The organism is Gemella sp. 20925_1_85, assembly GCF_041433735.1.
Classification (GTDB): domain Bacteria; phylum Bacillota; class Bacilli; order Staphylococcales; family Gemellaceae; genus Gemella.
On the sequence record NZ_JAPWCC010000010.1, the window covers coordinates 1 to 57,671 of the forward strand.

Genomic DNA, 57,671 nt, shown 5'->3' on the forward strand with positions numbered 1-57,671 from the left:
CAACTAAAGGATATATTGTACCAGATCTTCCAACAGATCCAAGCCAAGATACAGTAATTAACTATGAAGCAAATGACGCTAACTTAGTAGTTAAATATGTAGATGAAAATGGAAAAGACTTAGCTCCAGCAGAAACTACAAAAGGAAAAGTGGGAGATGAGTACACAACAACTGGAAAAGTAATCAACGGATACGTATTAGTACGTGTAGACGGTGAAGCTAAAGGTAAGATTGGAAAAGACGGTTCAACAGTAACATATGTTTACAAACCAATCGGTTCATGGATTCCAAATATCCCAGGACAACCAACAAACCCAATCAAATATCCAAACGACCCACAAGATCCAACAAAACCAGGTAAACCAACAGAAGTATTACCATATGTACCAGGATTTACTCCAGAAGATAAAGATGGAAACCCACTTAAACCAGTAGATCCAACAGATCCAACAAAAGGATATGTAGTGCCAAACATTCCAACAGATCCAAGTCAAGATACAGTAATTAACTACGTAGCGAACAAAGCAAAATTAGTAGTTAAATATGTAGATGAAAACGGAAAAGACTTAATCCCTGCAGAAACAACAGAAGGAAAAGTAGGAGATGAGTACTCTACAAGTGGAAAAGTTATCCCAGGATATGTACTTGTTCGTGTAGATGGTGAAACTAAAGGTAAGATTGGAACAGATGGTTCAACAGTAACATATGTTTACCAACCGCTAGGATCATGGGTACCAAACATCCCAGGACAACCAACAAACCCAATCAAATATCCAAATGATCCAACAGATCCAACAAAACCAGGAAGTGATAGACCGGTATTACCATACGTACCAGGATACACTCCAGTTGATGGAAATGGAAATCCACTTAAACCAGTTGATCCACAAGACCCAACTAAAGGATATATCGTACCAGATATCCCAACAAACCCAGGTCAAGATACACCGATCAACTACGTGGCAAATCCAAAACCACAACCAAACAAAGATCAAAAACCTCAACCTAAACCAGCTGTAACACCTGAAAAACCAGGTCAAAATAATGCTCCAGTCCAACCAAAAGTAAACGGTCAAGTTAAGAGATTAGCTAACACTGGAACAACAGAAACTAACACTGGATTAGCAGGATTAGGATTAGCAACATTTGCTGGAATGCTTGCTGCAGCAAGACGTCGTAAAGAGAAATAGGATTAAGATATAAAATCATAAAGACAAAATAGTAAATAATAAAATAAATGGCTTGAAAGCACCCTTGATAATTTTCGAGGGTGCTTTCTTTTTGTATTTATACGTTATATAGAAGTTGTGTGATTGTTTTCGTAATATCAAATAGTAAAAAACTCAGCTTAGAGTAGAGATTTATTTTTATTTACATAATCTAAATAACTAGAGTAACCTTTGTGGAGATGTGTTCTTTGTTTACATAATCTAAGCAGTAGAATGACAATAGTTCGACTCATATGTTCATTTACATAGTATCTATCCTCAACAATCTACATTCCAAATTCTTGGCTTCCATCTAGCTACCCAATATCTACTTAATTTGACTAGAATTTTCCTGCATGATAAAATATTTATAATTATTAAAGGAAAAGGTTGTTTGGTGTGGTTTTTCACGCCTAATAGAGCATTAAATAGAGAGGTATAGTGTATGAATATTATTTTTTGTACCTCACCATTTCAAGTCCTAGTGGCACGAGAGGTTACTAAGATTACAGGTGAGAAGTTTTTTGGAATATATTTAAAAATGTCTAATGATAATAGGCAGAAAATATATGCTGAGAAAATGAAGGAGTTTTGTGAAGATACTCTATTTATTGATAATAAAGAATGGCCTAATGAGCTTAGAGAAAAACTAGAAAATATTAAAATTGACAAGTTCTATCTAGCGAGTCTAGATAATCCGGTAGCACACATGATCTTTAATCCTAATTTTATGAGATTATTTACGTTTGATGATGGTAGTACTTCTATTATTGCACCGAACATGTACACTCGCTATACTGATAGAGTAGTTGGGCCAAAAGAAATAATACTGGAGAAGGTTATAAACTTATCTCAATCTCACTATACAATATTTGACACAAACACTGTATTCTCAACTGAAAAATTAATAAAAATACCTTTCGACACTAAGCTAAAAGACTTCGCTAGAGCGACTAACGGAAAAAAAGTGAAGGTCTTTTTAGGGCAAGCGCTTGGCAATTATATAGATGAAAAAGATATAAAAATTACAGAAAAACTTACGAGGAAGGCATTAGAAGAGATAGGAAATGTGTTATACTATGCTCATCCTCGAGTTACAGTAAATGTAGAAAATGCGGAGATTATCCAATCAGATAAATGTTTCGAAGAAGAAATTTATGGCCTGTTGTCTAACTATGAGAATGTAGAAGTCTATGGATTTTATTCTACCTCGCTACTTCTTGTGAAAGATATTCCTGGTGTGAGTGTTCGTTGCTTTAGAACGTTCTTAACGACTAACGAAGTAGAAATTCTAGGTAACTATGGCGTTGAGTCGATAGATTTGCCTTTATCGGACACAGAGGTGGATATCGTTATGCCTGTTTATAATCGTGAAAAAACTGTCGGTAAGGCAATCGAGTCGGTCTTGAATCAAACTCATAAAAATTTTAGACTGATTATAGTTGATGATGGATCTCGTGATAGAACTGAAGAAGTATGTAGAAAATATCTAAATGATGAGAGAGTAGTTTATCACAAAGTTCTTCATGGAGGTATATCCAGAGCCCTTAATGCGGGGATTTCGTTAGCGACTGCGAAGTATATCGCAAGACAAGACTCTGATGATGAATGGATGTCATGGCACTTGGACTTTCTTCTTAATGAGTTAGAGTTAAACGATAAGTTAGATATCATTGGTTCAAAGGTTGATGCGGATAGAAGTAAATTGCAAGGTGGAATTAAAAGAAATAATTTTAATAACCTTTCAGGTGAGGAATTATGGTTTAAGTTAGCCTATAAAAATATGTTTAATCACTCTACTGTTATTTATAAAAAATCCGCAGTTGAAGAAGCTGGTGGTTATGATCCGGAGTGCGATGGTTTTGAAGATTGGCACCTGTGGGCTCGTATGGTAACTAAAGACAATGCGCTCGTGATGAATACGCTGACTGCCTACTATGGTCTTCCTGAAGAAGATGATAAGGGCATGATATTTAGAAGTAGGCTTGCGAAGAGTCGCGGTTTAAGATTAGAGGATGTATTGGAGTAGAAAATGGTTAAAGTATTTACAATAAAAGAAGGTGTTCCTTGCAATATTTATGGATTTGAAAGCAGTCAACTCGCACGTCAAAATATTTTTGATGAAATAGGTGTTGAACAAAAATTAGTTTTGACGAATCTAGATAATTTTGTGCCTAATTTTGTAGAAATTCTTGAAAATCTAGGGTTTAAAAACTTCTATCATGTAATTTTTGAAAAATCTGATATAGCTAGAGATAAGCCAAGTGTTGATAAAAGCTTTCTAGAAAATCTAGAAGACGTTTTAGAGGTGGAATATACTAAAGAGGGCTATGTAGGATTAGTTCACTATAAAGACGGAACTGTAGACTGTTATACTTCGCAACTATTGTATAAATATATCCCTAAAGAAGATAAATTTATTCTTTTTAACAAAGATGGAATAGTATTAGAAGGTGATGTTTCTGAGAATTATCATAAGTATCACATAAAAGAAACTGGTGCGATAATGTCGCAATGGCAGTTGGTGAGTGAATACCTGGCGGAAAATTCAACTATTGATGACAGATTCATTATAGATATGGTTAATGAGTATCCTTTGCAGCTAAGGAAGTTTTTCCAAAATACAGGAAGAGAGCTTTTTGCCTATACGCATTATAATATTCTTGCTCCGTTTATGAAGTTTGTCTTGCAAAGTTGGTGCACTAATGTTGTCGCAAGCCCAGTTTTAGAAGAAAGGTTGGGAAGTGATAGGGTAAGATTTCTACCACCTGTTTATGTAGAAGAAGTTAAAGAAGAAGTATATACAACTGTAAAAAATTGGTGTATAGTTGGTAATATGACAATAATAAAAAAATGTGAGGTTGCGATAGAGGCATTTAGACGTACGCCTGATAGTACACTTACAATCTACGGTAACTTACCAGATGGATATACGAAGGATAACTTACCTGATAATGTTAAATTTGCAGGTTTTGTTAAAAAGGTACCATATGAGAATCATGAAGGGTATATATCTTGTTCTTTAAGTGAATGTTTCGCTAATTCCGCGGTAGAAGCATCTTCGAAAGGTCTAGTCTGCCTGCTTTCTAATGTTGATTTAGGTCATAGATATTATGTGAGTATTTGCGAAAACACGAAGTCCTTTAGTTCTTTTGACGAATTATTAGAACTTCTTGTGAAATATCAAAAAGATGGAGAATATAAATCATCAACTTTCGCTAGAGAATATATAAAAAATAAAGCGGTAGAGTACTATAAGAAAGTATTGAAACTATAGTAAATAGATACTTGTTGTATCAAAAAGGTAAATAAATATATGTTAACTTAATATCTTCTTGGTGGAAATCCAGGAAGATATTTTTTTATTTTTCAAAATAGTACCTCGAAATTTACACTAATATATTAGTATAAATTGAGTAATTTTTATGTGTTATTTTATAAATTTTTGTTTTTCAGAAAAGGTCATGATAGAGTAGTTGGTTATGATTTTTAACAGATAAAAAAAGTGTTAAATATATTGATAAAAGGGTAACAAAATAATTGACTAACTTTTTTGAAAATGATAAAATTTAAGAGATAGGCTATGAATGTATAAGCAAGTTTACATAGTGTTATTTTGGGAAAATAACTAGGAGATTTAATAAAAATTATAAGTGGATCAAGTACTTTTGAAAAATAAGTAATTTTTGTTAATGATTTATAGATTGTTAGATAAAAAACAATGTATTTATATGTTCAGAAAGAATGGAGAGGGAAGGTTATGTTAAAAAATAATAAGAAAGAAAAGTTTTCGTTAAGAAAATATAAAGACGGACGTACCGATTCAAAACTAATAGGTGCGACACTATTAGTAGGTATGGGGTTATTAGCTAGTAGTGGAACCGCCTTAGCTAATGTAAGTTCTAATGGGGCAGATACGGCTACAATGGTGACCGATACATCGAAAGTAGCTTCAACTTCAGCTACAACTTTTACAGATGATAAAGATGCGACAAAAACTGTAAAAGTAGATGCAGTATTACAAAAAGGAACAGCTGAGCCGACAAAAGCAAATAACAATACAGGTGATGTCGATGGAACTGATACTCTAAATGTTAAATCAGAGGCAACTGTGAATTACAAACTTGATTCTGATAAATCATTATTAAAATCAGACACAGTAGAAGCGGGAACAGGTACTGTAAAAACTCCTTACGATAAAAAAGGTCTTGCTTATAATACAGATGGTAAAGACTACCGTGAATCAACTGTAACTCAACCAGGAACTGTTGTCTCAAAAGATACTGGTAAGAAAGACACAGTAGAAGCGAATGGTAAAGTTTATGAGTATGCTGGGAAATCTGAAGTAGAAGGTGCTGATAAACTTACTTATGATAAAACGCGTTTTAACGATATCGAGGCGCCAGTTTCTCCTGAAGGAATGCACAATAAACTAGGGGAAATCGACTATACAAAAACAACAGGTAAAGTTTATCTAGTAGAAGAAACAGCTGATGGGCAATACGGGAAATTCGTAGAAACTAACGGAGTATCTAGTGATGAAGATGCAGTTGCAAAATGGAAAGCTGGAGAAGCTACAGCTAAAGATTTCACAAAAGCTAATGTAACACTGCAAAAAGGTGATACAGTTCTTGTTCTAGATAAAGATACTTATGCAGTAGGTGAAGGTAAATCTGTAAAAAAAATAACAAAAGGAACGATTACTTTCTCCCCGACGGATCTTACAGAAATAACTAAGAAAGATAGAAAAGGGGATTTTCCAACGTACATTACAAATGATTATACTTTTGATGGATCTATAAAAAATCATTATTTCTTACCTGGACCAGATGGAGTTTATGGGACTGCTGACGATATAGAGAAAATACCAAGTGAATCTCCAACTTATGCTTTAATCGGATTTGGGACTGGATATGATGGTGTTTTAGCTGAAAATGTCGAAACAGGTGAAGAGTTTGGTCCGGAAAGAATTGATCCAACTAGATCATCTTTAAAAGATGTTTTGAAAAATTATACGATTGCGAATTATAAACTTTTAGACTTTTTAGAAGGTAAAGCAATAAATACAATCGAAAGAGAGAAAGTTCAGGCGGCTAAAGCACGTCTAGATGCTCATCTTAAAAAACTAGAGGATGATATTCAATCTGGCAAGCTTGATATGGGATTATTGAAAACTAGACAATATAAAAATAAAATTGTATTGCATTCGCCTATAAATGTGGATAAAGGTTTTGCTCCTGACGACAAACTTAGAGAAGCATTATCAAATTTCTCTAAAATTGTTGGAGATTTATCGGTTATTGCAAGTGAACCTACAGATACTACAGAACTGCAAGATGGTAGGTATAGAGAAATCCACACAACTACAGAGTATAAATATTCGTCAGAAGGACCTAATGCTTATCTTGATGTTGTAACAACTAAACATATTAAAGAATATATAGCATATGACGGGAAACCTGATTTCTTCATTGATTTAATTATAGATGAACCAGACAAGGTAGAAGAAGTAACAACTTTAGTTAACAAAGGTAAGGTTGAAATTGCTGCTGATGGTACAGTAACAGTGACGGGTGATACTAAAGAAACAGATGAAAAATATATTCCAACAACAACGGTTGGTGATAATAAATATATTGTTACTGGTGATACAGGGGAAAGAACTCGTACAAGAACAACTGAATCAGCAACATTTACTAAAAAAGAAATTATCACGCCGATCCGTGCTTACAAAGTAATGGGTGAAGAAAAACCAGTAGTAACGCATTATTACAACTTAAAAATCACAAAAGAAGAAGCGGGTACTGCGACAGCTACTAAACAAGGTAGCGTTGTTATCAAGTATGTAACTACTGATGGAAAACAATTAAAATTAGAAACTGATAAAGAGAATGTAACGCTTGAAACAAAAACGATTGTAAGTCTATATTCAGGTGAAACAAAAGTTGATGAACGTACAGATATCGCAACTGTAGAACAAAACTACGACACAACTCCAAAACAGTACCCAACATTAGTAGATTCAGACACTGGATTTACATATGAGTATGTAGGTCTAAAACAAGGTTCTCCAGCAGCTAGTGGTAAAGTAGTAGAAGGAACAACAGAAGTTGTTTACGAATACCGTCTAGTAAGTGAAGAAGAGAAAACTCCGTCTAAATCAGTTGCGACTAAGACAGGTTCTGTTGATGTAAAACATGTTGTAATCAATGAAGATGGAAGTTTAAAAACTTTAAAAACAGAAGTCGTAAAAGATAAAGTACCAGTTGAATATGAAGATACGTATGTAACTTACTCAAAAGGTGTAAAAGTATCTGAACGTAAAGAAAAACGTGCAGTTACAGAAAAATATGACACTACTGATAAACAATATCCAACGCTAAAAGATGAAGTAACAGGTTTAGTTTATAAATATGTAGGACCAACATCTGATTCAGCTCCAGCGACAGGAGACGTAACTGAAGGTGAAAAACATGTTATTTACAGTTATGTATTAGATAAAAAAGAAGATGCAACACCGACAGTAACTGAAGCTAAAGGATCAGTAGTTGTTAAGTACGTAGATGTTGATGGTAATGAAATTAAAGATCCAGAAAATGTAGTGACGGATGCAGTTGTTAAAACAACGAAAACATACGCTATTAAATCAGGTGATGTTGTATTATCAACACGTGATGAAGTAACTGAAAATGATGTGAACTATAATGCAACTGAGAAGAAAGTTGATATAATTAATAAAGATGGTAAAAAATATGTCTTCCGTGGAGTGTATGAAGTTTCTGATAAATACAATAACGTATTAGAAGAAACAGGTAGGGTGAAAGAAGGAACTACAACAGTTGTATACCAATACGATTACGTTATTCCGGTAGATCCAAACAAACCAAATAGCAATACTTCGAATCCTCCAAAACCAGGAGGTGGAACACCGGATAATCCACCAACGCCTTCTAATGGGGAGGTAGAACCTCCACAACCAGAAAACGGAATACCTAATAAACCTAATACTACTCCAAATACTCCAAAACCGGAGGATAAAATTCCTAACGATCCAAAAGGTCGTACATACAAAGATTTAGGTGTATTAAAAGAAGTTAAACGTAATATCACTTATGTTTATGAAAATGGACCAAAAGCAGGACAAGAAGCAAGCACGCCGGTTAACCAAAATGCTCGTTTCACAAGAACTGCCGAAATCAACAGTAGAACAGGTGAAGTAGTCTATACAAGCGAGTGGACTAAAGAACAAAAACTTGCTGAAGTAGTATCACCAGAAATCAAAGATTACACTGTAGATAAAGTGAAGGTAGATGAATTAACTGTAACGCATGAATCAAAAGATTCAGCGGTTGTAGTTAAATATTCTCAAGTTTCATCAGTAAGTAAACGTGATTACGCTAAAGATAAAAAAGGAACAGTTATTGTTAAATACGTAGATATTAATGAAAACTTCCTTGCGGATGATGTAGTAGTTAAGAACAATGTAATAGTAGCTGAAGCGACAACTACAACTACTGGGGACAAAGAAGAAACTACATACAAAGCTACAGGAGAAGAGTATGCTGTGACAGCTCCTGAAACAATCGTAGTAGACGGGGTAACGTTCAAACTGAAACGTGTACTTCCAGCAGGAGATAAATTCGAAAATACTGTAGACGAAAAAGGTCTGGTTAAAGAGGGTGTAACTACTATTGTTTACCAATATGTAATGCAACTTTCTGCTCCATCTGTCGATAAACCAGAATATGAAGGAGGAGTAACTCCGTTAGACCCACCTACAGTAGATATTCCTGAATACGAAGGGGGAGTAGTTCCATTAGATCCACCAATAGTGGATAAACCTGAGTTTGAAGGAGGAGTAGTTCCGTTAGATCCACCGATTGTGGAAAAACCAGAACTTAAGATTCCTAGAGAACCAACCCCAGCGCCTAAACCAGAGCTGATGCCTGTACCAAAACCAACGCCGGAAGTACCGGTTAAACCTGCAGTAACTGCACAGGTGAAACGTTTAGCGAACACAGGTAGCGAAACATCTAATGCAACGGTATTAGGATTCGGTGCTCTAATCGCAGGTATAGCTTTAGCTGTAAGAAAACGTCAAAATGAAAAATAATAAGTTTAAAAGATGATTAATTTCATTATGTAAATCACAGGGCGCTCTTGGATGGAAATCCAGGGGTGTTTTGTGTTTATAGATAGTGTGAAGTAATGTTGTCGAATATTTGATAAAAATTATTTAATGTGTTAAAATTGAAAACGTATTACATAGATATTTAGAAAACATCTAGATGCTAATTTAGTGATTTCTTGTAATTGGAAAGATGTAATAAAGAAACGTAATAAAATAACAAAGGGGAAAATTATGTTTAAAAATATTAAAAAAGAGAAATTTTCGCTAAGAAAGTATAAAAATGGTAGAACTGATTCAAAATTAATTGGAGCGATAACGATTTTAGGTATAGCGATGTTAGCTGGAGGTGGAACTGCATCTGCCAATGTAAGTTCTGGTACACAGAATGAAACAACGCTTGTAAGTAAATTTGAAAAAGTTTCATCGAGTGCAAAAACGACCTTTACAGATGATCAAAATCCTGCGAAAAAAGTAACTGTTGATGCGGTGGCTGACATACGATATAATCGACCTGCTAAAGCAAATCAAAACACAGGAGATGTTGATGGTACAGATTCTGTAAAATTCAAATCTAATGCAACCGTTAATTATCTATTGGAAGATGATAATTCAACACTAAAAGATTCGAAAAAAGTAGCTGGTGAAGAAGGGATAGTATCGACTCCTTATGATAAAAAAGGAATTGCTTACGATACCGATGGGAAAGATTATCGTGAATCAACTGTAGAAAAAACAGGTACCGCTATAGATGAAGATGCAGGTAAAGAAGCGGTAATCCAAGCTAATAATAAAGAATACAAATGGATTCGTTCGGAAGTAGTAGATGCGAATAAAGCAACTTATGACAAAACAAAATTTAATGATATAGAAGCACCTGTTTCTCCAGAAGGGATGCACAACAATCTAGGAGAAATCAACTACGGAAAAATTACAGGAAAAGTGTATTTAGTAGAAGAAACTTCAGATGGGCATTACGGGAAATTCGTAGAAGCTAGTGGGGTATCTAGTGATGAAGATGCAGTTGCGAAGTGGAAAAATGGTCAAGCAACAGCTAAAGATTTCACGAAAGAAAATGTGACTCTTAAAGAAGGTGATACTGTTCTTGTTATGGATCGTGATACATATGCTCATGGGAGTGGAACGAGAACTGTTAATACAGTGAAATATAGACGAGAAAAAATTCCTGCGACACCAGAGTATAATAAAACTGAACCGTATGTCAGAGAAGAAGGGGTTCAAGGATATCCATCTTATGCGTTTTGGGATCAACCTCTAACTGGAGAGTATCCGACGATAGGTGAGGATAGAATCTTCGGAACAGTAGATGATGGTAAAGTTACATTTAATAATGAAACTACTTTATTTTATTCTAATAGTTCGAAAAGTTTTCCTCCAGGAATAACTGATCCGAAGAATCATAATTTTAAAAAAGAATCTTTAAAAGAAATTTTAGAAGTTATGCATTCTGAAGTATATGGAATATTAGAATATTTCAATCAAAATGCAAAAAGTGATGAGGAAAAACAAGATCTAAAAGCTAGAAAAGCTAAGCTTGATGAGAATATCGCTAGTACAATAGAGATGATTAAACAAAATAATATTGATATAGCGATAGAATCAGAGCGAGGAATAATGTTTTTCCAACAAAATAAAGAAGCTCTTGAAAATTTAAGAAAACATATTGAAGAAGGGCAAAATGTATTAAAGGATTTATCTGTAACAGCGGGTTCTACTCAGAGAAATGTTGATCAATATGATAATCATAAAAATGTGACAGAAACAAAGAAAAATTATTTAAAATTTGGCTTTGATAGAGGTATACAAAAAGGTTATACACTATCTTATCATAAAGATGCAGAGCCAGAACGTTATAGCGATTGGGAAAAAGTTAATCCTGAGGTTGAAACAAGAGAAGATTCTGTATATGCGAATAAAGGTATTGTGACAATCTCTGACGATTTGAGTAATATTAATGTTGTTAATGAAAATTCAACTACTAATGAGACTGAATTTACTAAGAAAGATGTAGCAACTAAAGAGGAAACAAATTACGTAGTTAAAGAAATAATTACACCGATTCGTGCTTATAAAGTTATGGGAGAGGGGAAAACGGTAGTTAATCATTATTACAGATTATCTACAAGACTATCGGATGTACCTGTAAAAATTGAAAATACAAAAGTAGGATCTGTTAGTGTGAACTATGAATCTGAATCAGGAGAAATTTTAAAAGAATCGGAAGTACTTTCGTCAAATGTACCTTATGAAAAAGTGAAAACGTATGATGTTCTTTCAGGTTCTACAAAAGTAGGGGAAGAGAAAGTTACAGAAAACTTAGAACCGACTTATGATGCGACTGCGAAAAGATATAAAACAATTCTAGGTGATAAAACAGGATTTACTTATGAATATCTAGGGCTAAAAGAAGGTTCAGCGCCTGAAGAAGGAATAATCAATAAAGAAAAAACACAGGTTACTTATATTTATCGCTTAGTAACTAAAGAAGATCCGAAACCTACAGCAAAAGAAGTGTTAGGTTCTGTAGTTGTTAAGTATGTTGACGCAGAAGGAAATGAAATCAAATCAGCTGAAACATTGGTAAAAGATGCTGTATTAAGAGCAACTTACACGTATACTACAAGATCAGAAGATAAAGTAGTATCGACTAGAGAAGTAGTTAAAGAGTTTACTGTGCAAGACTATAGTACAAAAGAAAAAATAGTGGAGAAAATAACAACGGCAGATGGGAAAACATATAAATACCATGGAGTTTACCCAGTTTCGACTAAATTTAATAATGTAACTGCAGAAACAGGGAAAGTTGTAGAAGGAACGACGACGGTAGTCTATCAATATGATTACGATATTCCTGTAAAACCAACTTGGCAAGTACCGTCTGATGCACCGAAAAATGAAGTACCAGAATATAAAGGTGGAGTATCACCTATAGAACCCCCGGTGTTAGAAGTTCCTGAATTTAATGGAGGAGCATCATCGATAGAACCACCAGTACTAGAGGTTCCAGAATATGAGGGTGGAGTATCACCTGTAGAGCCACCAGTATTAGAAGTACCTGAATTTAAAGGAGGAGTTCCATCAGATAGACCGACTATATTAGAAGTTCCCGAATACAGAGGTTCATTTGTCGAACCTATACCGAATCCTAAAGAAAAACTTCAAGCTTTACCGACTGTAGAAGATCTTGAGGAAAGTATTGCAACACTAAGTACTGATGAGAATAGAAAAAAATCAGAGAGATTACCTAATACAGGTAGTATTTCATCTGATACAACGACTCTAGGGATAACGGCAATATTTGCGGGAATTATTCTAGCGAGCAGAAAACGTCAGAAAGAAAAATAAAGAATGACTTATAAATCTATGTGTTGAGCATGTATAGATTTAGTTTACATAAATGGATGTCATCTCGTATTGTACGGGAAACATCCATTTTTTTAATTGGTTTTCTATAGTGAAAAGTTATAAAAATATTGATAAAATAATGAAAAGTAAAGAGGTCCCTATAGTAAGTAAATATCTTTTTAGAAAATAATGTATGGAATTTATTTATTATTTCCATAAAAGCTCAGAAAATGTTGGTAAACAAGCGAATTTACTGTTGAAAAGTGATAGAAAATGAAAATTGAATTTTAATGCCTATACATGTATAAATAATATAACTATTATTGTATTTTTAGTAAAAGTAAAAAATATTATTTAATTTATGTTACAAAACGCTTAAATAATTGATGTATAGGCTTTTTTAATATATAATAAGAACATGGAATGACACAGTCTAAACTTATTAATTTTACCACTTTAATAACTTACGAAAGTTTAGATATTAATTTCACGTGTGTAAAAAAATATTTAATTATATTCGGCCAACATTAAAGTGAAAAATTAATAATTTTGTGAAAAGATATAGGGGGATTTATAGCAGAGTTATTATTAATTCTATAGTGTGGTACGATACAGTCATTATGATTTTATTTTTAAAGAAAAAGGAGAAGGTTATGTTTAGTAAGAATAATATTAAAATGAACGACAAAAAGCAAGCTGAGAAGATTAATCAGTATGGTATTAAAAAGTTTAATGCCGGAACTGCATCAGTATTAATAGCTTCTGGTTTCTTATTCCTTGGTGGAGCAGCTCAAGCAGCGGAAACTACTAAGCAAGAAACACCAGTTGAAACTACTGCTAATGACAAAACTACCGAAAAAGTAGAGACGCCTAAAGCAGAAGTAGCTGAGAAAACAGCTGAAAAAACAGTTGAAAGCACAGTAGTTAAAACTAGTGCTGTTAAAACAAAACTACAAGAGAAGATTAATCGTTTAAACGATTTATTCGTAACTCTTGCAGGGCGTGAACTATCAGAAACTCAACAAAAATTAACTGTTGATGCGGCGATAGAACTTAATAAAGCTAAAGACCTTATTGTTGATGAAAATGCAACTCAAGCACAGGTAAATGCACAAACAGTTACATTAGAAAACTCAATCAGCTTCCTTAACAAATCTCTAGAAGCTAAAAAAGTTGAAGACAAGAAAGTTGAAGACAAAAAGGCTGAAGATAAAAAAGAAGTTAAAGAAACTAAATCAGCAAAAGAAGAATTAGAAAAAACTATTTCAGAAGCAAAAGTTATTAACCAAACTGCAACTGCATTTGCCGAGAAATCAGTAAAAGAAGAATCTAAAAAAGCTGAAATCAAAGCAGCGGTAGCAATAGCGAAAAAACAAATAGCTAAAGCTTTAGGCGTATTCAACTCTGATTCATCAACTAAGAGTGATTCAGAAAGAGAACGTAAAGAGTTAGAAAGAGCTATCGAAGCTGTTTATGCAACAATGCAACGAGCAGGTCACCGTGGTAAGTTAGAAGGGTTATTAGCAGATGCTGCTTCAACAACTGTTAATATTAGTAACCCAATAAACAAAGTTGTTGTTAACAACGTTGGTGCTATCACTGACGAAGAAGCGCGTGCGATTGAAAAAGAAATTCGTACAGCAAATCCAACTTTAACAGCTGAAGATAAAATTGAAGTTAAACGTCAAGGGAATCTTGGTCAACCTGTAGCGACAATAACATTAGCAAACGGAAGAGTAGACCAAAATGGTAGTAAGACACATGGGTTTGCAATTTCTGATGTTTCTTATGGTTCGGCTGGTGAGAAAAACTACAGTCAACTTCGTGAAGCAATTAACTGGTTTGACTTTGCTACAGCATCTATTACATATAATGATGGAACAAAAGTTGGTCCTGTTGAATACGTTGATAATCCAGCTATGGTAGATTTCACTAGTTCTAAAGGTCGTCAAGAACGTGGACGTTTTACAATGGTTCGTACAGTTCTTGAGTCGACTACACACCCAGAATTAGTAGGTAAGAAAACTAACGATCCAGCATTCTTAGCGTCTGGACTAGCTAAATATACGTTATGGAAAACATATAATGATGTAAAAAATGAAGTACAAAAGAATCAATCTAGTGGTCGAGGAAATAATGAAATATTCGAAGTTCTTCAAGAAGGTATGCGATTTGATGTACCAACCAAGGTAAAAGGATATACATTAAGTGCAACGGTAAGTTCTCTTTCACGTAAGAAAGTTACAACAGAAACATATACTTTAAATAAAGCTAATGGCGAACCTGAGAATATCAATAGAAGTCCGGTTGATGGTGTTGTTCAACGTGAAGATGTCATTGTTACAAGACAAGATCCAAACTGGAGTCATTTAAGATTAGCAGGATTTGAAACTAAATATGAGGATTCAAGAGGGATAACTCGTGAACGATTAACAGCCTTTGCACCAGCCTATGATGGTGGTAACGTTGGGGTTAAATTCCAATTATCTGCAACATATAATGGTCGTCCAGTAGCTGTTAATGCCATTGCCGTTGATTCAGAAGATTTAAGTGTGGCAGAATTTACACAATTCGAATCTGATGGAACGCCTTGGGAAGAGTTCATGCGTTTAAATAAAAACAAAACAAACTCTCAAGGTTTATTCCCAAATAGAAATGTTGACCATAACTTTACATATACTTTTGATAGAAAAACAGACACTAAGTTAACTACAGGTTATAACCTTTCTGAGTGGGCTAACAAAACAGAAACAGGTTATGGTAGTCAATTATTTGGACCTTTTGATTCAGGTATTAATAGGGGATATGATCTTCCTATAGGGCTTTCTCAAAATGTTGAGAACTTAGGAGTCTACATTAATGCCAATGGTAGCCAATCAGCAACTGTAGGTTTTGTTATTTATGACGGAGGAGATGCCTCATCTTCTTATGGTTCTGCACAACATATTATAGGTAACTTTAATAGTGAGAAAAATGGAACACAAGTAGTTCATACTCAACCATATTTAGGAGATGTTCCTGCAGATTCAGACTTCCGAACAACGATAGGAGAACCAAACGGAGCCTGGGTGCTTGATGACTTAGTTAACTCAGAAGACTATAAAGAAATTAGCCTTGTAAGTGGTACAACTAAAGTTACTAACTCTAAAGGTCAATCAGGAACATACTTGTTAGATGGTAAAAATCCAGTAATTCGTATGGAAGATGGAACGCAAGTAGCTATTAAAAATGGTGAAATACTTGCTACAGCGAATACGTTAAAAGGTGGGGATGGTCTTCCGATTAAGGGGTTATATAACCAAGCGACACGTGGTCTTGGTGTTGGTAACTTACCTGATGAAGGAGAAGGGCAACTTTTAGATTCAAGAGTAGCGACAAAATATACGCTTCGTCGTGCAAGTGAAAATGAGTATGTACTAAAAGGTGTAAAAGTAAATCGTGGTGTTAATAATGATGTAGCATATGTTCGTGGATGGGTTGACTTTAATGGTAATGGTAAATTTGATCTTTACGAATCATCTGAATTAGTAACAGCAAATGCTGATGGAACATACGATATTACATTTAAGAATACTCCACAATTATTAAATACATCTGTAGACAACCTTGGAGTTCGTTTGCGTGTATCTGTAGATAAGAATGATTTGAGGTTACCTACAGGATTAGCATCCTCTGGAGAAGTGGAAGACTTTGTTGCTAATGTTATTCACCAGCCGCGTGGAACAAGTCATGTAACTAAAGGGTTACAAGGTCAAAAACAAGAGGTAAATTTACCTACAAATGCAATGTTCACTGCAAGCGGTAAAACAATAGTATCTAACTACAAACAATGGGCTCAAATAGATAATAATACAGCACCTAAGATGGTGTTAAACGATACAGTTGTTAAATCTGAAGAACCAACAGGTAAAACTGTTGAGGTGAAAGACAACCTAAGTCAAACAATTTATAATGGTACTGAGGTAGTCGTTAAAGATGCAAGAGGAAATACTCTTGGTACAGCTGTTAAAGTAACGAATAAATTAACAGGAAGAGCAGAATATTATTTATCAGAGTATACTGAATATGATACAGCAGGTAACAAGGTAGGGGTTTATAAACTTAACGAAGGCTCTACAGAAGGAAAAAATATCCAGAATGGTTCGTTAAATTATACAAAAATTTCATTCCAACCAGAACCTGGTTATGTAGGTACAGCTAAAGGGGTTGCTATCCGTGCATGGGATGATAATGGTAGTCATACAGGATGGGAAGCTACTGAAGATACAATTAGAGATTCATTAACTAGTACAAATCTTGCAGATAAAGATAAAATATTAGAGAATACAAATAACGGTACTAACGGCACTAAGACTATGGATACTAGCTATATTCCAACTGTTATCGATGTTCGTCCAGTAGGTGAAGACACAACTACAACGGATAGTCAAGGTAAAAAACAAAGTGCAAAACCACAAATCCCGGTTTATGGAACAGTCGAAACTGAAACAGGGGACAGAATAACTGACTCTAAATATTCATTTGAAATTTTAAATAAAAAAGAAAAAATAAGATTGGCAGATACATTAGAAAGTAAGAAAGTTACTTATGATAGTGATACTGAAGTAAGTAAACCTACTACGATAACACTAGCAGATGGTAAAGTAGTTACATACACACCTGATAAAGAAAAATTACCTGTACGTGCAAAAATTGCAGAAGATGCTGACGTAGTTGTTACAGGTACTGGATCTGTTGTGTTGAATAATGTTCGACTTGTTACTGGAAAAACTATCCCAGCGGGATCTAGTCCAGTTGATCCTCATCCTGTTACAGCAGACACGGTTGTTACTCTAGCCAACGGTACAGAGACTACTATTCCTGCCGGAGGAAGAATTCCAACAGGAGCTAAACTTAAAAATTCACTAGTGTCGACAGCTAATAATACTTGGAATAATGTTACTTATAATACAGGTGATACTATTCCACGTGAAAGTGGAGGAAAAATTCCTACTTTGGCTAAAGAAACATCTATAAGTCAAATTGTAGCAAAAGGAGATGTTGTAAAAATTGATGGTAAATATCGTGCAACTAACACGATTCCAGCAGGAACTACTATCAAGAAAATATTACCATTAAACCAAGTTGTATTACCAAGTGCAACACACCTTGATCCTGTAACAGGAGCAATAACTGAGGTGCCACGTAGCTATGATTTAGCTAATACCAATGATTCTAAAGTAACAATCACAGGTGAAGGGGTATACGAACTTGTAAAAGATTCAAGTGGAAAACCAACAGGTGAAGTTACGTTCACGCCAGAACCAGGATTTGTAGGTCGAGGAACAGGTGTAGATTTAGTTCAACCAGATATCGACTATAATGATAAGGTTCCAGGAGATCCAGTTACAGAAAAATACGGTACTGACTATGGTAGAGCTAAATATACACCAATTGTAACACCGGATACTAAAGCATCAATTACACGTACAATTCATTATGTTTATGAAAGTGATAATGATGCAACAGCAACTAGTCAAGATTCATATAAAAATAATAATCCGATTTTATCAATTAATAATGAGCCAGTAACACGTTCTCAAACATTAAACTTTAATCGTACTTATAAAATGTTCGATGAAGATGGTGTTTTAGACCAACCAATGGTAGCAGCGAATACAGTGAGAGATGTGAATGGAACACAATATACAGCCGGTACTGAAATACCTAAAGGTACTAAATTCTCTCAAGGGACATTGATTATTTCTGATTGGAAACATGGGGAAAATAATGAAGTAATGAGTAGTATAGTTTCTCCTACTGTAAAAGGTTATACAGCAAATGTTGTAACTTTAGGATATAACGCTCCGAATGCGACAGGAGAAATGGCTCATATTAAAGACGCGAAGGATATCGGTGCTTATAAGCCGGTTACTGGAAATACAAAAGATGTCGGAACGTATAAACCAGCCTCTTCAGCAATAAGATCAGATGATAAAGATAACTTCGATATGTATGTTGTTTATAAAGCGGATAAACAAAAAGCGAATGTTACTTACATCGATTTAGATGCGACAGGTGATGCTCGTATTCTTGAAGTGCAAACAGCAGTAGCGACTCCTACTACAGGTGCAGACGCAAAAACAACTTATAGTGTTGAGAAACTTCAAGGTAAATCACATACAACAATTCCTTATTCAACAGCGGAAACAATCAAAAAATACGAAGCTCTTGGTTATGAATTAGTAACAGATGACTACACAAATGATGCAGAGGGAAATGCTATCTCAGGTGGACGTAAGTTTGATGATGATAAAGATGTAGACCAACCATTTAATGTGTATCTTCGTCATAAAAAAGTTCTTCGTAAGATTAAAGATACTCAAGAAGTAACTCGTACTATTGAATATAAATATGCAGATACCGATGAAGTACCAGCAGATAAACGTGGAAAAACAGCTGCTTCAACAGTTACAGAAAAATTAACTTATGAGCGTGACCGTACAATTGATCACGTACTTGCAGCGAAAGAATATCCAACACAATATGCAGCTTACAAAGCAGTAGCGGATGCTAACCCTTATGGTTCTGATGCTGAATTTGCAGCTCGTAAAACATTCTATGATCACATTACAACAAAAGCGATAGCGGCAGATGCAACACCTGCACAAAAAGCAATTGTAACATTTGGACCATGGACTCCTAAAGGAGGAGAAGCAACGGGAATTACATTATCGGATGCAGAAAAATCTAAAGATGATAAGTTTAACCTAGTTAACTCTCCAGATGTAACTGGATATGCTCCAGATAATGCGACTGTAGAAGCAACTACATCGATTGATGCAGAAGCACCTGATTATAAAGTTACAGTTACGTATACACCAGCGCCACAAAAAGCGGTAGTTAAATTCGTAGAAGTAGATGCTACTAATACTAATAAAGTAATTACTCCAGGTCTTGCAGAGCCAGTTGTTGTGACAGGTAAATCAGAAGCGGCTTACCCAGCTACAACAGCGACTTCAGTAACTGATAAGATTACTGAGCTTGTTAAGAAAGGTTACGAACTAGTAAATAACGGATTTGTATCAACAGATAAATTTGATAAAGATGCTGCAGTTGATCAAGAATATGTTGTGAAATTCAAAGCTAAAGTAGTTGATATTCCATCATTTGATCCAACTAAACCAGTAAGTAACGATAATCCAAAACCAACGCCAGGTGTAACACCAATCGATCCAAATAATACAGGTGGACCAAAATGGACAGAAGAATTAATCAACGCTATAAAAGTACAAGAAGAAGTAACACGTACAATTAAGTATGTATACGAAGACGGTACACCAGTAGCGGAAGCTGATTTAGCAAGTGTAGCTGATAAAAAAGTTAAAACACTTAAATTCACTCGTCCTGGTAAGATTAATGTAGCGACAGGAGAAATCACATATGGAGATTGGTCGGCGAACCAAACATTTGAAGCAGAAACCTCTCCAGTATTAGAAAAATACACGGCGGCAGTTGCAGGAGTAACTCCAACAACAGCTAATGTGCCAGAGAAAACTGTTGCGGCTACAGATAAAGACTTTGAAGAAGTAGTAGTTTATAAAACTAAACTAATCACAGTTGATCCAAAAGCTCCGGGTTATAAAGAACCTAAGAAAGATGAACCTATTAATCCAAGTGATCCAAATGGACCAAAATGGACTGATGAGTTACTAGCAAAACTTAAAAACACTGAAAAAGTAACACGTACAATTTCATACGTTTATTCAGAGGATACAAACAAATTAAATCAAGCTGAAAAAGACGGAAATAAAGGTGGAGCTAATGTTGTTAAAGATAACACTGAAGTTACTCCATTTGTAACTGAAGTTAACTTCAATCGTGTTGCTAAAGTAAACCCAGTAACAAATGAAATTACTTATGAAGATTGGAAGCCAACAACACCAGCTGGTGCAACAGCCCCTGACGATACATTAGAAGGAAAAACAACTATTCCAGTTATCCCAGGATATGTAGCAACGGGAGATGTAGAAGCATCTAAGAAAGATGTAACATCAGTTAAAGCAGAAGATAAAGATATTACGGATAAAGTAGTGTATGAAGCCCTAGGTAAATACGTACCAGTAGTACCAGTAGGATTCACACCACCAACAATTCAAAATCCACAATATCCAAACAACAATGATGATCCATCTAAACCAGGGGATCCAACGACTACAACAACGATTCCATACGTACCAGGAACAACACCAGTAGGGCCAAATGGACAACCGTTGACACCGAAGAATCCTAATAACAAGGAAGAAGGTTACTTACCGCCAGCTCCAACTACACCAACTGGAGATACAACAATTACGTACGTTAAAGACGGTACTCAAATTGCGGTAACGAAATTTGTAGATACAACTGGTAAAGGATTAGAACCTTCAGTAGTAGATACAGGAGATACAGGGAAAGCCTTTACTAAAGATGCTGATGTAACTGCGACAATCAACAAGATTTTAGCTCGTGGATATGAAAAAGTTGAAAACAAAAACGGTGAAACGCCATATCCGACAGAAGCAACAGCTAGAGTATTCGACGCAGATGCATCAACAAACCAAGAATATACAGTAACATTCAAACCTATTATTAAAGATGTACCAACAGATCCTAACTCTGAAAAACCGACTCCAGGTCAACCAGTAGTTCCAGGTGATAATAATGGACCAAAATGGCCAGAATCAGTTAAAAATCTAAAAACTACAGATACAGTAAAACGTACAATTAAGTACGTATATGAAGATGGAAAACCAGTAATAGATCCAGCAACAGGTGCACAAAAAGTAGTAGAACAAACTGTAGAATTCACACGACCAGCGAAAGTAAACTTAGCGACTGGTGACATTACATACGGAGATTGGACACCAGCGAAAGAACTTGCAGCTGTAGCTTCACCAACAGCGATGGATATTCCAGAATTAGCTAACCATATCGTAAGTACAGAAACAGTACCAGCGGTAACGGTAGAGGCAGAAGCAGAAGATATTACCGAAACAGTAATATACAGAAAAGTTAAACCGATAACGGTACAACCAAATGATCCAACACCGACGAAAGATACGCCTATTGATAAAGATAATCCAAATGGGCCAAAATGGACAGAAGAACTAATTAAGAAATTAGAAGACGCTCGTAAAGAAGAAGTAACACGTACGATTTCTTACACTTACTCAACAGATGAAAAAGAATTAAAAGAAGCCGATGCAGCTAAAAAAGGAACAAATGTAGCAGATGCATTCACAAACAGAGTAGAATTCAAACGCGCGGTAACAATTGATCCGAAAAATGGAGAATTCACATACGGACCATGGGTAGCTACAAATGACGACACTACATTAGAAGGAAAAGCAGAACTTCCAAAAGTAGAAGGATACATAGCAACAGGAGACGTAGACTCATCTAAGAAAGATGTAACAGGAGTAAACGCAACTGACAAAGATATTACGGAAAAAGTAGTGTACAAAGCACTAGGTAAATATGTACCAGTAGTACCAGAAGGATTCGACAAACCGAATATCGATAAACCGCAATATCCAAACTCAGACGATCCATCTAAACCAGGAACACCAGAAACAGTGATTCCTCATGTACCAGGAACAACACCGGTAGGACCAGATGGGAAACCATTAACTCCGAAAGATCCGAATGATAAGACTAAAGGATACTTACCACCAGCGCCAACAGATCCAACGAAAGATACATCAATTATCTACGTTAAAGATGGTTCACAAATAGCGGTAACGAAATTTGTAGATACAACTGGAAAAGGACTAGAGCCTTCAGTAGTAGATTCTGGAGATACAGGAAAAGCCTTCACTAAAGATGCAGAAGTAACTGCAACAATCAATAAGATTTTAGCTCGTGGATATGAAAAAGTAGCTAACGTAAACGCAGGTGAAAAAGACTATCCATCAACAGCCGCAGAGAAAGTATTCGACGCAGATGCGAAAACAAACCAAGAATTCACAGTAACATTCAAAGCAAAAGTAGTTGATATTCCATCATTCGATCCAACAAAACCAGCAAGCAATGATAATCCTAAACCAACTCCAGGTCAACCAGTAGATCCAACAAAACCAGATGGACCAAAATGGCCAGAATCAGTTAAAGATCTGAAGACTACTGAATCTGTAACACGTACAATCAAGTATGTATACGAAGATGCAACTCCGGTTGGTGACGATAAACTTGGAACAGCGGTAGCAGGTAAGAAAGTTCAAACACTTGAATTCACAAGAACAGCAAAAGTTAACCTAGCGACAGGTGAAATTGAATACGGAAAATGGACACCTAAGACAACAGATGGATTCGAAGCTGTAGCAACTCCAACGATTGATGGATATACATCAGCGTTGGTAAATAATCCAGCAACTAGCGATGTACCAGCGAAAACTGTAACAGCAGATGCAGAAGATTATGAAGAAGTTGTAATTTACAAAGTGAAACAAACTGTAATAGATCCGAATGATCCGAACTTTGATTCAGATAAACCGGTAAATCCAAAAGATCCAAATGGAAAAAAATATAAAGATCTTAAATTAAAAGAAGAAGTAAAACGTACAATTACGTATACTTATGCAGATGATGTAGCGGATGCTACTAAACGTGGAACTGAAGCAGAATCTAAATTTGAAACTACAGTAAGTTTCACACGTACAGCGACAGTAAATGGAGCTACAGGTGAAATTACTTATAGTGAATGGGCTGCTAAAGATAACGATACAACTCTTGAAGGTAAAGCTGTAGTACCAGTTAAAACTGGATATGTAGCAACAGGAGATGTAGAGGCATCTAAGAAAGACGTAACAGGTGTTAATGCAACAGATAAAGATATTGTTGAAAAAGTTATCTACAAAGATTTAGGTAAATTTGTACCAGTTGTTCCAGAAGGATTCACTCCTCCGACAATTGAAAATCCACAATATCCAAATAATCCAAAAGATCCAACAAAACCAGGTACACCTACAACTACGATTCCGTATGTACCAGGTACAACGCCAGTAGGTCCAAATGGTAAACCATTAACTCCGAAAGATCCGAATGATCCAAAACAAGGATATAATCCACCAGCACCAACGAACCCAACTGAAGATACTACAATCGTTTATGTGAAAGATGGATCTCAAGTAGCGGTAACACACTTCATCGAAGTTAACAATGCGACAGATAAAGTAGAAAAAGGTGGAGTGGCTCAATCAATCGTTGATACAGGAGATACAGGAAAAGCCTTCACTAAAGGTGCAGAAGTAGAGAAAACTATTGAAGCTCTGAAAGCTAAAGGATATACAGTAGTAGAAAATAACTACCCAACAGATGGTAAATTCGATGCAGATGCAACAACAAATCAAGAATATAAAGTTCTTGTAACAGTTAAACCAGTAACTGTAAATCCAAATGATCCAGCTCCGACTCCAGGAAAACCAATCGATCCAAATAATCCAAATGGACCAAAATGGACTCCAGATTTAATCAAAGAGTTAGAAGATGGACGTAAAGATGAGGTTAAACGTACAATCAAGTATGTTTACGCAGATGGTAAAGAAGCTGCTACTCCAGTAAAAGAAACTAAAGAATTCACACGTTCAGCAACAATTAACCCAGTAACTGGTAAGATTACATTTGGAGACTGGTCACCAGCTCAAACATTTGGAGAAGTAACTTCACCAGAGATTAAGAATTACACTCCAGATAAAGCAACGGTACCAGCTAAAGAAGTTGCAGCAGGAGCAGACGATGTAACTGAAACAGTAATCTATACTACAAAACCAGTAACATTAGATCCAACTAAACCAACGAATCCAAATACGCCGAATGTTACTCCAAAACCTGAAGATAAAGTACCAAACGATCCGAAAGGACGTACGTATAAAGAATTAGGATTAATCGAAGAAGTGACTCACACTGTTCGCTACAGATTAGCAGATGGAACGGATGCAGGTATCGAAGATAATGTGCAAACATTAACGTTTACTCGTACAGCTGACTTAGATCCAGTAACTGGAGCAATCTCTAATTACAGTGATTGGAAAGCAAAAGGTGATGATACAACAATCGATGCTGTGCCAACACCAGCTAAAGAAGGATATGTAGCTTCAGCGAAAGCTTCTACAGAACGAGCAAATGTTAAAGCTACGGATAAAGATAGTGAAGAAACAATTATCTATCGTAAACTTGGTTCTTATGTACCGGTAATTCCTGAAGGGGTAACACCTCCAGCGAATACTGACTTAACGCCAAAACCATATCCGAATGATCCGAAAGATCCTACAAAACCAGGAACGCCTACTGAAACACCAGTAGTACCATATATCCCTGGAACAACACCAATAGGACCAGACGGAAAACCATTAACTCCGAAAGATCCAAATGATCCAACAAAAGGATATGAAGTTCCAAAACAACCAGCAGATCCAACTCAAGATACGAGAATTACGTATGTTAAAGAAGGTTCTCAAGTAGCGTTAATCCACTTCGTTAAAGCGGACGGAACTGCAGTGCATGTATCTGTTGCGGAAGCAGGGGTTACAGGTCAAGCAATTAAGACTGCGAATGTCGATAAAGTAAAAGCTGATCTTGAAGCTAAAGGATATGAAGTTGTTGAGCCAACTGATCCAGCTTATACTGCAGAACGTGAAGCATTCTACGGAGAAGCAAATCGTAAATATGATGATAAAGACGATAAAGGTGCTAAAGGAATTAGCCAAGTTTACTACGTAATCGTTAAAGAAGGAATTACTCCGATCGATCCGGATAAACCTCTAACTCCAACGACACCAGATCTTCCAAAACCAGGGGATAAAGTACCAGGGGATCCAAAACAACGTACATTCGAACAACTTGGATTAATTGAAGAAGTAAATCGTACAATTAACTACAGATATGCTAATACTGACAAAGTAGAAGAAGCTAAGCGAGGAACAGAAGCTGCGGAAACTGTTAACCAAAAACTTCGTTATACTCGTAAAGGTGATCTAAACAAAGTAACAGGTGAAATCACTTATACTTCTGATTGGACAAAACCTCAAACGTTAGCAGAAGTAGTGTCTCCAGTAATCGAAGGATATGTTGCAGATATTAAAGCAGCAGAAAAAGTAGATAATGTGGCTTATAATGCAGCTGATTCTACAGTGAATGTTGTTTACTCACCGCTAGGTAAATATGTACCGAAAGTACCAGAAGGATTTGAAGAACCAAAACTTGACAAACCTCAATATCCAAACGATCCAAAAGATCCAACGAAACCAGGAACACCGACAACAGTGATTCCTCATGTACCAGGAACAACACCGAAAGATCCAAATGGAAATCCACTGAAACCAGTAGATCCAAATGATCCAACTAAAGGATATGTTCCACCGGCACCTGAAAACCCAACAGAAGATACAACGATTGTCTATGAAAAAGATACTCAAAAAGCAGTAACGAAATTCGTAGATCCAACTGGAAAACCAATTCCAGGAACTGTGACTATTGAAGAATCAGGTAAATCAGGTGAGCCATTAACAAAAGCAAATGATGTAACTGCTGAAATTGCTAAGTTAATCGCAAAAGGATATGATTTAGTAAGTAACAACTATGGTAAAGATAATGATGGAAACTTTGATAAAGACTCTAGCAAAGATCAAGAATACACTGTAGTGTTAACTCCTCATATTCAAGATGTACCACCGTTTGATCCGAAAGATCCAAATGATCCAAAAACACCGCAACCTGGACAACCAATCGATCCAAATAATCCAACAGGACCGAAATGGACAGATGAATTAATTAAACAATTAGAAACAACTCGTCACGTTAACCGTACAATTAAGTATATTGACGAAAAAGGAAATGAAGTATCTAAGACTGTTACTGATAAAGTAACGTTCACTCGTGGAGCTAAGTTAAATGTAGTTACAGGAGAAATTACTTATAACGAATGGACTGCGAAAGATAACGATACAACATTCGTAAGAGTAGTTTCACCAGTTGTTAAAGGATATATTCTAAAAGATGCTAAACAAGAAATAGTTCCAGCATCAACAGGATTAACTGCAGATTCTAAAGATGAAAACATCGAAGTAGTTTATATCAAACTTGGTTCATGGGTACCAAAAGTACCAGGAGGAGAAACTCCAATCGATCCAATCCCATATCCAACAGATCCAAATGATCCAACAAAACCAGGTACAGATAAACCAAGAGTACCTTATATCCCAGGAACAACGCCAGTGGTGCCGAAAGATCCAACTAAACCAATTAGTCCGGATAATCCACTAGTTCCATTAACGCCGGTTGATCCAAACGATCCAACTAAAGGATATGAAGTACCGCCAGTACCAACGGATCCAAGAGTAGATACACCGATCAACTACGTGACAGATAAGCAAAAAGCTATTACTAACTTTGCAGATGAAAATGGTAAAGTTGTATCAACTCCAGTAGTAGATGAAGGTGATTCAGGAGCTAACTTCAACAAAGATAAAGTTGATGAAGTAACTAAAACTATTGAAAAACTTGAAAAAGCAGGATATAGAGTAGTAAGCAATGACTTCCCATCTAAAGATACAGATAGAGTATTCGATAAAGATAAATCTGTAGATCAAATCTTTAATGTAAAAGTAGCTGAAAGAATTATTCCAGTTACACCAGGTAAACCAGTAGATCCAAATGATCCAAACTTACCGAAGAACCCAGATGGAACTCCAGTAACACCATCTACACCAGAACCAGGTAAACCAGTATTTCCTAACGATCCAAATAGCCCAGTATGGCCAAGTACTGTGAAAGATCTTGTAACTGAGAAATCAGCTACACGTACTATCAAGTATGTAGATCGTAACGGAAAAGAAGTAACTGAAACTCGTGTTGAAACAATCAAATTCACTCGTGATGCTAAGATTAACTTAGTAACAGGAGAAATCACATATGGAGAATGGACAACAGACCGTAACGACGATATCTTCAACGGATACCCAGTACCAGTTGTTAAAGGATACATCGCTAAAGATGGTGATCTAGAATCATCAACTAAAGATGTTAAAGTAACACCTGATACAATCAAGGATATCAACGAAACAGTTGTTTACGATAAGTTAGGATCATGGGTACCAAACATCCCAGGAACACCAACAAATCCAATTCCATATCCAAACGATCCGAAAGATCCAACAAAACCAGGAAGCGATAAACCAATCGTTCCTTACGTGCCTGGACACACTCCAATGGTACCTCAAGATCCAACAAAACCAGTTGGACCAAACAACCCATTAGTACCGTTGAAACCAGTTGATCCAAATGATCCAACTAAAGGATACGAAGTACCAAACGTACCGAACGATCCAACTAAGGATACACCAATCAGCTACGTTCCAGTACCACAACCAACGCCAAAACCAACTCCAGCACCAACGCCGGAAACTCCTAAAGCTCCAGAAGAACCAGTAGCGCCAAAAGCGCCAACTCAAGTTAAACGCCTAGCTAACACTGGTACAACTGAAACTAACACAGGGCTAGCTGGATTAGGAATGGCAATCTTCGGTGGATTACTTGCAGCAGTAAGACGTCGTAAAAACAACGAAGATTAAAAATAAATGGGAGTGACTCAAAAATCGTGATTTTTCGTAGAAATCGATTTTTCAGAGTCACCCCCACACAGTTTATTAGATATCTAAAAAGCTTTTATAAAGCGAATTTAGATATCAATAAACTACTGTGTCTATGAATTCTCATATACACTTTGTAAAAATTTAGGTCTTTTGGATTAGGCCGAGAATAAGACCCACTTTCGATACATTTCGAAGGTGGGTTTTATTGTAGTTATAGTAGTTGAATAGATTCCTCAGAGGTTAGTAGGTTGTTTTGTGAAATTCGGAACATGAATTCATTATTTGAAAGAAAATGAGATTATATATTATTAGAAAAACTACTATTAATGGAGTATAATAAAAGTGAAGAAGAAAAGAAGTATAGAAGGGGTTGTTAATTATGGAAAAAGTACAAGATGTTAATGCTCGTTTGTTAAGTGATTTATTGATGAATATGAAGGAAGCAGTGGAATTCATAAAGAAATTGCAAGAGTTACCCGAAAAAAACATAAAGATGATAGAAGTAGAATACTATTGTAATAATTGCAACAGATATTTTGATGCTGAAAGTCAAGGGTTTGGGTATCCAACGTGTCCGTACTGTGGTTCGGATAATGTTTCAGACTTCTAAGAAATTATAAAAATATATAATCCCAAAAAGGACAGAAAGTAAATTTTTACTTTCTGTCCTTTTAAACGTTCCATTAATTAAGATTTTATACTAAATAATAAAAAAAATCTAAGCAGCAAATTGCTGCCTAGATTTCATTTCCTATTTTTCTCTATATTCCGAATTTGACAAAGAGCCCCAAGCAAAATTAGCAGCAATCCCAGTTGAATAATGTATCTTCAAAGTCTAAGTTTGCTAATTTTTCTTTGTTGATAAAGAAGTTTGCCACTCCTGAATCTCCCCACATAATTAGATTATCTTTTGTGTTTGGATCCCATTCACTTTCTATTTGAAGAAGTAATGTGTCGTATGCTTCTTTATTCTCAGGATCACGAGGATCCCATTGAACGAATGTTGGATAACCGCCGATAGCGTGTTTAACGCCATCAAAAGCTTTAAATAGAGTTGCATAGACTTCACTATCAAGGTCTTCGTATAAATCTTCTACTTGTTCCTCTGGGAATAATTCTCGGATAGCGTCTTTTGCGATATCTTCGAATAAGAAGTCCGTAGCTGTAATTGTTGAAGTTCCTTTGTTGAAAGTTAACGCAAATGATGCATCTTTTTCTTGGAATGGTGAATAATCCTCGTCGTTATCTTCGCTAGGAAGACGATACTTACTTAGTACATCTCCGTTTGTTATGTTTTCGTCTATATCTTTGATATATTTTACAACATTAGTTCCTTTAGAATCTAATCCGAATGAATCATCGCGTGAAATCCAGAATTGTACTAATCCTTCTTTAGGATAAATATCATTTTCTGGAAGTTCAGTGCAGTTGATTTGAGCTAGAAGTGCAAGTTGATTGCCTTCTGCATCTACTGGTACCTCGGCATCTTTTGCGATGTACGGTACTCCTCCGAATTTACTAGTTTTAACATTAAGACCTCTATCTCCGTTGACAGAGATTCCGATATATTCTTTTGTATGTTCATTTTTAATTTTTTCTATAACTCTATTGATATTTTCAATTGTAATCATAAACCCCTCCGGTATATGTGCGTATTTTAATTTTTCTTTGAATAGAGTGTTATACCCTCGAATGCATAACACATGTAGAATAATTTCAAGTATATTTTTGTGGTGAAACTTTATAAAATTTGATTAAAAGTGCTTGCTTGATTGTCATTAATCAAATTGTAAAAAATTGTCTAGATATTGTACATAATAGTTAGATGTACAATATCCCACGCTTTCATTCTATCATACGTCTAGAGCTTGGTCAATAGAGCAGAGAGCCGTATTGTAAATATTTATACAAAGTATTGTTTGATAAAAATATGGGTGATAATTTCAATGTTCGAGATTTTTTTCAGAGTGGAGATATATCTATAATATTTGTTCCGTAATTTTGTAATTAGTGTAGTTTAAAAAATGCTATACTTCGGTTTTTATATAAAAATTATAGAATATAAAATAAATAATAGTTTGTATTTTTAGTCTAAATTAGTAAAAATAATTGTTTTATTAATGTAAAAAATATAATTTTATAGGTAAAATTAATGGATGAAAATCAGAAAGAATATTAGATAAAAACTTTATAATACCAAAGTTTTTCATGTGTTTAGTTTATGAAAGAAATTTAATCCGATTATATGTATATATTGGGTGTTTTGTAGAGTTATTAGTCCTCATAATCAGAAAAAAATTTTATAATAATTTTAGTTAATTATCAATTGAATATACAGGTGAAAACCTTCTGAAAAGCTGTTTCCAAGCTATTTTTCAGTATTTTCCAAAATAAAGAAGAATTATGGATATTGAATATCTATAGTTTTTTAAATAAAAAGAGGTAGATCGAGAGGTTTATTTTTTGGACAAAAAGGATAATATTTGGTATTATTAGTAGTGGAATTCAAAAAATGGATTTCAAATTAGTAGTATGCGTTTAAGTTAAATATCGTAATCAAAAAATTATAGATAAAGAGTTGAAAAAGTTTTAGTTTAGAAGAAAATATATCATAAGAGAAGATATTTAATTTAACGCTAAAAAGTTATATATATCAATAGGAGGAATTTTAATGGTAGGAAAAAATAACAAGTACTTAAAAACCACTAAAGAAGGTACAAAAGTTGAATCGTACTCTATTAAAAAATTCAAAGTTGGTACAGCATCAGTAGTAATCGGTGCTAGTATCTTTTTAGGTGCTGGAGCAGTGTCTCAAGCAGCTGAGGAAGTTTCTAATAACACAACTGCGGACAACACAACAAACGCAGGGGCAAAAGAAGAAGCACCAAAAGCAGAAGCACAACCGGCAAAAGTAGAAAATACGAAAGAGAGTGTTGCATCAGCGGTAGCTGAAAAAGTTGAAGCACCAAAAGCAGAAGCTAAAACTGAAACGCCTGCAAAAGCTGAAGCAAAAGCAGCTGACAAAACAGCTCTTAAAGCAAGTATTGAAAACTTAGAGCAAAAATTAGCAACAGCTAAAAATGCTGATGAGGTTGCATTAAAAACAGCTCGTGAAGAATTAGCGAAAGCAAAAGAAGTATTCGCAAAAGCTAATGCTACTCAAGATGAAGTTAATACGAAAGTAACAACACTAAACGTACTAACTTCAGTAGTGGCAGAATCAGAAGCAACTGGAACAGCTGCGAAAGACGAAGCTAAAAAAGCTGAAGAAAAAGCAAAATCAGAAGCAAAAGAATCTAAAGAAGTTAAAGAAGCTAAGAAAGAATTAACTCAAGTAACTTCAGAGGCAGAAGTAACTAACGTACTAGCTAATGAAGCTATTCGTAAAAACGAAGTTAAAATCGAAGCAAAACCAGCTGTAGAAAAAGCTGTAGCTAAAAACGAAGAAGTTATTAAAGTAGCTAACAACTTACTTGGAAGCGATAATGTAACTAAAGAACAAATCGCAAGAAGTCTTGAAGAATTAAGCAACTCTATTAAAGCGGTATATGCTGAATTAGAAAACGCTGGTGTTCGTCGTGACGGTAGATATGGAGTAGCTCTTTCAGCTAACGAAGGATATACAGCTTCTACTACAGAATTAAGAAAAGAAAATGGTGAATTTCTTGGATCTACAGGTAAATCTTACAAAGTACTAGATGGTAACGCTAACTATAAAGTTTATGTTCATGGATATCAATCTGAGAACACTGAGAGACCAGCGGCTAATAGTGGACAAGCCGGGGTTAGTGGACGTACAGATATTCCTTTATCAAAAACAGAAGCTCAGAAACTAGGACGTGAAGCAGAACTATGGAAAGGTAAAATTCGTGCTACAGGAAAAACTAATGGGAATACAATATGGGGAGCAGGAGGTGCCTATGAGTACCTAGCCACAGAAATCTATGGTTATACTTATGAACAAGGAAACCACTATGTATATCTTAAAGATGTAAAAAAACGTTTTAGTTTATCACCAGAGGCAACTGCTGCAGGATATACAATTACAAAAGTTGATATGAGCAACTTACCTCCTGGATTAGCTTATAATGCAACTACAGATACTGTAGAAGGATATGTAGCATCTACTCTTCAAAATGGTGTATATGACATGCGTTATGTTTTAACTGTAGAGAAAGGTGGAGCTACTCAGCAAGTTACTTTCAGAGACTTAACAGCTGGATGGGTAGGATGGCAAGATTCATCTGCACCAGTTATTCAAGGAAAATCAAAATTAGTAACAATAGGCGACCAAGTCAATCATAATATTAAATATGTTGATAACGATGGAATGAGTCGTGATGAAAGAGCTGATTATGTATACAGAAGTAATGGAGAAAAAGTTGTTGCCGGTTCAAAAACGGCTCCTGGAGGCACGAGTGGAGCAACCTTTACTGCAGTTGATGGATCTAAAGTAAATACCGAGAACGGGCCACAAACTGTCACAGCCCATACTGCCTTAAACGGTAATTATACGGGAAGTAAAACTTCAATCAATGATGTCGTACCAGGATTAAATTACGATCCAAAAACTGGAGACATTACTGGAACAGCAAGTGAAGCTGGAATTTTCACAGCGGCTGTTTATGCGAAAGACTATAACAATACAACCAATGCGAAAAATCAGGATTGGAATATGTATGGTCAAGAAGCTCATGAAAATATTACAATCGCAGTAGCACCTAAGATTACAGTTAAGAATGTTGAAGCTTATGCAACAAATGTACCTGTAGCAATTTCAAATGGTGCGAATAAAGCTGAAATTACAATGCCAGATGGAACAGTTACTAAATTAGTAGCTAAGAACGGGAACTGGGTTGTAGCTGCAGGAACTACAAACACAGCAGTTCAAGAAGGAGCGGTATTAGCGCCAGTTGCAACTTCAGGAGAATCAACTATTAACTTAACAGTGACTCCAGAATCTACAAAATACGTTGGTGTGGATAATATTGCGGCAAAAGCAACAACTGATAAGGTTAAAGCAAATATTCAACGTGAATTTGCTATGGTAAATGACGCAGCAGGTAATACGTATAAAGCGGTATTTAACCGTGCAACAGGTAAATATTCATTACCTACAGAAAAAGCTTATGAATTAAAAGACAATGGTAATGGTACATCAACTCTTATTGAACGTCGTGTTTATACAGATGCTCAAGCAAATGGTGATGTTAAATTCGTTGTTTATGAATTTGAACGTACATGGAATGCAACATCTTCAGCGCCAACATTAGTGGATAAGATTGCAGAAATCCGTAAAAATGGTGAGGTAACAGCAGTAGGTAATGTTACACGTACAGAGACTCTAGTTAAAAAAGATAACACATCTTCAGAACAGGGTATGATAGTTACAGTAAGTTATGACTCAGTAACAAACCAATGGACATCTTCTGACGGTACAGCAGTAACAGCTAAAGAATCAAATGCTGGTTGGGAAGTTGAGACTGCATCAGGATTTAAAGGGTATGTAGCATACCGTGAAGCTGGTTCAACTGACGTAGCATCAATTCAAAATGCTAAACCAACAGGGACTTCAACAAGTTACTCAGAAGCAAAAGATGCTTCAGTAGATTTACTAAAATCAGAAAAAGCCAACGTTGATTTCACAGATACAATCGATGATAAAACATCAGCAACAGATTCAGATACTATTAAAACAAAATTAACAGTAACAGCTCCAGATGGAAGCCAAAAAGTATTTGATGCGGCGAAAGCTGAAGAAACAGCTTATATTCAAGCACAACGTACAGCGGCAGCTAAAACTCAAGCGGCAGCAACGGCTGTAAAAGAACAACAAGATTCACAAAATGAATTAGCACGTCTTCAAGAACTATTAGATCGTTCAACAAGAACGGTAGAAGATGCTCAAGCAGCATTAGACAACTTGAAATTACGTACAATTTCTCCAACAGCTCAAGAATTAGCAGAAAGAAAACTTGCGCATGCCAAAGAGTTTAAAGCATCTATTGAAGCGCAACTAGCAACAGCTCAAACAAATCTATCAACAAAAAATACTGAAGTAGAGTCAACACGTACAGCTGCTTTAGAAGCTGAAAAAGCGGTAGAAACAGCTCGTGCAGCACTTAAAACAGCTGCAGCAGCAAACCTAGCAAACCCAGAAATCGCAGCTTACACATTAGGACAATATGGAAGCTATAAAGTTACAGTAAGAGCAGTAGACTCAAACGGTGTTGTAACAACTCCAACAGTAGGAGGAACAGATTCAGGTGAAGTAACTGATGATGCAGTAGCAGAAACAACTTACTACATCGTAGTACCTAAACCAGAAATTTCTTCAGGAGCTCAAGATACTCCACAAAGCGATACTATGGAAAAAGGATTCAAAACTGGTCTTCCTGAAAATTCTACTGTATCTGACTATAAACTAGTAGATCCAACAACAGGAGAGAAAAAACCTTCTGTAACTACTGATGAAGGAACTTACACAGTAGATCCAACAACAGGAAAAGTAAGCTTCACACCAGCTCAAGGATACATCGGAACTGCTAAACCAATTTCAGTAGCAGCTAATGTAACTATCCCAGGAGAAGATGGTAACCCTGTAACAGTAGGAGCATCAACTACATATACACCAACAGTATATGGTGTTAAAGGTAATGCTGATACAACTAAAGATATACAAGGGGCAGTCCAAACTTCTAAACCAGGAAGTGAAAGATTCTCTAAATTAAACACTCCAGAGAACACTCCAGATGGTACGAATGTTGATCTAAATACAGCTAAGTATTCATTAGAAGGTGCTGACAATGAAGGAAAAGTTGTTGTGCCAAACGAAGGAACTTACACAATCGATCCATCAACAGGTGTAGTAAAATTCACTCCACTTCCAACATTCACAGGAACAGCTCAAGGTGTAGATGTAAAAGTAACAGCTAATGCGACTGATAAAGAAGGAGCTACTGTTGAAGTAACAGCGACTGGAAAATACACTCCAGTAGTTGAACCTGCATCTCCAACTGCAGAAGCGGCAACATCAACAGACGTACAAGGTGCAACTCAAGAGCAACCTGTAACATTCAACGATTCGAAAACAACAATCGATGGTGTTGAGAAAAAAGTACCAATCGATCCAACAACATACACATTATTAGATGAAAATGGACAACCAGCTACAGAAGTACCAGCTAAAGACGCTACAGGAAAAGTAGTAGGTACATACACTGTTAAGAATGTAGATGGAAAAGCAGTTGCGGTATTTACACCGACTGATAAAACATATGTTGGTAAAGTAGAACCAGTAACTGTTCAAGCAAAAGATAAAAACGGAACACCTGTAACAACTACTTATACACCGAATATTACACCGGTAACACCAACAGGAACACCAGCAACTTCAGAAGGAATCCAAGGTTCACCTCAAGAAGGAACTCCAACATTTACGCAAGGACACCCAGTTGCTCCAATTAAAATCGATGCAACACAACCTGCTAAATTAGTAGACCCAACAACAGGTAAACCAACTGATGAACCAACAATTCCAGCTAAAGACGCTAAAGGAAACACAGTTGGTACATACACAATTGATCCAACAACAGGTAAAGTAACATTCACGCCTAACAAAGACTTCGTAGGTACTCCAGTACCAGCAACAGTAGAAGTTAAAGATGCGAATGGAACACCAGCAACGGCGACTTACACACCAACTGTTAAACCAGTTACTCCAATTGGTAAAGTTGCATTCACAGAAGATATCCAAGGTGCAACTCAAAGTGGTAAACCAGCCTTTGAAGGTGGTAAAACAACAGTAAATGGTAAAGAAGAAACTGTACCGATGGATGATACTGTACCAGCAACATTCGAAGATGGTAATACAACTAAGACAATTAAAGGAGAAGGTACTTATACAGTAGCTCCAGACGGAACAGTAACATTCGTACCAGAAAAAACATTCACAGGAAAAGGTACAACATTAACAGTAATCCGTAAAGATAAAAATGGAACACCAGCTCGTGGAGAATACACAGCGGTAGTTCACCCAGTAACACCTACAGGATGGGATGTAATTTCTGCAGATATCCAAGGTCAAGAACAACACGGAAAACCTAAGTTCAAAGGTGGAACAGTAGAAATCGGTGGAGAAGAGAAAACTGTAGAAATCGATGAAAATGTAGCACCAGTAGTACTTGATCCAGCGACAAAACAACCGGTAGCAGTTGGAACTCCAATAAAAGTTGAAGGAGAAGGGGAATATACTCTTCAACCAGATGGAACAGTGAAATTTGTTCCTGAAAAAACGTTCGTTGGTGAAGCTAAAGGGGTAATCGTTCAACGTGTTGATAAACTTGGACAACCAGCTATCGGTAAATATCGTCCAATCGTTATCGGAGCTAAACCAAAAGCACAACCAGCTACTTCACAAGACGTTCAAGGTCAGGTTCAAAAAGGAACATTAACATTCATCGATAGTGTGGTAGATAAAACGACTGTACCTGATATCGATCACCCAGATGTAAAAGTAGCAGTTCAAAAAACAGTACCGATTGATCCAGCAACATACACATTATTAGATGAAAATGGACAACCAGCTCCGAAAGTTCCTGCAAAAGATCCAAATGGAACTGTAATTGGAGAATACACTCTTGAAGTAGTAGACGGTAAAGCTGTAGGAGTATTAACACCTAATGCTACATACTACGGGGAAGTACAACCAGTACGTGTTCGTGCTGCAGATACAAATGGAATCACAGTAGAAACTACTTACACACCATACATTACGCCAGTAACACCAACAGCGACTCCAGTTACTTCAGAAGGAATCCAAGGTAAACCACAAGAAGGTACACCAACATTCAAAGAAGGTGACAAAAAAGTACCAATTAACCTAGAAAAAACGCCAAAACTAGTAGATCCAACAACAGGTAAACCAACAGATGCAACATCTGTAGAAGTACCGAACGAAGGAACATACACAATAGATGAACATGGAAAAGTAACATTCACACCAAAACCAAACTTCACTGGTGAAGCTAAAGGAATTGAAGTTCAACGTGAAGATAAAAATGGAACACCAGTAAATGGTAAATACACTCCATTCGTTAAACCAGTAACACCAAAAGGTGATGAAAAAGAAACACAAGATGTTCAAGGTGCACCACAAAAATCAACACCAACATTCACAGGTGGTAAAACTACTGTTAATGGTAAAGGAGAAACAGTAGAAATTGATACTACAAAACCAGCTAAACTAGTAGATCCAACAACAGGACAACCAACAGATGAAACAACTGTAAAAGTTCCAAATGAAGGAACATACATAATCAATCCGGAAACTGGAGAAGTAACATTCACACCGGAACCACAATTCAAAGGTAAAACTTCTGGAATTAAAGTTCAACGTGTCGATAAGAATGGAACACCGGCAACAGCGACTTATACACCAACTGTAGTACCAGTAACACCAACAGGTGAAGAAAAAACTACTGAAGGTATCCAAGGAGCAACACAAAAAGCAACTCCTAACTTCACACCAGGTAAAACAACTGTTAATGGAGTGGAGAAAACAGTAGAAATCGATAAAACTAAACCAGCGAAATTCGTAGATCCAGAAACTGGTAAACCAACAGATAAAACTACTATTAAAGTACCGAACGAAGGAACATACACAATTGATCCGAATAGTGGGGAAGTAACATTCACACCAGAACCAAAATTCACAGGACGTGCAACAGGTGTAACAGTTCAACGTGTTGATAAAAACGGAACGCCAGCTGAATCAACATACACACCAACAGTATTAGGGGTAACACCAAAAGGTAAAGAAGCTAAATCTAAAGATCTACAAGGTGAAACTCAAACAGGAAAACCAACATTCAAAGGTGGAAAAACAACTGTAAATGGTAAAGAAGAAACAGTAGAAATCAACGAAGACAAACCAGCAACATTCGAAGACGGTTCAACTACAAAAGTAGTACCAAACGAAGGGACTTACACTGTAGCACCAGATGGAACAGTAACATTCGTACCAGAACCAAAATTCACAGGTGTAGCAACAGGTGTAACTGTAAAACGTGTTGACAAAAACGGAACACCAGTAACAGCGAAATACACACCAACAGTAATTCCAGTATCACCATCTGGAGAAGATGTAACATCAGTTGGTCCTAAGAATACACCTCAAGAAGGAACACCAGTCTTCAAAGGTGGATCAGAAACTGTTAACGGTAAAAACAAAACAGTAGAAATCGATAAAGATGTACCAGCGACATTCGAAGACGGTTCAACTACAAAAGTAGTACCAGGAGAAGGTACTTACACTGTTGATAAAGACGGAAAAGTAACATTCACTCCAGAAAAAGACTTCGTAGGTGTAACAAAAGGTGTAACTGTTAAACGTGTTGATAAAAATGGAACACCAGTAACAGCGAAATACACACCGACAGTTCTAGGAGCAACATCAACTAAAGATGTAGTATCTGAAGGGCCAAAAGGTAAACCTCAATCAAATACTCCAGTATTCGAAGGAGATATCGATAAAGATGTACCACCAACATTCGAAGACGGAAAAACTACAAAAGTAGTACCAGGTCAAGGAACTTACACTATCGATCCAAATGGAAAAGTAACGTTCACTCCAGAACCAGAATTCGTAGGAACAGCATCTGGTGTAACAGTTGTTAGAAAAGATAAAAACGGTAAAACAATTTTTGCATCTTACACACCGACAGTTCGTCCAGACACTATCTTCAGAGATAAAGAAGGAAAAGAAATTCCAGGATACCCAACTGAAGATGGAACAACTCCGAAGAAAGATATCCCAGGATATAGATTCGTAGAAACTGTAACTGACAACGATGGAAATACAAAACACGTGTACGAAAAAGTTAAAACATTCTTCAAAGATAAAGAAGGAAAAGAAATTCCAAATTATCCATCAGAAGAAGGAGAAACACCGAAGAAAGATATCCCAGGATATAGATTCGTAGAAACTAAGAAACTTCCAAATGGAGATACAGAACACGTATACGAAAAAGTTAAAACAAGCTATGTAGATAGCAAAGGAAAAGAAATTCCAAACTATCCAACAGAAGAAGGGGAACAACCGAAGAAAGATATCCCAGGATATAGATTCGTGAAAACTGAAAAACTTCCAAATGGAGATGTTAAACACGTATACGAAAAAGTAACAACTCCAGTAGTAGAAAAAACTACATCATGGGTAGATGAAAATGGAAATCCATTAAAACCAGTAGAAAAAGGAACAAAAGTTCCAGGAGAAATCTCAGGATATGAATTCGTAAGAACTGTAACTGACAAAGATGGAAATGTACGTCATATCTTCAAACCAGTTACTCGTATCCCAGAAGAAAACAGAACTACAACATGGGTAGACGAAAATGGAAATCCTCTAAAACCATCAGAAAAAGGAACTAAAGAAGCAGGAAAAGTTCCAGGATACGAATTCGTAAGAACTGTCGTAGACAAAGAAGGTAACTTAGTGCATGTCTTCAGAAAAGTAACAAACTCTGATGAAAAAGTACAACCAAAACGCCTAGCTAACACTGGTGAAGGTGGAGTTGACACTGGATTAGCAGGATTCGGAGCATTACTTGCGGGTATTGCTGTGGCTGTAAGAAAACGCCAAAGAAAAGACGACTAATTTAGAAATCTAAAAAACTCTTAATGATATATATGGACCACCCTCTAGATAATAGAGGGTGGTTTTTTGTGCTTATTGAGTTGAGGTATGGTGTTATGAAAAATGAAAACAATGAGGATGTATAAATTTCTAAAGGAAGGATAATGTGAAAAAATGTCAAAAAAGAATGCAATTTAAAGTATATTTTAAGTAATATTTATAGTTTTTTAAGTTATTTAAAGTATATTTTAAGTAAAGTGTAGTTATTATATTCAGTGTTGGTTTTTGCAACTTAAAAGTTGATTTAAAGGTAATTTTATGAGTTGTTACATTGTTTATAAAAAACTGTTATAGCGGCTAAGTTTTATTAGAAAAACAAAATTTTCAAAAAAATTTTTGAAAAAAATTTAAGTATCGATTAAAATGATTACAATAATTACATAAGTTGTTGCTAATAGGTTACTTTTGTTATAAAAGTTAATTTAAAGGTGTTTATTAAAGGTGTAATATTGTATAAAAAAGTAGATTTTTAAAGATTGATAGGAAAAATTAAGGGAAAAATAGTAGACATAATAAAAATATTTTGGTAGAATAATAACAGAAATCAAATGAATTTCAAAATTAGTAAAAAATATATATAGTTAATAAATTAATGGTAAGAGGTTAATTTATATTTGGAGAAATATTATATTGGAGTTTCATAGAAAAGTAATATGGTTTATGAAAAAATGTAACAAGACTGTTATGTTTTTTTATATTTTGTTATTAATTAAGTTTTGTTATGTAGGTGAATGTCTAAGGATTCACAATCAATTAATAATATAATGTATACCATAGGAGGAAAATAATGATAGGTAAAAATAATCAATATTTAAAGAGTACCAAAGAAGGTACAAGAGTCGAAAGTTACTCTATTAAGAAATTCAAAGTAGGTGCAGCATCAGTAGTGATTGGTGCTAGTATCTTTTTAGGTGTAGGAACAGTAGCACAAGCTAGTGAGCAAGTATCTGACAACACAACAACACAAAATACATCAAATACAGATGCCAAAGTGACAACAGAAGAAGCACCTAAGGCTGTTGAAAAAACAGCGAAAGTAGAAGAAACTGCTAAAGGAAGTACGGAAACAACAGCAGTAGCAAAAGAAGAAACTAAAAAATCAGAAACTACAAAAGAAACAGTAAAAGAAAATACTGCAAAAGAAGAAAAAGTTGAAAAGAAAGCTGCGAACAAAACAGCTTTAAAATCATTAATCGAAAAATTAGAACAAAAACTAAATGCAGCTAAAAATGCTGATGAAGCAGTAGTAAAAGCTGCTCGTGAAGAATTAGCAAAAGCAAAAGCAGTATTCACAAAAGTTGATGCAACTCAACAAGAAGTAGACTCACAAGTAGCTGCACTTGAAGCATTAAACTCTACAGTAGTAGAATCAGATGCGAAAGTAACTGCAGAAAAAGAAGAAGCTAAAAAAGAAGAAGAAAAAGCTAAAACTGAAGCAAAACAAACTGAAGAAGTAAAAGAAGCTAAAAAAGAATTAACTCAAGTAACTTCAGAAGCAGAAGTAACAAACGTACTTGCTAATGAAGCAATTCGTAAAAATGAAGTAAAACTAGAAGCTAAACCAGCGGTTATTCAAGCAGTAGCTAAAAACGAAGAAGTTATCAAAGTAGCTAACAATTTACTAGGAAGCGACAATGTAACAAAAGAACAAATCGCTAAAAGTTTAGAAGAACTAAGTAACTCTATTAAAGCAGTATATGCAGAATTAGAAAATGCAGGTGTTCGTCGTGACGGTAGATATGGAGTAGCTCTTTCAGCAAACGAAGGGTATACAGTTGCTTCTAAAGAACTAAGAAAAGAAAATGGTGAATTTCTTGGATCTACAGGTAAATCTTACAAAGTACTAGATGGTAACAACAACTACAAAATTTATGTTCATGGATATCAATCTGAGAACACTGAGGTACCTGCGGCTAATAGTGGACAAGCAGGGATAAGTGGTCGTACAGATATTCCTTTATCAAAAACGGAAGCTCAAAAACTTGGACGTGAAGCAGAACTATGGAAAGGGAAACTTCGTGCTACTGGTAAACCTAACAACAATAATGTATGGGGATCTGGTGGAGCTTATGAATACATAGCTACAGAAATCTACGGATATACTTATGAACAAGGAAATCACTATGTATATCTTACAGATGTGAAAAAACGTTTTAGTTTATCACCAGAAGCAACAGCTGCAGGATATACAATCATAAACATCGCCTTAAGCAACTTACTTCCAGGATTAGCTTATAATGCAGCTACAGATACTGTAGAAGGATATGTAGCATCTACTCTTCAAAATGGTGTATATGACATGCGTTATGTTCTAACAGTAGAGAAAGATGGAGCCGCTCAGGAAGTTACTTTCAGAGACTTAACAGCAGGATGGGTAGGATGGCAAGATACATCTGCACCACTTATTCAAGGGTCATCAAAATTAGTAACAATAGGTGATCAAGTTAATCATAATATTAAATATGTTGATAACGATGGAATGAGTCGTGATGAAAGATCAGGATATGCATATACAAAAGGTGGAGACAAAGTTATTGCTGGTTCAAAAACTGCTCCTGGAAAAACGGATGGAGCAACCTTTACTGCAGTCGATGGATCTAAAATAAAAACCGAGAACGGACCGCAAACAATCACAGCGCATACTGCCTTAAATGGTAATTATACAGGAAGTAAAACTTCGATAAATGATGTCGTACCAGGATTAAATTACGATCCGAAAACTGGAGATATTACTGGAACAGCAAATGAAGCTGGAATTTTCACAGCGGCTGTTTATGCGAAAGATTATAACAATACAACCAATGCAAAAAATATGGATTGGAATATGTATGGTCAAGAAGCACACGAAAATATTACAATCGCAGTAGCACCTAAGATTACTGTTAAGAATGTTGAAGCTTATGCAACAAATGTACCTGTAACAATTTCAAATGGGGCTAATAAAGCTGAGATTACAATGCCAGATGGAACAGTTACAAAATTAATAGCTAAGAATGGAAACTGGGTTGTTGCAGCAGGGACTACAAATACAGCTGTTCAAGAAGGGGCTGTATTTGCACCAGTTTCAGCTTCAGGAGAATCAACTATTAACTTAACAGTGACTCCAGAATCAACTAAATACGTTGGTGTAGATAACATTGCAGCTAAAGCAACAACTGATAAGGTTAAAGCAAATATTCAACGTGAATTTGCTATGGTAACTGATGCAGCAGGTGTTACGCATAAAGCGGTATTCAACCGTGCAACAGGTAAATACTCATTACCGACTGAAAAAGCGTATGAATTAAAAGACAATGGTAATGGTACATCAACTCTTATTGAACGTCGTGTTTATACAGATGCTCAAGCAAATGGTGATGTTAAATTTGTTGTTTATGAATTTGAACGTACATGGAATACAACATCTTCAGCGGCAACATTAGTAGATAAAATTGCTGAAATCCGTAAAAATGGTGAGGTGACAGCGGTAGGTAATGTTACACGTACAGAAACTCTAGTTAAAAAAGATAACACATCTTCAGAACAAGGAATGGTAGTTACAGTAAGTTACGACTCAGTAACAAACCAATGGACATCTTCTGACGGTACAGCGGTAACAGCTAAAGAATCAAATGCTGGTTGGGAAATCGAAACAGCATCAGGATTTAAAGGATATGTTTCATACCGTGAAGCATCTTCTACAGATGTAGCATCAATTCAAAATGCTAAACCAACAGGAACTTCAACAAGTTATTCAGAAGAAAAAGGTGCAACAGTAGACTTAATTAAATCTACTAAAGCAAATGTAGCGTTCGCGGATACAATCGATGATAAAACATCAGCTACAGATTCTGATACTATTAAAACAAAAGTAACAGCAACTGCACCAGACGGTACAGTAACTACTTTTGACGGAGCTCAAGCAGAAGAAACAGCTTATATTCAAGCTCAACGTACAGCGGCAGCTAAAACTCAAGCAGCAGCAACAGCTTTAAAAGAAAAACAAGAAACACAAAATGAATTAGCACGTCTTCAAGAACTATTAGATCGTTCAACAAGAACGGTAGAAGATGCTCAAGCAGCATTAGATAACTTAAAACTACGTACAATTTCACCAACAGCACAAGAATTAGCAGAAAGAAAACTTGCTAATGTAAAAGAGTTTAAAGCATCTATTGAGGCGCAATTAGCAACAGCTCAAACAAATCTTGCAACAAAAACAACAGAGGTAGAAACAGCACGTACTGCAGCTTTAGAAGCTGAAAGAGCAGTAGAAACTGCGCGTGCAGCACTTAAAACAGCTGCAGAAGCAAACTTAGCTAAAGCTAACGCTTATGTATTATCTCAAAAAGGGCGTTACAAAGTAACAGCAAGAGCAGTAGACTCAAACGGTGTTGTAACAACTCCAACAGTAGATGGAACAGATGCTGGTGAAGTAACAGAAGACGCAGTAGCAGAAACAACTTACTACATCGTAGTAACAGATCCAGAGAAATCATCAGGAGCTCAAGGTCAAAAACAAACTGACTCAATGGCAGATAATTTCAATGATGGAAAAGAAGGAACTACAGTATCAGACTTCAAACTAGTAGATCCAACAACAGGAAATAAAGTTTCTTCAGTAACAACTGATCAAGGAACTTACACAGTAGATCCAACAACAGGTGAAGTAACGTTCACTCCAGTAGAAGGATTTGTAGGAACAGCCACACCGATGAAAGTTTCAGCAAATGTAACATTCAACGATGAAGAAGGAAACCCAGTAACTGTAGCGACAGAAAATACATATACACCAACTGTATATGGAGTTCAACCATCAACAGATGAAACTACAGGAAAACAAGGTCAAACTCAAACATCTAAATCAGGAAAAGATCGTTTCTCTGAATTAAATACAACAACAAACACTCCAGATGGTACAAATGTAGACTGGACAACAGCTGCATACTCACTAGAAGGAGCTAATGGTGAAGGTAAAGTGGTAGTTGATGGAGAAGGAACATACTCAATCGATCCAACAACAGGAGTAGTAACATTTGAACCACTTCCAACATTTACAGGAAAAGCTAAAGGAGTTAATGTACAAGTATCAGTAACAGCAACTGACTCAGAAGGAAACAAAGTTCCAGTTACATCAAAAGGAAAATACACTCCAGAGGTAACACCAGTTACACCGACAGGAGCACCAATTACATCTGAAGGTAAACAAGGTCAAGAACAAACAGGAAAACCTGTCTTTACACAAGGTGATGAAACAGCACCAATCACAATTACACCAGAGCAACCAGCTAAATTCGTAGTAAATGGACAACCAGTAGATTCAACAGAAATTCCAGCAACAAAAGATGGAAAAGAAGTTGGTAAATACGTAATCGATCCAACAACAGGTGTAGTAACATTCAAACCAAATAAAGACTTCACAGGAACACCAGATCCAGCAACAGTAGAAGTAAAAGATAAGAATGGAACACCAGCTACAGCAACATACACACCAACAGTAACACCAGTAGTACCAACAGCTGAACCAAAAGAAACAACTGGAAAACAAGGACAACCACAAACTCAAGAAACTGAGTCAATGTTCAAACAAGGTGACGAAGTAGCACCAATCGACAAAACTACAGTTAAACTAGTAGACCCAAGTGGAAACGAAGTAACAACAATGCCAGCTACAAAAGATGGAAAAGAAGTTGGAACGTACACAATCGATCCAACAACAGGAGTAATTACATTCCAACCAAATAAAGACTTCACAGGAACACCGGATCCAGCGAAAGTTGTAGCTAAAGATACTAACGGAACAAAAGTAGAAACTACTTACACACCAACAGTAACTCCGGTAACGCCAACAGCTGAACCAAAAGAAACAACTGGAAAACAAGGACAACCACAAACTCAAGAAACTGAGTCAATGTTCAAACAAGGTGACGAAGTAGCGCCGATCGATAAAACTACAGTTAAACTAGTAGACCCAAGTGGAAATGAAGTAACAAGTATGCCAGCGCTTAAAGATGGAAAAGAAGTTGGAACATACACAATCAATCCAACAACAGGAGTAATTACATTCCAACCAAACAAAGACTTCACAGGAACACCAGATGCAGCGAAAGTTGTAGCTAAAGATGCTAATGGAACAAAAGTAGAAACTACTTATACACCAACAGTAACACCAGTAACGCCGACAGCTGAACCAAAAGAAACATCTGGAAAACAAGGACAACCACAAACTCAAGATACTGAATCAATGTTCAAACAAGGTGATGAAGTAGCGCCGATTGACAAAACTACAGTTAAACTAGTAGATCCAAGTGGAAACGAAGTAACAACAATGCCAGCTCTTAAAGATGGAAAAGAAGTTGGAACATACACAATCGATCCAACAACAGGAGTAATTACATTCCAACCAAACAAAGACTTCACAGGAACACCAGATGCAGCGAAAGTTACAGCGAAAGATACTAACGGAACAAAAGTAGAAACTACTTATACACCAACAGTAACACCAGTTACACCAACGGCTGAACCAAAAGAAACAACAGATATCCAAGGTAAACCACAAACTCAAGATACAGAGTCAATGTTCAAACAAGGTGATGAAGTAGCACCGATTGACAAAACTACAGTTAAACTAGTAGATCCAAGTGGAAACGAAGTAGCAACTCTTCCAGCTACAAAAGATGGAAAAGAAGTTGGAACATACACAATCGATCCGACAACAGGAGTAATTACATTCCAACCAAATAAAGACTTCGTAGGAACACCGGATGCAGCGAAGGTTGTAGCGAAAGATACTAACGGAACAAAAGTAGAAACTACTTACACACCAACAGTAACACCAGTTACACCAACAGCTGATCCAGCTGAAACAACAGATATCCAAGGTAAAACACAAACTGGAAAACCAACATTCACACCAGGTGCTGATGAAGTACCAATGGATGATGAAGTACCAGCAACATTCGAAGATGGTTCAAAAGAAAAAGTAATTCCAGGAGAAGGAACATACACAGTAACTCCAGACGGAACAGTAACATTCACACCTGAGAAAACATTCACAGGAAAAGGAACAGGAGTAACAGTTAAACGTGTAGATAAGAACGGAACACCAGTAACGGCTAAGTACACACCAACAGTAACACCGGTAACACCAACAGCAGATCCAGTTGAAACAACAGATATCCAAGGTAAAGAACAAAACGGAAAACCTGAATTCAAACCAGGAAACCCAGACGTACCAATGGACGATGAAGTACCAGCAACATTCGAAGATGGATCAACAACTAAGACAATTCCAGGAGAAGGAACATACACTGTAGCGCCAGATGGAACAGTAACGTTCACTCCAGAGAAAACATTCACAGGAAAAGGAACAGGAGTAACGGTTAAACGTGTAGATAAGAATGGAACACCAGTAACAGCTAAATACACACCAACAGTAACTCCAGTAACACCAACAGCAGATCCAGTTGAAACAACAGATATCCAAGGTAAAGAACAAAACGGAAAACCTGAATTCAAACCAGGAAACCCAGACGTACCAATGGACGACGAAGTACCAGCAACATTCGAAGATGGATCAACTGAAAAAGTGGTACCAGGAGAAGGAACATACAAAGTAAATCCAGACGGAACTGTAACATTCACTCCAGAGAAAACATTCACAGGAAAAGGAACAGGAGTAACAGTAAAACGTGTAGATAAGAACGGAACACCAGTAACGGCTAAATACACACCAACGGTTACACCAGTAACACCAGAAGGAACACCTGCTGAAACAACAGATATTCAAGGTAAAGAACAAAATGGAAAACCAACATTTAAACCAGGTAACCCAGAAGTACCAATGGATGACGAAGTACCAGCAACATTCGAAGATGGATCAACAACTAAGACAATTCCAGGAGAAGGAACATACACAGTAGCACCAGATGGAACAGTAACGTTCACACCTGAGAAAACATTCACAGGAGTGGGAACAGGAGTAACAGTTAAACGTGTAGATAAGAATGGAACACCAGTTACAGCTAAGTACACACCAACAGTTACACCAGTAACACCGGAAGGAACACCTGCAGTATCTGAAGGACCTAAAGGTCAACCTCAAACAGGAACGCCAACGTTTACACCAGGAAATCCTAATGTACCAATCGATGAAGATGTACCACCGACATTCGAAGATGGAACAACTGAGAAGAAAGTACCAGGAGAAGGAGTATACACAATCGATGCGACTGGTAAAGTAACATTTACTCCGGAATCAGAATTTACAGGTGCAGCTAAAGGAGTAACGGTAAAACGTGTAGATAAGAACGGAACACCGGTTACAGCTACATATACACCAACAGTACGTCCAGTAACTTCATTCAAAGATAAAGAAGGAAATGTAATTCCAGGAAACCCAACGGAAGATGGAAGCACTCCGAAGAAAGATATCCCAGGATACCGTTTCGTAGAGACTAAGAAACTTCCAAATGGAGACACAGAACATGTCTACGAAAAAGTTAAAACTTCATTCAAAGACAAAGAAGGAAATGTAATTCCAGGAAACCCAACGGAAGACGGAGAACAACCGAAGAAAGATATTCCAGGATACAGATTTGTAGAAACTAAGAAACTTCCAAATGGAGATACAGAACATGTCTACGAAAAAGTTAAAACTTCATTCAAAGATAAAGAAGGAAATGTAATTCCAGGAAACCCAACGGAAGACGGAGAACAACCGAAGAAAGATATTCCAGGATACAGATTCGTAGAAACTAAGAAACTTCCAAATGGAGATACAGAACACGTCTACGAAAAAGTTAAAACTTCATTCAAAGATAAAGAAGGAAATGTAATTCCAGGAAACCCAACAGAAGAAGGGGAACAACCGAAGAAAGACATTCCAGGATACAGATTCGTAGAAACTAAGAAACTTCCAAATGGAGATACAGAACATGTCTACGAAAAAGTTAAAACTTCATTCAAAGACAAAGAAGGAAATGAAATTCCAGGAAACCCAACAGAAGACGGAGAACAACCGAAGAAAGATATCCCAGGATACAGATTCGTAGAAACTAAGAAACTTCCAAACGGAGACATCGAGCACGTCTACGAAAAAGTTACAACTCCAGTAGCAGAAAAATCTACAACTTGGGTAGATGAAAATGGAAACCCATTAAAACCACAGGAAAATGGAACTAAAGATCCAGGATCAATCCCAGGATATGAATTAGTTAAGACTGAAGTTGATGGAAATGGAAATGTACAACACATCTTCAAGAAATCTTCTCGTATTCCAACTATAAACAGAACTACAATCTGGACGGATGAAAATGGAAATCCATTAAAACCAACAGAAAAAGGAACTGTAGAAGCAGGTAAGATTCCAGGATATGAGTTTGTAAGAACTGTTATCGATGAAAATGGTAATGTACGCCACATCTTTAGAAAAGTAACGAACTCAGTAGAAAAAGTAGGAGCAAAAGTTCAACCAAAACGTCTTGCTAACACAGGTGAAAGTGAAACTAATACAGGATTAGCAGGAATGGGACTTGCAATGTTCGGTGGATTACTTGCAGCGACAAAACGTCGTAAAAACAACAAAAACTAATTTGAAATTTATAATTAAATAAAAACGAAACTCTTATGATATATAAAAGACGCTCTCGATAATTTTCGAGGGCGTTTTTTTGTTAGATGAATTATTAGGGATTTATTATATCGTAAATAATGTGTATTGCTGTGAATAGAGTATGGGGGCTTATTTTTTGTAAGTTTTTATAATAGTATATGTATTAGTGTCTAAATAACTAATAATTAAGTAAATATTTGTAAAATTTAACACTTATTTTTTAGCAGAATGAAAATAAATTTGTAACATCAACTTAACGTGTTAACACTAAGGATGAGCAGTAGCTGTATTACTAAAATTTTCATTGATGTTTCAACTGATATTTTTTATCATTTGAGTTATATAAATAAAAAAACTTTTGTAAAAAAATAGAGGTTTGTAAATTATATTTAAAATCTCTAAGAACATGCATATACAAAGATTTCTTTCGTGATTATACTTTAAATATGGATATTTTTAGGTACCTAATAGTATAAAAATAACACTAAATTAATAATTGTTACTAAAAAATGTCACTTTTTTATTAGACAAATGCAAAGAAATTTGGTAAAGTATTTAAGAAATTTTAATGAATTTCAAATTAGTTTTAAGTAAGAGTTAGCGCAGTTTTAGAGCTGATTTTGATATAGAATTATTGAAAGTGTTATATTAATATCATTTATCTTATGATATAAGTTTTGTAATTAAAGAGTTTTCCGCAAGGATTTTGTTTAGAATGTTATATTAAATCATAAGTGATAATATGAATAATGCGCTAGAGATAATTAAAAAAGTATAAATAGGAGGAAAGAAATGGTAGGAAAAAATAATCAATACCTAAAAAATACCAAAGAAGGTACTAAGGTAGAAACATATTCTATCAAGAAATTTAAAGTCGGTACAGCATCAGTAGTAATCGGTGCTAGTATCTTCTTAGGTGCTGGAGCAGTAGCTCAAGCAGCAGAAGAAGTTTCTAACAATACAACTGCAGATAATACAACAAGTGCAGCTGTTAAGGAAGAAACTCCAAAAGCTGTAGCACAACCAACAAAAGTTGAAAACACTAAAGAAAGTGTAGCGGCAGCAGTAGCAGCAAAAGTAGGAGCAGAAACTCCAAAAGCTGAAGAAGCTCCAAAAGTAGCAAAAGAAGAAGCACCTGCGAAAGCTGAAACAAAAGCAGCTGATAAAACAGCTCTAAAAGCAAGCATCGACAGCTTAGAGAAAAAATTAAAAGATTCTAAAAATGCTGACGAAGCTGCATTAAAAACAGCTCGTGAAGAATTAGCAAAAGCGAAAGAAGTATTTGCAAAAGCTGATACTACTCAAGACGAAGTTAATGCAAAAGTAACAACACTTAATGTATTAACTAAAACAGTGGCAGAATCAGAAGCGACAGCAGTAGCGGCTAAAGAAGAAGCTAAAAAAGCTGAAGATAAAGCAAAATCTGAAGAAAAACAAACTGCAGAAGTTAAAGATGCTAAAAAAGAATTAACTCAAGTAACTTCAGAAGCAGAAGTAACAAGCGTACTTGCTAAAGAAGCAATTCGTAAAAACGAAGTTAAAATCGAAGCTAAACCTGCAGTGGAAAAAGCTGTAGCTAAAAACGAAGAAGTTATCAAAGTAGCTAATGAATTACTTGGTAATGATGAAACTACTAAAGAACAAATCGCTAGAAGTCTTGAAGAACTTGGGAACTCTATTAAAGCAGTATACTCTGAGTTAGAAAATGCTGGTGTTCGCCGTGATGGTAGATATGGGGTAGCTCTATCTGCTGGTGAAGGATATACAGATAAAACAGAAGCTAAAAGCGCAGAAAACGGTGAATTTACAGCAACAAGTACTGGTAAAACTTATGAACTGTTAGACAATAATGAGGCATACCGTCTCTATGTTCATGGATATCAATCAGAAAATAGTGAGATAAAAGGAAAAACCAGTCCACCAGCTGCTCAAGGTGGACGTACTGACCTTCCATTATCTAGTGAAGAAGCAAAAAAATTATCAGAAGAAGCACCGATGTGGACTGGAAAAATCCGTCCAACAGGCAGTAAGATTGGAACTACAACATATGGTTCTGGTGGTGCGTACGAATTTATCGCAACAGAAATCTATGGTTATAACTATGATCAAGGGAACCACTATGCGTACATTAAAAATGTAACTAAACGTTTCAGCTTATCTCCAGAAGCAACAGCTGCTGGTTACAGTATAAAAAACGTTGAAGTATCAAACTTAATCCCTGGTTTAGCATATAATAAAAATACAGATTCTGTTGAAGGATATGTATTAGCTAGTATCCAAAATGGTGTTTATGACTTCCGTTATGATGTAACTGTTACAAAACCTGATGGAACAACAACAAAGGTATCTATTAAAGATTTAAAAGCTGGATGGATGGGTTGGCAAGATACATCTGCACCAAGAGTTGCTGGAAACTCTACAGTAGTAACAGTTGGAGATACGATTCACCATGACCTTAAATACATAGACAACGATGGATTTGCAAATGATACTCGTGCAAACTACAAATTGAACGGTCAGCCAATTGAACCTGGTAAAAAAATCAGTGGTAAAGCTACATTTACAGGTCTTGATGGGACTGAGTTAACATCAATGACTTCTTTTGTTATTCCTCAGCCTCACCTTGTTGTAAATGGTGAATATATGCCAAGTAAAAAACCGATCTCTAATACAATTCCAGGATTAACATTCGATCCAACGAAAAACTTACTTGAAGGAAAAGCTTCAGACGCTGGAATTTATACATTAGCAGTTTTAGCGAAAGACTTTAACAATGCGACAAACTCTAAGAATGCTCAATGGACAGCCAACGGTCAAGAAACTCACGAGAGTGTAACAATCGCGGTTGCTCCAAAGATCACAGTTAAAAATGTTGAAGTATACGCGAAAGAATTAGACGTAACTATTTCTAAAGGTGCCAACACTGGGGAAATCAGAATGCCAGATGGTACATTGACGAAATTCGCTGTAAAAGATGGTAAATGGGTAGTTACTGAAGGAACAACAAACTCAGCTGTAACAGTAGGTACAGAACTTGGAACTGCTTCAGAAACTGCAGACTCAACGTTCAAATTAGCGGTGACATCTGACGCCACGAAATACGTAGGTGTAGACAACATTGCAGCTAAAGCAAGTACTGATAAAGTAAAAGCAAGCTTACAACGTGAAGTAGTTACAGTTCGTGACAAAGATGGTAACACATATACTGCAACGTTAAATGCATCGACTGGTAAATATGCGATTCCAGATGACAAAGCCTATGAATTAGTAAATAATGGTGATGGAACATCAACATTAACAGAAAGACGTGTTTACACAGAAGCAGCAGGAGATGGAGCTATCAACTACTATATCTATGAATTTAAACGTGTTTGGACAGCGGAATCTAATGCAGCTACATTAGTAGAGCGTGTTGCCGAAGTGCGTAAAAACGGTAAAGTAAAACAAGTAGTAAGTGTTGATAAAACAGATAATGTTCTTCCATTTGCTCAAGTAGCGGGAACTGATGGGGTTACTGTTCAAGTAACTTATGATTCAGTATCAAAACAATGGGCTGCTTCAGACGGTTCAACAGTAACAGCTACGAAATCAAATGCTGGATGGATCTTAGAAACAAGCTCAGGATTTAGAGGGTATGTAGCCTTCCGTGAAGCAACAGGAACACAATTAGCTTCTATCCAAAATGCTAAACCAACAGGAACTTCAACAAGTTACTCTGAAAATAAAGATGCAACTGTTGACTTAATCGGTTCAGAAAAAGCTGATGTTGGCTTCAAAGATAAGATTGATGATAAATCTGACAACCCAGTATCAGATACAATTAAAACAAAATTAACAGTAACAGCTCCGGACGGAACTCAAAAAGTATTCGATGCAGCTCAAGCGCAGGAAGAAGCATACATTGCAGCTCAACGTACAGCAGCGGCGAAAACTCAAGCAGCGGCAGCAGCGGTTAAAAATGAACAAGACTCTATTAACGATTTAGCTCGTCAACAAGAAATCGTAGACCGTGAGACAAGATATGTTGCGAATGCAGAAGAAGCATTAAATAAATTAAAATTACGTACTGTTTCACCAACAGCTCAAGAATTAGCAGAGCAATTATTAGCTGATGGTAGAGCAAGATTAGCAAAAGAAACAGCTGAATTAAGAAGAAAAGAAGCTGAACTTCCAGGAATCACAGCTCAAGTAGCAACAACTCGTCAAGAAGCAGTTGATGCAGAGGCAGCGGTGGAAACTGCGCGTACAGCTCTAAAAACAGCAGCTGAAGCAAACTTAGCAAATGCTAAACAATACGTACTTTCACAAGTAGGGCGTTACAAAGTAACTGTAAGAGACGTTGACTCAAACGGTGTTGTAACTACTCCAACAGTAGGAGGAACAGACTCTGGTGAAGTAACAGAAGATGCAGTAGCTGAAACAACTTACTACATCGTAGTAACTGAACCTAAGAAATCTTCTGGTGTTAAAAACACACCACAATCGGCTTCAATGGAAGAAGCACTTAAAGCTGGACAACCAGCGGGAACAACAGTATCTGACTACAAACTAGTAGATCCAGAAACAGGTAAGAGATCAACTTCAGTAACAACAACTGATGGAACTTACACAGTAAATCCAACAACTGGTGAAGTAACATTCACGCCAAACGCAGACTTCGTAGGAAATGCAACTCCAATCACAGTTGAAGGTAATGTAACATTCAACGATGAAGCGGGTAACCCTGTAAAAGTACCAGTATCAAACACTTACACACCAACAGTTTATGGTTTAGATAATGTAGACGATACAACAACAGGAAAACAAGGACAACCTCAAAAATCTATTACAGGAGCTGAGCGTTTCGATAAGTTAAATACTACTGAAAACACTCCTGATGGAACAAACGTTGATATGACTACAGCCAAGTACTCATTAACAGGTGCTAACGAAGAAGGTAAAGTAGTAGTTCCAAACGAAGGAACATACTCGATCGATCCAACTACAGGTATCGTAACATTCGAACCACTTCCAACATTTAAAGGAAAAGCTCAAGGAGTAACAGTTAATGTTACAGCGAAAGCAACGGATGCTTCAGGAAAACAATTAGATGTAACATCATCAGCAACTTATACTCCAGAAGTAGAAGAAGTTGTTCCAACAGCTACACCAGCTAAAACATCTGGAAAACAAGGGCAACCTCAAACTCAAGATGCTACAACAATGTTCCACAAAGGTGACGACACTGCGCCAATCAATAACACTACAATTAGATTAGTAGATCCAACGACTAACGCAGAAGTAACAAGTCTTCCAGCTATGAAGAATGGAAAACAAGTTGGTACTTACACATTAGATCCAGATACTGGAATCATTACATTCCAACCAAACCCAGACTTCGATGGAACACCAGAACCAGCTAAAGTAACAGCTGCCGATAAGAATGGAACAAAAGTAACAACTACTTATACACCAACGGTAACTCCTGTAGAACCAACAGGAACTCCGGTAACATCTGAAGGGAAACAAGGACAACCTCAAACAGGTAAACCAACATTTACAGAAGGTGATCCAACAGCGCCTATCACAATTACTGAAGATCAACCAGCTAAATTAGTTGATCCAGCAACAGGAAAACCTACTGATGCTACAGAAATTCCTGCAAAAGACGAAAAAGGAAACACAGTTGGTAAATACACAATCGATCCATTAACAGGTGTAGTAACATTCACACCAAACAAAGACTTCACAGGAACACCAAAACCTGCGACAGTTGAAGTTAAAGATAAAAATGGAACACCAACAACAGCAACTTACACACCAACAGTAACACCAGTTAAACCAACAGGGGAAGATGTAACTTCAAGCGGAAAACAAGGACAACCACAAGAAGGAACACCTAAGTTCACACAAGGTGATGAAGTAGCACCAATTACAATTAACGAACAACAACCAGCTAAATTCTTCGATCCAGTAACGAAACAACCGATTGAAGCAACAGAAATTCCTGCAAAAGACGGAGAAGGAAATACAGTTGGTAAATATACAATTGATCCATTAACAGGTAAAGTAACATTTACACCAAATAAAGACTTCACAGGAACACCTGTACCAGCGACAGTTCAAGTTAAAGATGCGAATGGAACACCAACAACAGCTAACTATACACCAACGGTAACTCCAGTTAAACCAACAGGAGAAGATGTAACTTCAAGCGGAAAACAAGGACAACCACAAGAAGGAACACCTAAGTTCACACAAGGTGACGAAGTAGCACCAATCACAATTAACGAACAGCAACCAGCTAAATTCGTTGTAAATGGACAACCTGTAGAAGACAAAGAAATTCCAGCAACGAAAGATGGAAAAGAAATCGGTAAATACAAAATTGATCCATTAACAGGTGTAGTAACATTCACACCAAATAAAGATTTCACAGGAACACCAGTACCAGCGACAGTTCAGGTGAAAGATGCGAATGGAACACCAACAACAGCTAACTACACACCAACGGTAACACCAGTAGTTCCAACGGCAACACCGAAAGAAACTTCAGGAAAACAAGCTCAGCCACAAACACAAGATACTGAGACAATGTTCACAAAAGGTGATGAAGTAGCACCAATCGACAAGTCTACAGTTAAACTTATCGATCCAGAAACTAATGCAGAAGTAACAAGCATTCCAGCGAAGAAAGATGGTAAAGAAGTAGGTACTTACACAATAGATCCGCAAACTGGAGTAATTACATTCCAACCAAATAAAGACTTCACAGGAACACCAGATGCAGCGAAAGTTGTAGCTAAAGATACTAATGGAACAAAAGTAGAAACTACTTACACACCAACAGTAACTCCAGTTAAACCAACAGGGGAAAATGTGACAACAAGCGGAAAACAAGGACAACCACAAGAAGGAACACCTAAGTTCACACAAGGTGATGAAACAGCTCCGATTACAATCAACGAAGAGCAACCAGCTAAATTCGTTGTAAATGGACAACCAGTAGAAGATAAAGAAATTCCAGCAACAAAAGATGGAAAAGAAATTGGTAAATACAAAATCGATCCATTAACAGGTGTAGTAACATTCACACCAAACAAAGACTTCACAGGAACACCAGATCCAGCAACAGTAGAAGTTAAAGATAAGAATGGAACACCAACAACAGCAACTTACACACCAACGGTAACACCAGTAGTTCCAACGGCAACACCGAAAGAAACATCTGGAAAACAAGCTCAGCCACAAACACAAGATACTGAGACAATGTTCACAAAAGGTGATGAAGTAGCGCCAATCGATAAATCTACAGTTAAACTAGTAGATCCAAGTGGAAACGAAGTAACAACTCTTCCAGCAACGAAAGATGGAAAAGAAGTTGGAACTTACACATTAGATCCAGCAACTGGAGTAATCACATTCCAACCAAATAAAGACTTCGTAGGAACACCAGACCCAGTTAAAGTTGTAGCGAAAGATACTAACGGAACAAAAGTAGAAACTACTTACACACCAACAGTAACTCCAGTAACTCCAACAGCTGAACCAAAAGAAACAACTGGAATTCAAGGTGCAACACAAGAAGGGACTCCAACGTTCACTCAAGGTGATGAAACAGCTCCAATCACAATTACGCCAGAGCAACCTGCTCAATTCGTAGTAGATGGAAAACCTGTTGCAGATACAACAATTCCAGCAACAAAAGATGGAAAACAAATTGGAACATACACAATTGATCCAACAACAGGTAAAGTAACATTCACACCAAATAAAGACTTCGTAGGAACACCAGATCCAGCGACAGTACAAGTTAAAGATAAGAATGGAACACCAACATCAGCTAAATACACACCAACAGTTACACCAGTAACGCCAACAGCAGAACCAGCTGAAACAACAGATATTCAAGGTAAAGAACAAACTGGAAAACCAACATTCACACCAGGTAACCCAGAAGTACCAATGGACGATAAAGTACCAGCAACATTCGAAGATGGAACTACAGAAAAAGTAGTACCAGGAGAAGGAACATACAAAGTAAGTCCAGATGGAACAGTAACATTCATACCTGAGAAAACATTCACAGGAACTG

Annotated in this window: 11 protein-coding genes (1 of these 11 running past the window's edge); 10 read left to right on the forward strand and 1 reads right to left on the reverse strand. The window is 36.3% G+C overall.

Going from position 1 to position 57,671, the window contains the following annotated elements:
* From O3884_RS04610 to O3884_RS04640, 7 genes are all read left to right on the forward strand, one after another.
* The coding region (locus O3884_RS04610; RefSeq protein WP_371452025.1) for a MucBP domain-containing protein at positions 1-1,190 on the forward strand (1,190 nt) is incomplete at its 5' end.
* Positions 1,191-1,653: 463 nt separating this feature from the next.
* A complete protein-coding gene (locus tag O3884_RS04615) occupies positions 1,654-3,237 on the forward strand; it encodes a glycosyltransferase family 52 (RefSeq protein ID WP_371452027.1) in 1,584 nt (527 codons plus the stop codon).
* A gap of 3 nt (positions 3,238-3,240) precedes the next feature.
* The gene (locus O3884_RS04620; RefSeq protein ID WP_371452028.1) at positions 3,241-4,485 is read left to right on the forward strand and encodes a glycosyltransferase family 4 protein; all 1,245 of its coding nucleotides are present in this window, start codon (positions 3,241-3,243) and stop codon (positions 4,483-4,485) included.
* A gap of 483 nt (positions 4,486-4,968) precedes the next feature.
* A complete protein-coding gene (locus tag O3884_RS04625) occupies positions 4,969-9,321 on the forward strand; it encodes an SIALI-17 repeat-containing surface protein (RefSeq protein WP_371452029.1) in 4,353 nt (1,450 codons plus the stop codon).
* A 249-nt stretch (positions 9,322-9,570) separates the two neighbouring features.
* Positions 9,571-12,702, forward strand: coding sequence for an SIALI-17 repeat-containing surface protein (locus O3884_RS04630; RefSeq protein WP_371452031.1), 3,132 nt, complete (start codon positions 9,571-9,573; stop codon positions 12,700-12,702).
* A gap of 653 nt (positions 12,703-13,355) precedes the next feature.
* Entirely contained in the window at positions 13,356-28,289 is a 14,934-nt protein-coding gene (locus tag O3884_RS04635; RefSeq protein ID WP_371452033.1) for a mucin-binding protein, read from the forward strand.
* Positions 28,290-28,689: 400 nt separating this feature from the next.
* Positions 28,690-28,920, forward strand: coding sequence for a hypothetical protein (locus O3884_RS04640; RefSeq protein WP_371452035.1), 231 nt, complete (start codon positions 28,690-28,692; stop codon positions 28,918-28,920).
* A gap of 187 nt (positions 28,921-29,107) precedes the next feature.
* Here the strand turns inward: O3884_RS04640 and O3884_RS04645 are convergent, their stop codons facing one another.
* On the reverse strand, positions 29,108-29,941 hold the full coding sequence (locus tag O3884_RS04645; RefSeq protein WP_371452036.1) for a YwqG family protein: 834 nt from the start codon (positions 29,939-29,941) through the stop codon (positions 29,108-29,110).
* A 1,040-nt stretch (positions 29,942-30,981) separates the two neighbouring features.
* Between O3884_RS04645 and O3884_RS04650 the strand changes: the two genes are divergently transcribed.
* The 3 genes from O3884_RS04650 to O3884_RS04660 form a co-directional block, all read left to right on the forward strand.
* Positions 30,982-39,966, forward strand: a complete 8,985-nt coding sequence (locus O3884_RS04650) for a YSIRK-type signal peptide-containing protein (protein WP_371452038.1) — start codon at positions 30,982-30,984, stop codon at positions 39,964-39,966.
* An 826-nt stretch (positions 39,967-40,792) separates the two neighbouring features.
* The gene (locus O3884_RS04655; protein ID WP_371452040.1) at positions 40,793-49,576 is read left to right on the forward strand and encodes a YSIRK-type signal peptide-containing protein; all 8,784 of its coding nucleotides are present in this window, start codon (positions 40,793-40,795) and stop codon (positions 49,574-49,576) included.
* An 813-nt stretch (positions 49,577-50,389) separates the two neighbouring features.
* Positions 50,390-57,671 carry the 5' portion of a YSIRK-type signal peptide-containing protein gene (locus O3884_RS04660; RefSeq protein ID WP_371452041.1) on the forward strand. The gene runs 3,101 nt beyond the window's last position, so the window shows 7,282 of its 10,383 coding nt (coding positions 1-7,282); the start codon lies at positions 50,390-50,392; its stop codon lies off the right edge, out of view.

Coding starts and splice junctions, on each gene's coding strand:
- O3884_RS04650 (WP_371452038.1), top strand. CDS start 30,982: ATGGTAGGAAAAAATAACAAGTACTTAAAAACCACTAAAGAAGGTACA.
- O3884_RS04625 (WP_371452029.1), top strand. CDS start 4,969: ATGTTAAAAAATAATAAGAAAGAAAAGTTTTCGTTAAGAAAATATAAA.
- O3884_RS04620 (WP_371452028.1), top strand. CDS start 3,241: ATGGTTAAAGTATTTACAATAAAAGAAGGTGTTCCTTGCAATATTTAT.
- O3884_RS04640 (WP_371452035.1), top strand. CDS start 28,690: ATGGAAAAAGTACAAGATGTTAATGCTCGTTTGTTAAGTGATTTATTG.
- O3884_RS04615 (WP_371452027.1), top strand. CDS start 1,654: ATGAATATTATTTTTTGTACCTCACCATTTCAAGTCCTAGTGGCACGA.
- O3884_RS04655 (WP_371452040.1), top strand. CDS start 40,793: ATGATAGGTAAAAATAATCAATATTTAAAGAGTACCAAAGAAGGTACA.
- O3884_RS04635 (WP_371452033.1), top strand. CDS start 13,356: ATGTTTAGTAAGAATAATATTAAAATGAACGACAAAAAGCAAGCTGAG.
- O3884_RS04645 (WP_371452036.1), bottom strand. CDS start 29,941: ATGATTACAATTGAAAATATCAATAGAGTTATAGAAAAAATTAAAAAT.
- O3884_RS04630 (WP_371452031.1), top strand. CDS start 9,571: ATGTTTAAAAATATTAAAAAAGAGAAATTTTCGCTAAGAAAGTATAAA.